Source organism: Kitasatospora sp. NPDC017646 (assembly GCF_044329365.1).
Lineage (GTDB): Bacteria > Actinomycetota > Actinomycetes > Streptomycetales > Streptomycetaceae > Kitasatospora.
The window spans coordinates 1-57,671 of sequence record NZ_JBIRJC010000031.1; the positions used below are offsets into that span (position 1 = coordinate 1).

The following is a 57,671-nucleotide window of genomic DNA, read 5'->3' on the forward strand; positions in this document are numbered from 1 at the left end:
AGCTGCCGAAGACCCGCTCCGGCAAGATCATGCGCCGCCTGCTGCGCGACATCGCCGAGGGCCGCGAGGTCGGTGACACCACCACCCTCGCCGACTCCTCCGTGATGAACCTCATCCAGCTGTCGAACACCGGCAGCCGGGACTGACCGACCCCCGAACCGCGTCGGCCTCCTTCCACCCGAGGAAGGAGGCCGGCGCGTTCTCCTGTCCGGAGCGGCTCAGACAGGATGTCGACTTGCGGGGCGGCGGAGTCTTTCGCCGCCGTATCAGCAGTTATCCATGCTCCTACGGCAATCCACCCCATGAGGGCGGGTTGGAAGACGTCGACGGTCCCCCGCCGCACGATGCGGTGGGGGACCGTCGAGGGTTGCGGCCCGGCCGACTCAGGGGCCGGCCCAGGGGCTGCTGCCGACGCGCAGTTCCCAGGGCGTCGCGGTGGTGGCGGAGCTGCGTTCGCGCTGCCAGTACCAGAGTTCGGACTCGTCGGCGCCGCCGATCACGGCGACCCGACGCAGGTCGAGTGCGTCCTGACCCTGCCGGCCGTCCGTGCCGGACCTGCTCAGGACATCGCGCAGCGCATCGGGGCCGGCGTGCAGCACGCTCACCCCACGGTCGTGGACGGTCTCCCACAGCCGCCCGGTCCGCGCCCACCAGTCGCCGTCCTCGCACAGCACCTGGGCGGCACCGACCGCCAACGGCCCGGACACCGCCGTCGGGTGGCGCACCAGCCATCCGAGGCTGGCGGCGCACCAGTACACGTCGGTGCTGTGCAGGCCGAGCCGGAGGCCGGCGGTCAGTTCACCGCCGGTTGGTCCGGTCAGGTCGGTGCCGATCGCCGCCCCCGCCAGTGCCCGGTGCCACCAGCGGTGATGGTCCGCCCGCCGCTGTGTCGGTCGGCCGCCGTACTGCACCACCAGGATCGGCGGAGCCGTCGGTGTGGCCGCTCCTGCCCGGTCGAAGGCCTGGTCGACGGTCGCCAGCCAGTCCTGCGGTGCGCCCTGGTGGCAGCCGCCGTCAGCTGTCACCACCAGGCGGACGTGTCGGCGGCGGCGCCGTGCGAGTTCGTCGCCCGGGTGCGGGTGCGGGTGCGGGTGCGGGTGCGGGCGCGGCGTCGGCCATGTGTCGAGGGTCGTGGGAACGGCGCCGATCCGGGTGCACGCCAGCAGGGCAACCGCCGCCTCCGGGATCACCGGCAGGTGCAAAGCGACCTGGTCGCCCGCCTGCACACCGAGCCTGCGCATCACCGCGGCGGCCCGGTCCACCTGCTCGGCCAGCTGATGGCGGGTGACGGTCCGTGCGGCGCCCGCGCTGTCGACGGCGTAGAGCGCCACCTGGTCGTCCGGGACGGTGGGCGTCGGGCATGTGGCAAGTGTGGTCCGTAGCACGGCGTCTCCGCTCGGTCGGGTTCGGAACCGGTCGGGCCGGTCAGTCATCGGTGTGACCGCTCAGCCCCTGGGCGCCCCACCAGGCGGCGCGCGACGAGCAGTCGCCGACCACCAGGGGCACATCGGAGCCGTTGTCGAGCAGACAGCCGCCGCCGTCCTGGGTCCTGATCCGCAGACAACCGTCCGTGGTGGAGTCGGTCGCGGCGGACCCCGGAAACGGCCGGCGGTCGGTGAGCTGCCAGCGCTGCGCGGAGACGTCGACGGTGCCCGCCGTGACGTCGTCGCCCGCGGTGACGTCAGCCCTCAGGTACACAGCGCCGGCCCGGTCCGCGGTGATCAGCTGCGGCACGGGCGCGCCGCTGGAGAGCAGGGCCTGCAGCGCCAGGCCGCCGTCGGGCTCGGCCCAGACGAGCCACTCCTCGCTGTTGGCGCCGGTGGCGGCCGTCGCACCGACCCGGGTGCCGTCCGGCACGTCGGAGAGCGGGGCGTTCAGAGCGGCGATGCGCCGCCCCGAGGCGCAGGAGGACAGCGTCCCCAGCCCCGAGTACGAGGCGGTGCGCGGCCCGGTCGTGCCGAACACCGGTGGATCGCTCGGCGCGTCGGCCGGGTCGCCGAGGCTGCCCGGAGGCACGCGGCCGTCGGCCGGCTTCGAGGCGCCGGGCGGGGAACTCGGCACCCGGGCGGCGGTGAGGGTGCTCGACGGGTCCGGGACCGCCGAAATCCCGTGGTCGACGGTGCACCCGGTGACCAGCAAGGCGCCCGGTAGCAGGCTGAGAACGGCTGCGATGCCCGCTGCGCGCGGCAGCGGGCGGTGGGTGGCGGTCACCGCGGACCGGCCTGAGCGCCCAACGCGGCCGTGAAGGCGTCGAATCCGTGCCGCCACTGGTGCCGGACGCTCATCCGGGTCGGCTTGCCACGGCCCGGCTCCAGGAACCAGAAGACGCTCATCCGCGTGTCATGCTTCACCCTGACCAACCGCTGCGCCGCCTCCTTCCGGGGCATCGCGTAGACCTGCCGTCCGGGATCGCCGAACACCGGGGTCAACTCGTGAACGCGCAGCACGTGTTCGGTCAGGGTCATCTCATACTCGTCGACGGTGCCGAAGACGTCGATGACCAGCCGGCTGAGCCAGGGGTTCCAGCCCGGCGCCACCCGTAGGGTGGCGAGCGTGCGGCCGCCCGGATCGCCGGGTTCCGTCACCCGATCGGTCTGGTTCGTGCGCGGCACCATCTGTCGTAGCTCCTTGCCGTGCCGCCCCCGGTGGGGCGGCTGTGTCTTCGGCCCGGGCAGTGGCCGCCCGGCGGGACCGCAGGTATCGGTCCCGGCCCTTCGTCACCGTAGGCGGCGGCGGTGGCCTCGGGGATGCCGGTCGGAACCGAAGGATTTGCCGGGTTGACGGTGTTTCGGCCCGTCGTTCGGCCGGTGCCGTTCGGTGGAGCGGGCACGGGCACGGGTACGCCCCGGGATGCGGGCCCGCGCGCAGGCGCGGTGGAACCGCCTCACCAGCGGCTCGCCGGCAGCACGCCAGGCGACACCTCGGGCCGCCCGCTCCTCCATGGCCTGCCCGAGGTGGCGTCGCTGGTCGTCCGGCTGCCCGTGGGCGGCTCACGGGGAAACTTAGCGGACGGTTACACGCGGTCGGCAGGATCGGGTCCGGCCGGATCGGGTGGTCGCTGACCAGCCCGGGTACCCGGCTCGCCAGCCGGCCCCGGTTCGGGCCGGATCACCGACCAGCACCCTTGAGCACCGATGTCTGATCTCTCTGCCCTGAAGTCCACTCCGCGCACGCGCCGAGCCGGCGGCCCCGGTTCCGTCCACCGCCGCCGGTCCGACGACCCCATGCTGATCGGACGGGATCGCGAACTCGACGCGCTGGCCGAGCTGTTGCGGCAGGACGCTGCGCAGGGGGCCTTCGTCCTGATCCAAGGCGAGTTCCGCACCGGCAAGACCGCGCTCCTCCGGGAAGTGCTCGGGTGGGCCCGGCAGAACGGGGACACCGTCGTGTCCGCCTGGGCGGACCCGTCGGAGACCGGCGCGGAGTTCGGCGTCGTGTGCCAGCTCTTCCAGCCGTTGGTCCTCGGTGCCACGGACGGAGCCGAATCCCTGCTGGCCGGGCCCGCGGCGCGAGCCACGGAGGTGTTGTGCTCCGACCCGTCCGTGTCCGCGTCGCTGTCCGAGTCCGCCGAGGGCCCCACCACCGCGACGCTGACCGGGCTGTACTGGCTGGCAGCCCAACTCGCCGCCCGCAGGCGCCTCGTCATCGGCATCGACGACCTGCAGTGGGCCGACCGGGCCTCTCTGCTCTGGCTCCGGTGCCTCCTGCGCCGGGCCGGAGACCTGCCGGTGACCGTCGTCGCCACCGTCGGTCCCGCACAGGCCCCGGCTGACCGGGACGTCCTGGGTCAGCTGGCGCCGCTGTTCCGGCACCGGATCGCCCTGACCGCCCTCGACGGCGCGGCCGTCACCGCAGTCACCGAGGAGGTCCTCGGCGTGCCCGGGGACGTGCACTTCCGCGACGCCGTCCACACCGCGACAGGCGGCAACCCGTTCCTCCTGCACGCTCTCCTTCGTACGATCAAGGCGTCCGGGAACGGGCCCGACACCGAGGCCGCCGCGCAGATCACCCGGTTCGTGCCGGCCGACGTGGGTCGGGCCCTCCACCTGCACGTCCAGGCCGCCGGTCCGCACGCGCAGTCCGTGGCCCAGGCGGTCGCCGTCCTCGGCGGCACACCGGCCCTCGACCTGGTCGCCGGCGCGACCGGCCTGCCGGAGCCGGCCGTCCAGGACGCGGTGCACGCGCTGGAGCGAGCCGGGCTGATGCGCCGGACCGGGCACACTGCGGCCTTCGTCTGTCCGGTGATCAGGGTCGCGCTCGCCAACGACGTCCTGCCCAGCGTGCGGCAGGAGGTGCACGTCCGTGCGGCAGAGCTGATGCTCGGCCACGGCATGCCCGCGGAACAGGTGGCGGTGCACGCCCTCCATGCGCCGCTGGGCCTCGTGTGGGTGCCCGACGTGCTGCGCCGGGCCGCCGCAGAGACGGTGCGCAAGGGCGCCACCGACCGCGCGGTCGTGCTGCTGCGCCGCGCGCTACGCGAACCGCTCGCGGACGATGTCCGCGCCACCCTGCTGATCGGACTGGGCGAGGCCGGCCTCGCCACCAGCGTGGCGGAGGCTGCCCGCGACCTGCGGCGGGGACTCGACCTGTCCCGCGAGCCGGGGGAGCGGGCCTGCGCGGCGCGCCGCCTGGCCGGTGCGCTGTTCGCCCTCGACCGCTACCCGGAGGGGCTGGACGTGCTCGAGCGCACCGCCGACTCCCTGCGCGAGAGCGACGCCGCCCTCGCGCTGCGCTTGGAGATCGACCTGGTCTACGCCGGTCTGCACGACGCGGCGTCGGCACCCGGCGTGTTGCCCCGCCTGATGGACCTGCGGATCTCCGACGCCGTCGGCACCCCGGCCGAACGCCCGCTGGCGGCCCTGCTCGCCCTGCGCGCGATCGTGCTCGGCGAGTCGCCGGCCGCGGCCGTGGCCCTCGCGCGGCAGGCCCTCACCCACGGGATGAATCCGGCGGACGACGAGTCCTTCGTCTACTCGGGCACCGTGCTCTTCCTCGGTACCGCAGGCGAGACCGACCAGGCACTCGGCTACGCTGACGCGGCGGTCGAAGAGGCCCGAACCCGTGGCTCCGCCTTCACTCTTGCGCACAGCCGGATCATCCGAGCCCACGTGTACGGCCAGCTCGGCCGGGTGCTGGACTGCCAGGCGGACGCGGAGGCCGCCCTGGTGAAGCTCGGGGAGATCGGTGTAGACCCGCACCACAGCCACAGCGTCCTGGCAACGGCCGCGCTGACGGACGCGCTCGTCAAGCAGGGTCGACTCGACGAGGCGCAGTCGCTCCTGGAACGCGTCGCCCTGACCGCCGACCTGGACGGACACTGGGTCAACGACTACGTCCATCTGGTCCGCGGTCAGCTGCGGGCGGCACAGGGACGGCTGGCGGAGGCACTCACGGACTTCCAGGAGTGTGGCCGGCGCACCGAGGCCCGTGGCATGCGCTGCCCGTGGATCTACCCCTGGCGCTCCGAGGCCGCCCTCGCCCGGGCGGCGCTCGGCGAGCACGGGGAGGCCCGGGTGCTGGCGGCGGAGGAGCTGGCGCTCGCCCGGCGCTGGGGCGTCCCCGAGGCCGTCGGCGCGGCCCTGCGCGCGCTGGCCCTCGCCACCGGCGGCTCGCAGGGGCTCGACCTGCTGCGCGAGGCCGCCCGGACGCTGGCGGGCACGCCCGCCCGGTTCCGGCACGCGCAGGCCCTGGGCGACCTGGGCGCCCAGCTGCGCCGGGCCGGCCGGACGGCGGAGGCCCGCGAGTGCCTGAAGGAGGCGGTCACCGCGGCCCACCCGCACGGCGCCGCACTGGTGGCCGATCGCGCCCTGGATGAACTCCGGGCCGCCGGAGACCGCCCCCGTACGCGCACGTTCCAGGGGGTGGGCGCCCTCACTCCTACCGAGCACCGGGTGGCGGGCCTGGCCGCGAAGGGGATGACTAACCGGGAGATCGCCCAGCACCTGTTCGTCGGCCTGCGCACCGTCGAGGTGCACCTGACGAACGCCTACGGCAAGCTCGGCATCGACGGGCGCCGGGGCCTGGCCGAGGCGCTGTCGGCAACCGGGATTCAGTCCCCGTTCAGTGCGGCGCGGCTGCGGGCGAGGGTGCCGAGAGCGACGGGCTCCGCGCCCGGGTCGTGAAGCCGCCGGCTCGCGGCCACGGCCTGCTCGGCCCAGTGCACGGCCTCGGCCGGGCGGCCGCTGTCGAGATGGCACTCGGCGATGTGGATCAGGGCCCCGGGCTCGAACGCGGGCAAGCCCTGGGCTCGGGCCAGCGTCAGCACCTGCTCGTGCAGGGGGAGCGCGCGCTCGGGGTCGCCCATGCCGCGTGCCGTTCGGCCGACCGAGTGCAGCGCGTAGAGCTCGCCGAGCGGATCCCCGAGGGCTCGGAACAGCGTCAGGCTCTGCTCGGCGGCGCGTCCCGCGGCCTCGGTTTCGCCGCAGACGAGGTGCCAGATGACGCTGGTGGCCAGGGCGTTGGCCTTGGTCCACGCGCTGCCGCAGTCGTCCGCGAGGCGGATCGTCTCGTCGTGGAGGGCGAGTGCCTCCCGGGGGCGCTGCTGCCGGTTGGCGATCATGGCGCGGACGTTGGTGATCTCGGCCAGCACCGGAAGGTCCCGGCAGACGCCGGCCTGTTCGGCAGCCCGGCCGGAGACGGTCTCGGCCTCGTCCAACTCCGCCAGTTGCAAGAGGCCGCCGCCGAGCATGTAGCCGGCCCGGCCCTCGGCGCGCGTGTCCCCGTGAGCGGCGGCCAGTTGCACGGTGCGGCGGCAGACGCCGATGAGTTCGCGCCACAGGAAGCCGCTCTCCAGGTAGGGGTCGAGCGCGAGCAGCAGGTCGGCGACCATGACATGTGCGCCGGTGAGGTCGAGTGCCTGTCCGGCCAGGGCCAGCAGGTTGCCGCCCTCGTCGTCCAGCCAGTGGCGGCCGTCGGCTCGGTCGGCCACCGGCAGCCCGGGCACCGTCACTCGGGTGAGGACGTCCGGCACGGCGTGGCCCGGCCGTACCGCGCGGTACGCGTTGGCCGCCGTCGCCACGGCCTGGTCGACCATCCTGAGGACGAGCGCGGCCCGCTCCTCCTCCGGGTCGAGCTGCTCGGCCCGGCCCTGGGCGAACAGCCGCAGCAGATCGTGGTACCGGTACCGGTCGGGGGCCGGGGATTCCAGGAGACCGGCGTGGACCAGGGCGTCCAGGACGTCGAGGGCTGGCTGTTCCGCCAGTTCCAGGGCCGCGGCGGCGGCCGGCAGCGACAGGTCGGCCGTCTGCGGGACGGCGAGCAGCCGGAAGGCGCGCGCGGCGAGCGGAGGCAGTTGGTCATAGCTGAGCTGGAAGCACGCCTCGACGGCCAGATCGTGCAGGCTCAGCTCCGCCAGCCGCTGCCGCCGGTCGGCCAGGCGGTCGCGGACCGCGGCGAGCGACCAGTCCTGGCGGGCGGCGCTACGGGCGGCGATGATCCGGATGGCCAGCGGGAGGTGGCAGCAGGCGTCAAGCAGCTCGCGGGCGGCGTCGGGTTCGGCGTGGACCCGTCGCGGCCCGGCGATCCGGGCGAACAGTTCGAGCGCCTCGTCCGGTTCCAGGACGTCCAGGTCCACGTGCCGGGTGGGAGCCAGACCGAGCAGGCTGGTCCGGCTGGTGACCAGGACGGCACCGCGCTCGGACCCCGGCAGCAGCGGGCGCAGCTGGGCGAGGTCGCGGGCGTCGTCCAGCACGACCAGGACCCGGCGTTCGGCGAGCAGTGACCGGTACATCGCCGAACGCTCGTCGATCTGCTCGGGGATGGCGCTCTCGGCCACGCCCAGCGAGCGCAGGAAGTGGACCAGCACCGCGCCCGGCTCCATCGGATCGGGGCGGCCACCGCGCAGGTTGACGTACAGCTGCCCGTCGGTGAAACGGCTGCGCGCCCGCTGGGCGACATGGACGGCCAGCGCCGTCTTGCCGACGCCTCCCATGCCGGCCACCGCGATGACCGTGGGGGCGACCGCCGACGGCTCCTCCACCAGCAGCACCAGGGATTCGACCAGCTCCCGGCGCCCCGTGAACTCCGAGGCATCGGCGGGCAGTTGCGCCGGGCGCGGACGGCTCGGCCGCTCCTGGCCGGCGCCGGGTGCGGTCGGTGCGGACAGGGCGGGGTCGCGTCGCAGGATGCGCTGGTGCAGGTCGCGCAGCGGAAGGGTCGGCTCGACCCCCAGCTCGGCGTCCAGAGTCCGGCAGGTGTCGGCAAACGCCGCCAGGGCCTCGGACCGTCGACCGCTGCGGTACAGCGCGGTCATCAGAAGGGCCGCGAGCCCTTCGTGTAGTGGGAACTCGCGTACCAGTGAGGAGAGTTCCTCCATCACCTCGACGTGCCGCCCCAGCGCCAGGTCGACGTCGAGCCGCTCGTGCACGACGGCGAACCGGCGCTGGGCGAGCCGCTCGCGCTGCCGCTCGGCGTGGGCACCGGGAACGCCCTCCAACGGCACACCCGTCTGAAGTTCCAGCGCCCGCCGCAGTCTCTCGGCCGCTTCCGCGAGGTCTCCCTCGGCCCGCAGCCGGGCCGCCTCCTGTGTCAGGTTCTGGAAGACGGCGAGATCCGTCGCGTCGGGGGGCAGCCGGAGGGCGTACCCGCCGCCGGCCGAGACCAGCACCCGCGGCGCGGCACGGTCCCGCTCCAACACCGCGCGCAAGTTCGAGATGTGGTTGCGGATCGCGGCGACGGCCTGGTTCGGTGGCGCGTCGCCCCACAGTCCGTCGACCAGTTCCTCCGTGGTGACCGCACATCCAACGGCCGCCGCGAGAATGGCCAGCACCGCGCGCCGCTGGGCAGGGCCGAGCGCGAGTTCCTCGCCGTCCCGCCACGCCCGCACGGGGCCCAGCAGCGCTATTCGTACGTCCGTCACTGTCTTCCGTTCATCCTTCCGGGTCGTCGCCCCGGACGGGCCTGCCGCGGCGGGACGGCCCAACCTAGCCGCTGGCGGGTCCCGACTCCGAACAGTGCACCCGTCCGGCATGGGACAATCCATCCGAAGCCGCCCGCACGGGGCACGCCCGGACCGAGGAGGAGGGGCGGGCGCGGACGGCCGCGGTGACGCACCACGACGGCGTGGCGCTGATCCCCGTAACCGGCACCGGACGGGGCCGGCAGGAGGCGGTGCCGGTCGGAGGGCGGGGCGTGGAAGGGCTGCGGATCTCGCTGCTCGGTCCGGTGCGGATCCGGTGCGGTGATCAGGAAGTCGCCGCCGGATCCCCGCAGCGACAGGCCGTACTGGCGGTCCTGGCCCTGCGGGCGCGGCAGGTCGTCACGGGCGATGAACTGGCCCGGCTGGTCTGGGGGGAGAGCGCGCCGCCCTCCGTCGGCGCGGTGGTGCGCAACCACATCTCACGCCTGCGGGCCGCGATCGGAGGCGACGGGGTCCTGGTGTCCCGGGCCGGCGGCTACGCCCTGGAGCTCGCGGACCTGGATCTGGACGCCGCGGAGTTCGACCTGCTGGCGGACGCGGCGGCTCGTCACCGGGGCCGCGGGGAGGCGGCCGCCGCCGTCGGGCGGTACCGCGAGGCGCTGGCGCTGTGGACGGGCACCGCCCTTTCCGGCGTTCCGGGCCCGAACGCGGAGCGGCAACGCGAGCGTCTCACCGGGCGACGTCTGACCGTTCTCGAAAGCTGCCTGGAACTCGAACTCGGCCTGGGCGGGCACGCGCGGGTGGTGGAGGAGCTGACCGCGCTGTGCGCCGAGTACCCGTTGCGCGAGAGCCTGCGGGGGCTGCTGATGACCGCCCTGTACCGCACCGGCCGGCAGGCGGAGGCGCTTGAGGCCTTCGCCGACGCCCGCCGTGTCCTGGCCGACGAGCTGGGTGTCCAGCCAGGCCCCGATCTGCGGCGGTTGCAGCGGCGCATCCTGTGCGCCGATCCCGAACTCGCCCCGCTTTCCACTGCCGCCGGGCCGCCCGCCACCGGGACCGCGCACGAGCCGTTGCCGAGGGCCGGGGCGATGGCGGTGCCGGCCCAACTTCCCGCTGGGGCTGGGGACTTCACCGGTCGCGGCGCCGAGGTCGAGCTGATCGTGAACGGTCTCACCGGCGACATCCCGTCAGGCGCGGCGGTGGTGGCGGTCTCGGGCCTCGTGGGTGTCGGCAAGACCACCCTGGCCGTGCGGGCCGCCCGGACCGTTCGCGCCGCCTTCGCCGACGGCCAGCTCTACGCGGATCTACACGGCACGCGGAGCGAGGCGGGTGAGCCCGCCGACGTGCTGGCAGGCTTCCTGCGCGCGCTCGGCGTGCCCGCGCAGGCGATCCCGGAGCAGTCGGTGGAACGTGCGGAGCTCTACCGCGCCGTCCTCGCCGGGCGGCGCATCCTGGTCGTGCTCGACGGCGCCCGGGACGAGGAGCAGGTGCGCCCCCTCCTGCCGGGTGGCTCCTCCTGCGCCGTACTCGTCACCAGCCGCGCCCGCCTGACCGGGCTCGGCCCGTCGCTCGCGGTTCACCTCGGCCGCTTGGCCCCGCAGGAGGCGGTGGAGTTCCTGTCCGCCGTCGCGGGCCGCTCCCGGATCGCCGCCGAGCCGGCCGCAGCCGACGACATCGCGGCGGCGTGCGGTTGTCTCCCGCTCGCGCTGCGCATCGCGGCCACCAGGATCGTGGCCCGGCCCGCTTGGAGCATCGCCGCCTTCGCCGCCCGGCTGCGGGACGAGAACCGCCGGCTGAGCGAGTTGCGCGTCGGCGATCTCGCCGTCGAGACGGAGCTCCGTCTCGCCTGTCAGCAGTTGCCGGCCGAGCTCGCCGACGCCTTCCTGCGGCTCGCCGTCCTGCCCGACTGCTCGATCCCGGCGGCGGCCGCCGTGCTCGGCCTGGCGGAGGACTCCGTCGGCGAAATCCTGGAAGGGCTCGTTGACGCGGGGATGCTCGACCCCCCGGTCCATGGCCGCTACCGCTTCCATGACGTGGTACGGCTGTTCGCCCGAGCCGGGGCGTAGGGCGCTCCCGACGAGTACCTGCGACCGCCGGCTCCGCGCACCCTCAGGGGGTGGTTGCCGACAAGGCCACTCGGGGCGTGTGAAGAGGCGGGTCTTCGAGATGAGGGCTCAGCTGGCCCGGCTAGCACCGTCCTCACCGGCAGCGCGGACAAGCAGTCCCGGACTGCTGAGTGTCGGGCGCGGGGAGCCCGGAAGCCGCGTCAGCCTTTGGCGACCGGGTTCGATCACCGGAGGCTGACGCGGCGAGCAGCCGAGAACACTCGGGCCGTGCGGGCCGGTTCGGCCGCTCAGGCCTTCCTGGCCGCCCTCCGCCGGGCGGCCAGCACGATCCCGCCGCCGGCCGCGAGGGCCACGCCGCCGCCGATCGCCAGCGGCAGCACCGGGCCGGAACCGGTGTGTGCCAGGCTGTCGCCCGTGCTCGACGGCGCCGACGGGCCGGCCGAGGCGGATGGCGCGGCCGGCGCGGCGGAGGAGCGGGACGACGACGGACCCGGCGACGCACTCGCACTCGTGCTCGGCTTGCCGGTGCCCGGAACGCCCGGGGTACCGGACGGGCCGGTCGTGGCGGACGGCGTCACCGGGGCGGTGGGCGAGCCGCTCGGCGTCACCGGCGGGACGGTCGGCGTACCGGTCGGGGTCGGCACCGTGGTGCCGGGCAGGCAGCCGGTGAACGGGTAGTGGTGGGTCTCCGCGCTGCCCTTGCCGGTCAGCGAGGCGGCGATCACCGAGCCGTTGACCGGACCGCCGCTGCCGAGGTCGAAGGCGGCGTTGGGCGCGAGCACCGTCCCGGCCCAGGCGGCCGCGCTGTTCTTGACCACCTTGGTCGCGCTGGGGAAGTTCCAGAGCAGCTTGGCCCGGATCGCGCCGCCCGCCGCGCTCCGCAGCTTGTCGTCCAGCACGAAGGCCGACTTCTCCTCGTCCCACAGGTGGAAGTCGGTGGTTCCGGCCGCGGCCATGTCGTACGCGCCGCCGGTCACGTTGACGACGGTCACCGCGCCGGCCGGCACCTTGAGGTAGATCTCCTTGGCACCTTGGAGCGTGGCCGCGTCGACGGTGAAGCTGTTGTACTTGGCGTCGCCGCTGGTGAAGGCCAGCTTGGGACCGTCCGCCTGGACGGTGGCGCCCGCGGTCTGCGGCACGGCGGCAAGTTCGGCGGCGGCGGAGCGCAGCTTCGCGAACTCGGCCTCGAAGTCGATCGGCGAGGCGCCCTGGGAGACGGCGCCGGCGTGGGCCTGGACGACCGCGCCGTCGGCCTTGGAGCCGTAGATGCCGTTGCCCTTCATCACCTGGGTGTTGTTGCCGGTGATCTTCCCGGCGACGACCAGCGCGTTCTTGCCGGGCAGGGCGTCGACCTCGGCGGCGGTGAGCTCCTGGCCGACCGAGAAGCCGCCGGTGAAGTTCGCGTTGCCGCCGAGGGCGACGGCACCCTCTGCGTCGGGGGTGTGGGTGTCGTCGCCCTCGATGAACTCGCCGTAGAGGTTCGCGACCCCGAGGCTGCGGCACTCCTGATCGGCACCGACGGCACCGACGGCCTGGGCGGCCGGGGCGATCAGCCCGGCGAGTGCGAGCGAGCCACCGACCGCGAGCGCGGCGGCGGAAGTGAATATGCGCATGTGCAGGATCTCCGCTTACGTGCGGGTGAGGAGTGGGAGCGGCCCGGAAAAAGTATGGACCAATCTGCACTCTTTCGGCCGGGCGGGTGAACAGTCAAGGCCACACTCGAGGGTGCGGCGAATAATAACCGTTCCTTAGTCCTTCCTTAATCCCGTTCGTTTCCTCCGAACACGGCACCCCGGCGAGAAGGTCAAGCCCGAGCCGGACACCAACGGTCCGGACGCCGGGGCGGACATGAAAATCCGCAGATCCGGGAAGCCGGCCGGCCGCCACTGAGATTGCGGCTCGCAGCCTTGATGCCCGGTGTGGGCAGCCGGGGCGTTACCGCCGGTCTGATCCTGTGCAGCGCGTCCCAGGGCCTCCGCCGCCCGCGCCGCGCGCAGCCCGGAAACCAGGGCCGGGGCTACTCCGCCCTCGCCCCATAAAACACCTTGAAGTCATGTTTAAGAATGTCGCAAGAAGCCGAAATCCTCGCCTGTTCGGCGGTTTCGGCCCCGCAGTCCCGGATAGCATGAGCCGGCGGCGAGCGGGCGCGACCTGCTCCTGCGGCAGAAACGTCGCACCGAATTCCTCTCCCGGATATCCGTTTCGCGGTCCGGAACGGGTTCGGATCCGTATGTGCGACGCGCCGGGTCCGGCGGTTTCGAACTCCACTCCAGAAGGAGAACTGTCATCAATTCACGACGCAACAAGGTCCTGGCGGTCGCCTGCGGCACCCTGCCGCTGCTGCTTCTCGGCATGGCCGGCAAGGCCCAAGCCCACGGTTCCATGCAGAACCCGATCAGCCGGGTCTACGGCTGCAACCTGGAAGGTCCGGAGCATCCCAAGTCGGCCGCCTGCCAGGCCGCCGTGGCGGCCAGCGGGACCCAGGCGTTCTACGACTGGATGGGGGTGAGGATCGGCGACGCGGCGGGCCGCCATCGCGAGCTCATCCCGGACGGCAAGCTGTGCAGCGCGGGCAACGACGAGTACAAGGGCCTCGACCTGCCTCGCGCGGACTGGCCCGCGACGTCCCTGCCGGCCAGCGGCAGTTTCACCTTCAGGTACCGCGGGACCGCCCCGCACCGGGGAAGCTTCGAGCTCTACGTCACCAAGGACGGCTACGACCCGACGAAGCCGCTGAAGTGGTCCGACCTGGAACCGACTCCGTTCTACAAGGCCACGGACCCGTCCCTGGTGGACGGTTCGTACCAGATGACCGCGCAGCTGCCGAAGAAGCAGGGCCGGCACCTGATCTACGCGATCTGGCAGCGGTCCGACAGTCCGGAGGCGTTCTACTCCTGTTCCGACGTCGTCTTCGGCGGGGCCGGTTCGAGCACCGCCCCGGGTACGGCGTCGAACCCGGGTACCGCGCCGGGCGCCGGCACGGCGCCGGGCAAGGGGTCGGGCCAGGGGGCCGGTTCCACCGCCGGTGCCGCCTCCGGCTCGGGCGGCACCTCGGGTACGGGGGCGGGGGCCGGTGCGGCGAAGCCGTCGGCCGCCGGCTCGAACAGCGACATGGACATGAGCATGGATCACGGGTCGACCTCCTCGCCCGCCGGCGGCTCCGCCCAGTCGGGGGACACCTCACAGGCCGACAGCCAGACCGGAGTTGCCGCCGGGTCCACCCCGACCGACTCCAGCACCCAGCTGGCGCACACCGGTGGCTCGAACATCGTGCCGCTGACCGTCGGCGCGACCGCGGTGCTCGGCGCGGGTGGTGCGACGTTGTTCCTGGCCCGGCGCCGCCGGAGCCACCGCCGGGGATGAGCCGTACCGCGCGGACACCGCGGTGAGGCATCGGAAGCCCGTCCGTTGCGGGGTCGAGCGGCGCCCGCCCCCGCTACGAACGCAGTCGGCGCCCGACCCCGCAATGCACGCAGTGCTGGAACAGCGCCGTCGCGCCGGGCGCGACGGTCGGGCGCTCGGTCCGTCGTCGCGACCGCCTCATCGTCCCCGTGCCGCGCGGCGGCCGCCGCGCCGCCGCGCGGCCGGTGCCGCGTCGCTGCTCGTCCCGGTCGTCCGCGCGGCTCCCGCTCCACTGGGAAGCCAGATGTGAACCTGCGCCCCGCCGAGCGCGGAGCGCTCGATCCGCATTCCGCCGCCGGCCCCCTCGGCCATCCGGCGCACGATGTCCAGGCCCAGTCCGGTGGAGCCCTCCCGCCTGGTGCCCTGGCCGCGCCGCAGGGCGACCTCCGGCGCCGAGATCCCGGGGCCGGCATCGGCCACCAGAATGACCGCGGTGCCGTTACCCGCGTGCAGTGTCACCGAGAACTCCGTCCCCTCCCCGGTGTGACGGAAGACGTTCCCGAGCGCGGCGTCCACCGCAGCGGCGAACTCGGACTGTGCCACGGGGACCGGCACGGGCTCGCCCGGCCCGGAGAAGTGCCAGCGCCGCTCCTGGTCCTCGGCGAGCGCGGACCAGAAGGCCATGCGCTCGGCGAGCACGTCGGCGGCGTCGCACTCCGCCGCCTCCCGGCCCGCGCCTCCCGCCCGGGCCGTGTTGATGACCAGATCCACCTCCCGCTCCAGCCAGGCCACCACCTGTCGGGTCTGGTCCGCGACCGGTCCGCCGTCCAGCGCCGCGGCGTTGAGCCGCAACGCGGTGACCGGGGTGCGCAGCCGGTGTGACAGGTCCGCCGCGAACTCCCGTTCGGCGGTGATCATCTGCACCATTCGCCCGGCCATGGCGTTGAAGGCCAGGCCCACCTCGCGCAACTCGTAGGGGCCTTGGGCGTCGACCCGCACGTCGAGGTTCCCGGCGCCGAGCGTGCGTGCCGCCCCCGCCAGGTGACGGGTCGCGCCGACCAGCCGCGCCGCCAGCCGGTCGGCCACCAGGGAGGAGAGCGTGATCAGGACCACGGCCACTCCGCCCAGTACCGACCAGACGGTACCCAGCCCCCGGCGCAGGTCGCCGTCCAGCAGATAGACCTCGACCACCGCGACGCTCCCCGGGTCGAGCACCACGGGCTGGAGTACCGCATAGCCGCCCGCCACCCGAGCGGTGAAGGCGCGGCCCTGCCGGACGGCGGTGTCGAACTGTTCGCCGCCGGCGTGAGCGGTTCCGATCACCGCTCCGGACGGCAGGTGCACCGCGATCCGGCCGGCGGCGCCGACCGGGGTGCTGGCCAGGGCTCGGGTCAGTGCCACCTGGTCGGTGGTCACCACGAGGACCGGCTCGATCGCGGCTGCCTGGCGCTCGGCCTCGGCGAACGCCCGGTCCCTGGCGAACTCCCGAACCGTCAGGGCCAGCGGGATCAGGAACGCGAGCGCGACCATCGTGGCGACGGCGAACGCGAACCGCGCCAACGCCCCTCTCACGACCGGGAGACGGGGGAGTGGTCCGGCGGTGCCTCCAGCATGACCCCGACGCCGCGCACCGTGTGGAGGTAGCGCGGCGAGGCGGCACGTTCACCGAACTTGCGCCGCAGCCACGACAGGTGCACGTCGATGGTCTGGTCCTCGCCGTAGGGCTGCTGCCACACCTGCGCCAGCAGCTCGCGACGCGTCACGACCTCTCCCGGCCGAGCCGCAAGGCAGGCGAGCATGTCGAACTCCCTGCGGGCAAGCTCCAGTTGCCTGCCGTCCAGGCTCGCCTCCCGGCGTCGGACGTCGACCCTGAGACCACCCACCACCAGCGTCTCGGAGCGCTTGCCGCCACTCGTGCGGCGCAGCAGCGCGGCAAGCCGGGCGTTGAGGTACTCGCCGGAGAACGGCTTGGTCACGTAGTCGTCGGCGCCCTCGTGCAGCAGCTGGATGATTTCCGCCTCCTGGTCGCGGGCGGTGGCGATGAGGACCGGTACGTCGGACACGCTCCGCATCATCTTGAGCGCCTCGGCGCCGTCCAGATCGGGCAGGCCCAGGTCGAGGACGACGATGTCCGGGGGGTTCCGGGAGACCTCGCGCAGGGCCTCCAGCGCCGTGCCGACACTGCGGACCGTGTGGGAGGAGTTGGTGAGATCGCGGATGACGGCCCATTTGACGAACGGATCGTCCTCGACCAGGAGCACGCTTGCCATAATGCCCGTCACCGTACGCCACCCGTGGGCCAAGCCGCCACTGTTGGGACAATGCGCGAAGCCGGGCAATTATGGAGCCGTGCGCAACTGGACCTTGGCAATAGCGTGGCTCGTCGCCACCGTGGCCGCCGCCGCCGTGGGCTGGCTCGGCGTCAGCACGGTGATGCGCGAGGCGATCTTCGGCCCGCCGCAGGCGATGGCGATGCCCGACCGCGGCGGGGCTCACCCTGCGCCCTCGCCGCCTGCCGACCCGCCGACGGCGACTCGGCCCCCGAGCCCCCCGGCCAATCCGAGGACCGCCGCCGCGCCCGCGGCATCGGCGTCGACGCCCGCGCCCACGACGTCGGCTCCGACATCCGCACCTTCTCCACCTGCGGCTTCTCCGGCCGCGGCCGCGTCGGACGTCCGCGGTTACACGGTTCACGGCGGACAGGTCGCACTGGCACTCGGCGCGGACTCGGCCTCGCTCGTGTCGGCCACGCCCGCGTCCGGCTACGCGGTGAAGGTCTGGCGGGCCCAGGGGTGGCTGCGGGTGGACTTCACCAAGGACGGGAGCACCTCGTCGGTCTTCGCGACCTGGAACGGGCACCCGCCCATGGTGCAGACCTACGAGTCCTGACCGCGGGCCCCCGCTCCGCGGGACGGCCGACAGGTTCCTTCGTCGAACGCGGATGCCGCGGAGCGTGCCGGCCGGTGGCCCGGAAAGAATAACCGTTCCTTAGTTCTTCCTTAATCTCCGTGGTTTCCCTCGGAAAAGCCGCCTGATTAGAGTCGTGTCGGCCGGTGCGGCCGGCTCCGACTTCCCGGAGTCGAACTCCGATGCCACGAGCGGGAACGGCAGCCGGCCTGCCGCAGGGCTTCGCGGCGAGACCCCGCGTCCGCCGGGCCGATACGGCCACCGGCGTTGCCCGGAACGCGCCGTACGAACTCAGGACAGGAGCAGCGTTGTACGTCGAACACGGCACCGAGGCCTCCACACCGCCGGCGCACCTGCTTGAGCGGGTGGCTGTGAACACGGTCACGATCACCGCGCGGGAGGCCCGACTGCGCCTGCGCGCGGCCCAGACGGATCGACAGGCGCCGGCCCCGCACGCCGCCCCGACAGGGGCAGATCTGACGGAACGTCATCTCGGCCACGCGCGCCCCCAGCCGGAACGCGCCGTACCCGCCGTGCCCGCCGTCCCGGCGGGTCACCCCACCCGGCCGCATCGCCTCGAGCAGGAGCCGGTGGGCCACCGGGCCGCCCCGGAGCACCCCGGCTCGGGCCCGGGCGAGATCGGCGAACTCCGGCGCGCTCTCGGCACGGCACGGTCGGAAGCATTCCGGCTGCGCGACTGCCTCGCCGGGGTACAGGCGGATCTGGACGCGTCGCGACAGGAGACGGCCCGTGCCGTACAGCGGAACGACGAGCTCGGCCGGGACCTGCGGTCGAGCGAAGCCGAACGGCAACGGGCACTGGACCTGGCCGAGCGGGCGGACGCCCTGCGGGCTGCGGCAGAACGCGCCCGGGACGACGCGGAGCTTCGCGCGGCGCGGCTGTTCGCACACCGAGAGCAAGCGGAACAGGCCGCCCAGGCGGCTCTCGCGTGGGCCCACCAGACCCATATCGCCCGGGACGCCGCATGCGCCGACGCCGCCAGGTGCCAGCAGGAGGCTGCCGCGTTGGAGGTCATGGTCGCGGAACTGCGCGGCGTCGTGACCCTGCTGTCCGCTGAACGCGACGCGGCGCGCACCGAGGCGCAACGGGCGCTCGGACAGGTCGACCGCTGGACCTCGCACGCCCTGGAGATCCTCGCGGTTGCGCGCCCGCACGACTCCCGGCTGCCCGCCGTCCCGGATCACCTCCGGTAGCGCACCGCCGCGCACCGCACCCGTCCGGCCGCCGTCGCGTGGACCCCGGTGGCGTCCGGGGGTCAGCATCCTCGAACGGCCCGAAGGCCGACTTCGCTGCGGTCGCCGACACGGGCGCGACCCGACGCCTGGAAGGACCGCGCGCCGCAGCGCGGCGAGAACACACCCCCGTCACCGCGGTCCGGCGACCGTCCACCCCTCCCATCGCACCAAAGGCGCCCCACCGATGAGCACTTCCGGTCCCGTCACGTCACTCGCGCCTGCCCGGCCGCCCGCGACGGGCGCAGCCCATCACGCGGCCCATCACGCGGCCCATCACGCGGCCCGGCACGCGGCCCGGCACCGCGCTCGGGCCCTGAGCGCGACCGCTCCACCACGTCTCAGTCCACGGGCACTGGGCCGCGGCATCCTGACCGGTGCCTGCGTCGTGACCGGTGCGTGGGCCGTCCAGGCGATGCCGTCCACCCGGCTCGACGCCCTGCTGGCCACCGGCGCCCACCTGAGCGGGCTGCTCGCCGGATACGGCATGGTGGTGATGTTGCTGCTGATGGCGCGGGTGCCCGCCATCGAGCACGGCGTCGGCGCGGACGTGCTGGCCCGTTGGCACGCCCTCGGCGGCCGTTACGTCCTCACACTCGTCGGGGCGCACGTCCTGCTCGCCCTGCTGGGATTCACGGTCTACACCGGCACCGACGTGGTGTCCGCCGGCAGAGCCGTCCTCGGCTACCCCGCACTGGCCGCGGCCACCGCGGGCACCCTTCTGCTCCTCCTGGTCGGCGTGGTCTCCGCCAGGATCGTCCGCCACCGGGTCCGCCACGAGACCTGGCGGACCGTCCACCTGCTGACCTACCTGGCGGCCAGCCTCGCCTTCGCTCACGAGGTGGTCGGTCCGGACGTCTCGGGTTTGCCGATCCTCGCCTGGCTCTGGTCGTCGATCCACGCCCAGGTCGTGGTACTGCTGCTGTGGTACCGCTGCGTGGTGCCGATCCGCCAGACGCTGCGGCACCGCCTGCGAGTGGTGGACGTCCGCACCGAGGGGCCCGGGGTCGTCTCGGTGGTGATCGCCGGTGACCGCGTGAACGAACTCCACGCGCAGGCAGGACAGTTCTTCCGATGGCGCTTCCTCACCCGCCGACTGTGGGCCACGGCACTCCCGTTCTCACTGTCCGCCTCCCCACAGGCCGACACACTGCGCATCACGGTCAAGGCGTTGGGGGACCACACCCGCCGCGTGCGGCGGCTGCGCCCCGGGGTACGTGTCGTCGCCACCGGGCCGTTCGGGGCGATGACCGCTCACCGGCGCACCCGTCGCAAGGTGCTGCTCCTGGCGGGAGGGGTCGGAATCACCCCGATGCGAGCGCTCTTCGAGACGCTGCCCGGCGGGCCGGGTGACATCGTTCTCCTCTACCGCGCCAACAGCCCGGACGAACTGGTGCTACGTCACGAACTCGAAGCGATCGCCGTCGGGCGGCAGGCCGGCCTGCACTACCTGCTGGGCTCCTCGCTCGGGGAACACAACCCGCTCGCGCCCGCCCTGCTGAGCAGGCTCGTGCCCGATCTGGCCGAACGTGACGTCTTCCTCTGCGGACCACCGGGCATGACCACGGCCGCAGTCACGGCTCTGCAGAAGGCCGGGGTGCCGAAGAGCCGGATCCACTCCGAGACGTTCGCCTTCTGATCCGGCGCCGGTTCGCTGAGGGGTGCGGCAGCCCGTACGCGCTTCCTGACGTCCATCCCCGTCGAATTCCATCGCCCGAGCCGGTCCGATGCCGGAACGCCCGGGCCCGAAAGGTAACCCACGCACATGACGGCCACCGCACTCCATGCGCCGCCTCGCCCGCTCCGGATCCGCCGGCACAGGTTGAACACCGCCTGTGGCCTGGCCTGCGCGGGCCTGCTGACCGGGTCACTCCTGTTCACGGTGAGGCCGGCGGCGCCGCCCCCACCGGACCGAACCGCCCCGACGGTGCACCAGTCCGGTTACTCCGGCTCCGTCCATGAGCGCTGAGCCCGGGGTGGCGGAGGGGCCGGGCGGCAGCCCTGACGCGGAAACCGCCGACCGGCCCGGCGTCGTGAGGCGGCTCAGGACGCGAGAACGGGCTTCAGGAAGGGGCTCGGCTCGCCGTGCCAGAAGATGTCGACGCTGTCCCTGGCACGGGTCACCGCGACGAAGAGCAGCGAGCGGGCACGTTGCATCTCCCGACGGTACCGGGCGAGGTCCGTCCCCTTGAGGCGGTTCACGTTGTCACGCGGCACCAACCCGTCACGGACACCGGCGATGATCATCCGCTGGTACTCCAGGCCCTTGAACCTGAACATCGTGCCGATGTGGACACCGCTGCCGTTCCTGGGGCCGTCGGGGCCGATCTCCACGGCGGGGATTCCGTGCTGCGCCAGGGTGTAGGCGACCTCTCCCGCCATCTGATTGGTGGGGACACAGACGGCGATCTGTTCCAGGGGGATCCGTTCGTCCGGGCGGTCGCCCCAGGCCGCGACGTGTTCGGCGATGCCCGCCCGCTCCGCGTTCCAGTCGGGGTAGGGGTGCATCCGTGGAGCGGCGCCGTTGAGGACGGACCGGAAACCGGCCAAGGTCTCCTCACCGCCGTTGAGATCGTCGAAGGACTCCCCGGTGAGGACGTCCAGTGCCGAGCGCAGGATCTGGCGGGTTGTGCGGTAGCTGAGAGTGAGCTTCGACGAGCGGCCCCGGATGTGGATGCCCAGACTTCCGAGGGTCACCTGGTTCCGGTAGATGCGCTGGTGGGTGTCACCGACCAGGAAGATGTCGTCCTGGCCGCTCGGGACCATCGCCCGCAGCATCTTCCAGTGGGCCGGTCGCAGGTCCTGCGCCTCGTCGACCACGATGTGCCGGTACCGGTACCGCAACCAGCCGGCGGAGCCGTCCTGGAGGTGGATGTTGTCCAGACCGCCGGCCTCGTCGCGATGAGCCTCGATCGCGGCGATCCGCTGTTCGCGCTCCACCTCCAGTCGGGCCGCCCGCTCGGTCACCTGGTCCCACGTCTGCCGTCGGGAGCGGTCCAGGCGCTGGGTGAACCGCTCGGCGAGCTGCCAGATTTCGGCGCGCTCGGCACGACCGATGGTGCCGCGGCCGGCCCGGCGGGCCCTGAAGTAGTCCGCGCGCGATCCGATCACCTGCCCGAGGATCACCTGCGTCCACTCGTCGTGGAGGAACTCGGCGTCCCACGCGGTCTCTCCGAGTTCGTCCAGCAGCGCCTGCCACTCCCGCACGGCCTGGTTGTCGTCGATCGTCTGCTTGGAGTTGCCGGGCTCCGCCTCCCGGACGATCCGGAGGGCGAGCTGGTCGACGTGGCTGATGTCCACCCTGGCCAGCAGCTCCTCTCCGCCGAGTTCGAGCAGCCGCGAACGCAGGTCCGCAGCGAGGTTCTTGTTGTAGGTGGTGAGGAGGACGGGCTTGGTGTGTCCCGGAGGAAGCCGGTCGACCAGGTGCTTGACGCGGTGGAGGGCGACGATCGTCTTTCCCGTTCCCGGGCCGCCGCTCACCCGGGCGGGCCCGGAGTAGGTGCGTTCCACCAGCTTGGACTGGGTGGGGTGGAGGAAGACCTTCCACCGCCCGAAGTCGCCGCCCTTGAGGACCTCCTCCAGAGCCGCGTCGGAGGTGGTGACCATGGTGGCCGGCCGTTCGGCGGCGGCCTGGAAGTCCTCCGGGTCGACCGGTTCGGGGGCCGCGACCGGCGTCGTGACCTGGTCGAGGATGCTGTCGAAGTCCTTGCCGTCGACGATGGCCAGGAGCACTTCACCGGTGAGCTGCGGGGCGTACTCGACGAGACCGAGGAGCTGGTCCTCGGTGGTGAGCGTCCGGATGACGGGCAGGAGTGGTGCGGCGACCCCGAGGTCGCTCAGCTGGTCGTCGGACCACTCCGCGAAGAGCGCCCGGGGCGTGGTCGGTTCGACCGGCTGCGGAGCCGCCGCGGGCCGGGCCGGGGCGAGGCCGCGAAGGATGCTCTCCTCCACCACCTGGAGGTCGACGTACTCGATACCACCGGTGACGTGGTTGATCCCGTAGGCGAGCCGGTCGAGGTTCTCGTAGACGTCCTTGCGGTGCTTGACCGCGACGATCAGCCAGTCGTCGTCGGCCAGGCGCAGCAGCAGCGCACGATGGTCGTCGTTGACCCGGGCGGACCAGAGCCTGCTGTCGCCCTTGAGCTGCTGGAGCTTGAGGCCGGTCGCGTGGGGGTTCGCCTTGAACTTGTGCTGGAAGTCGTACAGGGCGCCCTTGACCGAGCGGGGGAGTTTGAGGATCTCCTTGTCCGCCTTGTCCAGCAGGCGAAGGGTGATTCCCGGGGTCTTCATCGCTCTGACTCTCCGTCGTTGGTCGTTCCGTCTCGTCGGTGTTGTGGTGCGGTGAGGGCGCCGCTCCGCGGGCCGAGCCGCTCGGCGAGTTCCCGGGCGTTCCAGCTCACGGCGGGGCGGACGTCCCATCCGGCGGCACGGAAGGCCTTGTCGCGGTCCTGGGCTTCGTAGTCCGGCTCTCCGTCGGACGCGCGCGGAGCGAGAACGACGCCGATCCGCTGTTCGGGCCAGGCGAGTTCGGCCTGCCAGCCGTTGCTGTCGAGCTCGTAGCCGTCCTTCGGGGTGGGGGCGCCGGCCTCGGCGAGGAGGTGTGCGAGTTCGGCGATTCCGGCTTCGTCCGGGTCGAGGAGCGCGATCACCCGGGTCCATGCGGCGTCGGGCCCGGGGGCCGGGACGGGGGCCGCGGGCGCAGGAACCGGAACCGGACCCTCAGCGGCGGCCTTCGGAGCCGGCGGTTGCTTCGCAGCGGTCTGTCGGGTCGTCGCCAGCCATCCCTGGCCGCCGCTCGGTGCAAGGACTTCGACGGAGAGGCCGCCGAGGAGGCCCGTCGTGATCTGGACGCAGTCACCGCCGCCGGGCTCCAGGAACTGGAGCAGGTTGGTCCAGAAAAGCCAGGAGCGCCAGCGCTGCTTGTGCGACACCTCGTCATCGTGGACGCGCTCACCGTCGTCGAGGACGGCGAGGGCGCTCCAGACCGGTGGTTTGCGGCGCCCGTCGGCCGTCAGGACCAGTCGCAGGCCCGAGCCGTCCGGAACGGTGACGACCTGCACCGGTCCTCGGGGACCGGCAGGTGCTCCGCCGTCGAGGGCCGCGCGGATCTGCGGTCCGACCGCTTCGACCGCCAGAGCTGCGGCGCGGGCCCCCGTGACTCCGGTCAGCCCTGCTGCGGCGGCCTCCGCGCGCCACTGCCACCGGGTGGCATCCGGCGATCGCAGGTAGGCGAGCAGCAGGTTCGCCGGGTTGATCCACACGGTCTCGGAGAGTTCACCGGGGAGGCCGCCGCGAACGTTGGCGTAGTACTTCCGTGCCCTCTCCTCCCCGTCACCGCCCGACCCGTAGAGCCGCCGGACCGGAGCGGTCGGGCCGCCGCCGGCGTGGCCGTGGTCGGTGACGCGGCGACGCCAGTCCTTGACGTCGAAGTAGGTGAGCTGGAACACGCGCAGGCCGTCCGCCCGGAGCCGGGCGCGCTTCACGGCGTCGTCCGCCAGTCGGTTGTGCCGCGGGCCGGCGTGGTACTCGTAGCCGTCGAGGTAGACCGCGAGGCGTGGACCCGGGGCGTCGAGCCGTTCGAAGAGGACGTCCGGGCGGGTGCCGTCCAGAGCCCTTTGCTGGGAGACCCGCCAGCTCACGGTGGAGCCGTCGTCGCCGGTCAGGCGGAGTTCGAGGGAGTACGTCCCGGCAGAGGTCGTGTAGGCGTCCGCGCTCGCTCGTGACTCGGGCAACCGCGCCCAGTCCCTGAGGGTGTCGACGAACATGATTTCGAGATCGCTCTCGGCCTGCTGCTCCAGTGAGATGTGGCGCGTGGTCGCGACCGGCGACGTCCGCCAGCGTTCCCCGTCCGCACCGAGCAGGTCGTCGAGCATCTGACGGACCTCGCTCCGGCTGACCTTGTCGTAGTCCGTCGCCGGTACGCGGCGCAGCAGGCAGCGGTGACAGCCGTCCTGACCCTTCTCCCGGCAGGGACAGCTCTCGATGACGTCGCGAGCCCTGAGCAGGACGTCCTTGAACCCTTCCGCCGAGGCCAGCCGGTGCAGGTAGCCGGTGCCGCCCGGGAGGCGGTCGTAGACGACCAGGAAGCGCTGGGGCCAGTCGGAGACACTGCCGTCGGGCATGGAGGCGGGCGCGATGTCGATGTGGTCCGGATCGCCGCCGTAGCGTGCGGCTATGCCGACGAACAGCGCCGCGGCGAAGGACGCCAAGCGCTCCTTCGCACGCGCCACGGACGCGGGCAGCAGGATCCGCACGGCCTCGGTGGTCAACTCGTGGGCGAGCAGCAGGGGTACGTCCTGCGGCTCGGCCCGGCCGGATCCGGCGGGCTGCTGCGCCCTGCGGCGGGGGCACCAGAGCAGGTGATGGGCGCCGGCCCTGGAGGGAGCGCTCAGGGACTGGGTGAGGGCGTCGGCCGGGGCGTCGACGACGGGACGGCCGTCGGCCGTCGCACCTCCGCAACTCGTGCAGACGAAGAACGGGTTGAGACGGACGTCCTCACCGGCGACGGGTACGGTGCTGCTGCCGTCCTGGCGGTCGACGCCCAGGTTGAGCGTCCGCACGACGGCACGGCGGGCGAAGTCCACCCCGAAGGTCGCCTTGTCGTGGCGCCATGAGCCGGGGGCGAGCTGGTCCGGGTCGATGTCGACGGCGGTGAGGACCGAGTAGCGTCGACGCTCCCGCTCGTCCCTGTCGTCGCGGACCCGGGCGTCGTCCCGCTTGTCGCGGGCCACCACCTGCCGCGGCTGCAGCACGTACTGCACGCACCCGGCGTCCGCGATCGCACGGCTGCCGCAGCGCGGGCACGGGTCGGTGTCGGTGAGCGCGTTCTCGGTGCGGACGAATCCGCAGGACGGGCAGAGCCGCCAGACGGACCAGGCCCGTCGATCGGGGCTGCCGATGTCCAGGGCGCGCACCACGTGCCGGTAGCCGTTGACGTAGAAGCTGCTGCCGGGCGCGAGTTCGGTGAGGGCGAGCCGACGGGAGCGGTCGTAGCTGCGGACCTCGCTGCGGTAGACCCGGGGAGTCCCGTTCGCCGAGTCCCCCGGGGTCGCGGTGGACCCGTCCGGCTCGGACGGGTCCTCCCGCCAGTAGAGGGTGGCTTCGAGCTTGGTGGTCGTGTCGGCGAGGCTGTAGTTCGGCAGGAGTCCGAGCTCGACCAGCGTGCCGTGGGCGCTCGCCCGGTTCAGCGTGCCCAGGAGATCGGCGGTGCTGCGCAGTTCGGCGCGCAGTTCCCGCCGTTCGCGGTCCTGTTCCGGGTCGGTCGGTACCAGGGCGTCGACGGCCGTGTTGATGGCCGCGAGGCGTCGCTTCAGCTCCTCGCGGCGGAGGACCCAGGCTTCCTCGGCCTCCTGTAGGCAGCGGGCGATGCCACCGGTGGCGTAGGACCGCAACTCGTCGGCAGCATGGTCGGATACGCCGGCGTCGTCGTCCCGGCCGGTGCCGCGCGGGAAGAGTGCCAGGAACTCCTCCACCAGGGCCTTTCCGTGGGTGAGCGCCGCGTCGGCCAGATCCTGGCACCAGCCGGTGGTGCCGAACAGTGCCGACACCAGCCTGGGCACAGGCGGCAGTTGCTCACCGTCGGCCGTGGTCAGCTTCCCTGCGGCGGCCAGGTCGAGCAGCCGTGCCGTGTACTGGCGGCGGAGGATTTCGACGGCCGACAGGTAGCAGCCCGGCGGCACGATGTCGCCGGCGATCATCTCGCGCGGATCGTCGAGGTAGTACAGGTCGCGGGCCCTGCGGCCGCCGAACGCGACGACGAGCGCGTTGCCGGTCTTCCTGCCCGCGCGGCCCGCCCGCTGGACGTAGTTCGCCGGCCCGGCGGGCAGGGAGCCGAGCAGGACGGCGGACAGGTCACCGATGTCGATGCCGAGTTCGAGTGTCGGCGTGCAGGACAGCACGTTGGGGTCGGTGTAGTGCGTGCCGGAGCGGAACGCCCGCTCGACCCGCTCCCGCTCGGGGCGGGTGAGCATGCCGGTGTGTTCGGCGGTGACCACGCGGAAGGTGCCGCCGGTCAGGTACAGACGCCGGTAGTAGTCGTCGGTGTAGTCGCGTTCCTGGACGCCGCCGAAGCCGGACGTGGTGCCACCGGTGCGGGAGGCGCCGTACCGGGGCGGGGTCAGGAATCCCTTGCAGCGGTAGCGCGGGCACGGGTGCCCGTACCAGCGGGTGCGCCGCTCGGGCGGCACGACCTGCTGCCAGCCGCAGTCATCGCAGCTGACGAAGGCCTTGTTGACGATCGAGTCGCTGAGCAGCCGGACTTCGATGTGTCCCGGCTGCAGTCCGTAGACACGCGTGCTGCGGTCCTGTGCCGTGCGGACGGCCAGGACCTGTTCGGCGGCGAGCACGGGAAGCAGGCGGTGCAGGTACTCGGTGGCACCGGCGGAGTCCAGCCCGAGGCACCGCCTGGTCCAGTCCTGGTACCAGCCTCCGCGGCCCGACACCGTGTCGAAGTGGGACTTGTCCTTCTGCCCGTCGAGCAGGAACCGGGGCGGTGCCATCCCGTCGGGGAAGGCCGGCATGCCGTCGGGACGGCCGCCCCAGATCTTGAACCGGGTGACGCCCGCGTCCTTCATCCACGGCTCCAGCCAGCGGTGCCGCACCCCGCCGCGCTGTCGCAGGCGTTCCAGCAGGCCGCGCACGTAGGCGACGTAGCGCTCCGAGGTCGGCATCGAGTCGGCGGTGATCAGCTGTCCGGGCAGGGCGAGGTACAGGTCACGGGCGAGAGCGGCGACGCGTTCGGGGTCCTCAAGAACGACCTCGGCGGCGGCCGTGCGGGTGAGCTCCAGGGTGCGCCCTAGCCTGGAGCGGAGGCCGAACTCCATGACGGTGGCGAACGCCAGCCGCTCGCCGATCAGCTTCCAGGTGCGGGCGTCACCGGTGCCGCGTCCGGACAGCAGCCGGTCCACGCCGGCCTCGTCGTGCAGGTCGGGCGGGACGACGGCGACGAGCGTGCCGGGGTCGTCCACCGAGTCCAGGACGTTCCCGATCAGGTCGTTCAGCGGAAGCGGTGCACCGGAGTCCTCCAGGTTGTGCGCCAGCAGCGACCGGAGGGAGAACCTGTAGGAGGCGTTGGCGATGTACCCGGCCCGGTGGGCCGCGTCCTGGGTCGAGTCGTTGAAGACCAGGGTCTTGCGCTCTTCGGGGACGAGGGCGATGTCGCCACCGGTGAACAGCTGGGTGACGGTCGCCGAGGCGAGCGCCGCCAGAGCCGTGCCGAGGAAGCGGATGCCGTTGTCGGTGTTGCACGCCGGGCAGCGGTCGTCCACGGCCGCCTTGTCGGCGGTCTTCTTGTCCAGGACGGCCAGGGCGAACCAGGCGTCGAGCAGGTCGCCGTCGTCGGCGGCGACCGGCATGCGGTAGGTGCCCTGCGCCCCGTCGAGCACGACGACGGAGAGCGGGTCGACCCCGCCGCTCGCCGGCCGGGAGCCGGTGAGGGCGGCGAGCGCCTCATGCTTCTCCGCCCGGGTGGCGGAGATGAAGTAGCGGATGCGCCGCTTGTCCCGCCCGAGGCCCGCCCGCCAGATCTTGTCGTGGGCCATCACCAACCGCTGTGGATCGGCTTCCGGGGAGAGCGCGGCCCACCCGGAACGCCCGCAGTTGCGGCAGTAGACGGCCGGAAGGTGCACCTGGGCCGGGCGGACGGCGGTGTCCGAGCCGGGCAGCGCCGCGGGCCGCTGCGATCCGCTCGACGGCCGGCCGCCGGACGAGGATTCGCCGTCCTCGCCGTCCACCGGCAGGGCCGCGGCCGCACTCCGGCGGGTGGCCGTCCGGTCGTCCTCGTACCAGCGGAACTCCGGTGCGCCGCCGAGGCCGCGCAGCACCCTGGTCACCGGCCGGACCCACAGGTGGGCCTCCACTTGCAACAGCGGGCGCGGCCGTCGCTCGTCGGAATCCGGGTCCCGCGCGGCGGACAGCAGCGCGACGAAGCGCGAGAGCGCCTGGAGGACGAGCCGGGGGTTCTCCCGCGCGGTACGGCCCCAGGCGTAGCCGAAGCGGGCCAAGCGGTCGCGCAGACCCCACTCGTCGAGCGGCTCGCCGTTGAGCAGGGTCAGGACCCCGTGGGTGAAGTCGTGGCGCCGGAGCAGCCGGCCGACCTGGAAGGCGTCGAGCCCCTCCCGCCCCAGCATGCGGACCACGAGGCCGTTCAGGTCCAGCAGTTTGGGATTCGACTCCACACCCGGGCCACCCGAAGCGGTGATGACCTCCTGCGGGGTCGGAGGCTCGGGCAGCTCGTAGTCCACCGCACCGGTGAACTCCTCGGCCGTCATCCGCTCCTCGCCGATCAGCGTGTCCGGCGTGAACGGCATCCCGAACACCTGGGATGCCACATCGAGGATGCCGCCGGCCTGCGCGCCGGGGCGGCCTTCACCGAGGGTCGCCGAGGTGGCCACCGGGCAGATCGACCCGAGCGGGCTGCCCGGACGGGTGGCCCCGACGACGGCGGCCAGCCGCCGCAGCAGCATGGCGACGTCGGTGCCCTGCGCCCCGTCGTAGGTGTGGAACTCGTCCAGGACCACGTGGGTGATCTCGGCTCCCTCCCACAGGGGGCGGTCCTCGCCGCGCTGGAGGAGCAGGTCGAGCATCTTGTAGTTGGTGATCAGCACGTCCGGCGGTGAGACCCGCATCTCCTCACGACGCGTCATCACCCGCCGGAAGTCGGTGTCCGGGCGGTCGCCGATGTAGAGCCCGGCCGTGACCTCCGCCAGTTCAGGCTGCGCCAGGTAGTCCCCGATACGGCCTGCCTGGTCGGTCGCCAGGGCGTTCATCGGGTACAGCAGGACGGCCTTGACCCCTCGTCGGCCGCGCGCCTTCTCCCGGCGGCAGTGGTCGAGCACGGGGACGAGGAATGACTCGGTCTTGCCCGAGCCGGTTCCCGTCGTCACCAGCGTCGGCCGGGCCGGGCCGCGCAGGGTGCTCAGCCGCTCCCACGCCTTGGCCTGGTGCCGGTACGGCGGGAATCCGGGCTGCCACTCCAGGTGCCGCTGCCAGCCCTCGTCCGCGAGGTGGAACGGCGTCCTGATCCGCAGGTAGGGCCCGCGGAAGATCCCGGTCTCCGGGTGACCGAGGAAGCGTTCCAGTGCGCCGCGGGTGTCCTCGTCGGCGAGGGCGTACGTCGTTGTGAGGTACTGCGTCAGACTGCCGCGCAGCTGCGCGGCGGCCAGGGTGGGCCTCACGGCGGACTCCTTCGACGTGCGCTTTCACGGCGTGTGGATCACTGGAGCACACCGTATAGTGCGGCACCGACCTGTCGGGGCCGGTTCCCGGCAGTCGGTTGCCCAAAGGTGACCATGGGCCGGACAGTTGCCCGCGCGCGTGAAGGCTCAGCGCAGGCACTCCGCCCAGACGGTCTTGCCCGGGGCCGCCGGACGCGGGGAGGTGCCCCAGCGATCGGCGAGGGCGGCGACGAGGAGCAGGCCGCGACCGGACTCGGCGTCGTCCGCCGGCGTGGGGAGGATGGCCGGGGGCGTCCGCTCGGCGCGGGTGTCGGACACCTTGACGCGCAGCGTGTCGGGGTGCTCGGCGAGCCGGACGGCGAAGTCCCGTCCGGGGACGCGGCCGTGGCGGACGGCATTGGCGGCGAGTTCGGCGGTGATCAGGCTCAGGGTGTCGTTGAGCGGGGAGTCGTAGCCGTACCCCCAGTCGTCGAGCCGGTGGGAGACGAGCCGGCGGGCGAGCCGGGCGCCGCGCGGCGTGGAGCTGAACCGCATGGCGAACTCCCGGAGCGGAGCGGCCGCTGCGGTGGAACTCGGGCTTTGCAGGGAGGTCATGGCCAGGAGCGTGCCGGGCGTGGAGGGCCGGTGACCAGCGGCGACGTGCGTACGGCCGTGCCCTGTACGGCGGTCGGGCGGCGGTGTACGCGCGAGAGACAGCTGTTGTCCGCACGGCGGGGAAGCGGTGCGGAGTTCTCGCCCAACCGTTGGGGAGCCTCGTCCTTCCTGCCCTCGTCCCGCTGCTCGGCCGTCACCCGATCGACATCGGACCAAAACGATCAATGATCCGTTAAAGTCCGTAATCAAATGATCTAGGAGCCGGGCAGTAGCCGGGCGCGAACCAACCGCCGGGGGGCGAACGTGACAGATCCTGATGTGGCCTTGGAGTTCGGGGTCCACCCGGTCGAAGTGGACGGCTGCGGACAGAGCGCGTCGGCCGAGCTCGGCGCGGGCTCAGTGAGGTCCTCCAGCGCGAAGGCGGCCGAGTAAGCGGTGGACATCAAGACGCTCTACGACGCCGACATCAACGACATCACCATCGCCAAGAACGCCTTCGACAAGCTCTACTCGGCCTTCGGCCAGCACATCGAGTCCTGGCAGCACGAGGTCGTGGACCGGTTGGCCAACTCGCAGTGGACCGGCACCGCCTCCGACCACGCCCAAGCACGGATCCGTTTTCTCGGCACCGAACTCCAGTCCGCGCACAGTGAACTCGACTTCGTCGGCAAGGCGCTCGCCAAGGCCGCCGAACAGTTCGCCCTGGCGCAGTCCCACTTGGTGTACGCCCTCGACGATGCCAAGGACGCGAAGCTCACTGTGGCCCCGGACGGCGGTATCACGTGGGACAAGGATCCGGCATCCCCGACCTACGCGGGTGCCGGTGCCGAGACGACGGCGATCGCCATCAGCAACCGCATCACCGCGGCGCTCAACGAAGCGGCCCAGGCGGACCAGGAGATCAGCGCACGCCTGAACCACTTCGCGACCAACGCGAGCAACGGCACCGGCCTGGACGCCGCCACGGTGGCGAAGGACCAGGCCGCCGAGACAGGGCGCGAGCAGGTACCCGCCCCCGGCACTGACCCGAACAGCGTCAAGCAGTGGTGGAACGGCCTCACCGACTCCGAGCGGCAGAAGTTCATCAACGACCACCCCGACCAGGTCGGCAACCTCGACGGCGTCCCCGCCACCGCCCGCGACCAGGCCAACCGCATCAACATGAAGCGTGCCAAGCAGGACCTCCAGAGCCAACTCGACGGCCTCGGCCCCGAGCCGAAGAAGTACCTGAGCGTCGCCGAGACCAACGGCGGGCCCGTGGAGAACCCCGACTACGACGAATGGCAACGCAAGCACCAGGACCTGAAGGAGAAGCTCGCCTCGATCGCCGACATCGAAAGCCGGCTGAGCGGTGACAAGCTGAGGACACGCGGCGAACCGGCCTTCCTCATGGGCTTCGACACCAAGGGCAAGGGCCGGGCGATCATCTCCGTCAACAACCCCGACACGGCCGACAACGTCGTGACCTTCGTGCCCGGCACCCACGCCAGGTTCGCCACGGCCATCGGCGACGTGGACAAGGCGGACGAGATGGTGAGGGCCGCGAAGGAATCGGACCCCGGCAGCCCCAAGACAACGGCCGCCATCGCCTGGGTCGGCTACGACGCCCCCCAGAGCCTCTACCCCGAAGCGTCGTCGGACTCGTACGCCGAGAACGCGGAGAAGGACCTGGCCCGCTTCCAGACCGCCCTGCGCACGACCCACGAGGGCAACCCCTCGCACAACACCCTCATGGGTCACAGCTACGGAACCGTCGCCGTCGGCTTCACCATGCGCGACCACAAACTCCCGGTGGACGACGTGATCCTGGTAGGCAGCCCCGGCGTCGGCGTCGACCACGCCAAGGACCTGAACATCGACCCGTCCCACGTCTACGTAGCCAGGGGCAGCGAGGACACGATGATCAAACACGTGGCGAGCACCGGCCTGGCCTTCGGGCTGGACCCCGTGGACAACGACTTCGGAGCCCGACACCTCCCGGCCGGCAGTACCGACCACTCGCACTACTGGCTGCCGGGCAGCGTATCCGTCAAGGCGTTCGGCGCCGTGATCGCAGGCAATGGGGTCGGCCAGTGAGACGGCACCGGACGATCGCGCTAACGGTGGCCGCCGGCCTGCTGTTGACGGTCGCAGCATGCAGCAAGGACTCCGACGGTGCCCCGACCATGACGCAGGCGCAGGCGAAGCAGCAGACCGCGGACTACGTGGGGCAGGCCCTCGCCGCCCTGCCCCAACCGGTCACCACGGCCAGCGAGCGGGAGAACGGCACCAACTGCTTCAAGAACGACGCCCCTTCGGAGTACGACGGGCGGGTCGTCGCAGTCACCGAGAAGCGGCTCTCCGGCATTCCGACGGACCGCCAGGCCGAGTACGTCGACCACCTCCGGACCCGGATCGAAGCCATGGGCTTCAAACGGGACGACTCCGGAGCCCTCCGGACATCCGTCCACTTCACGAACCCGACCAACGAGTTCACCGGGTCCATCGACGGCATCGGCAGCTCGTACGGGACACTCGTGATCGGCTTCTCCTCCCCCTGCGTGTGGCCCAACGGCACCAGACCCCCGCAGTGAGCGACGTTCGCCCGGCCCTTCGCGCCACCCCGCGCGAAGGGCCGTCCACAGCAGGCTGAGGGCTGGACAGGAACTCGCGGGTCAGGGCTCGACCAACCGTCGTGGATGCTCATCGCTCGTCGGGGCGGCGAATCACGGATTCGGGGAGCGGGAGTTCGTCACCGCGTGCTACCGTCCGGCTACAGATCAATAGGTGACCCCGGCGGTGCTACGAACACCCCGGGGTCGGGCACAGGGAGTTGGACCTCCTCATGCACGTGCACTTTATCGCGCCCGAACGCTACGTGCGGGCGTCACACGAGATCGTCCGCCACCCGCGCCTGCGGGCCACGGCGAAGACCCTGCTGCTCTGGGCGCTGTCGCTGCCGCCCGGCAGTCGGGACACCATCCTCACCATCGGCAAGCGGATGCCCGAGGGGCGTACGGCCGTTGCCGGTGCGCGGGCCCAGCTGATCGAGGAGGGCTTCCTCCATGTCCGGCGCTCCCAGCACCCGACGAAGGGGACGTGGACGACCCGCGTCCTCGTCAGCAGCGTGCCGCTGACGGAGGCGGACGAGATCGAGGCGGCGTGGCGCGGTTCGGTCCGAAACCCGGCACTCGGTGAGGGGGAGGGCCGGGAGCTCGGCACTTCCCCCAAGGGGGAGAAGAACGAGGGGAACACCTCCTCCCGCGACGCGGCGACGGGGGCGGTGGAGGGGGACGACGGCGGCGGGGAGGCCACGGCAGCTGCGGCCGGGCTTCTCGGGCGTCTGACGGCCAGGGACCGGCGGCTGCGGTTGGGGATGGTCGAAGTGCTCGACCTCGCACCGCTGGTGGCGGACTGGCTCGCCCGCGACCCGGACGTGGGGCGGCTGCGGGATGCGCTGTTGGGCGGCCTCCCCTCGCATGTGCTCGCACCGGCGGGCTTCGTGCGAGCGCGCCTGGAGCGGGGGATGCCGGTGGCGGCGGTCGCGGACGGCGTGCTTGCCGGTGGAGTGGGGGAATGCGCTCGCTGCGCCGACCCGGTGGCGGGCGGGGGCACCATCTGCCGTCGGTGCGCGGGAGTCGCACCTCCGGAGCTCCGGCCGGATGCGGCCGCTGTTGCACGCAACCGGCGAGGCGCGGAACGTGCGCGCAGCCTGCTGCGGGGCGTGGTGGGGGCAGCTGCGGCGTAGCAGGGGTGAATTCGCTGGATTCCGGACCCGTCGGCCGGTTGCGTTCCGTATCGTCTTGGTAGCCGATCGTATGCGAATGCCTGGTGGTGTCCGTGGGATCGGCGATGCCGTTGAGGGTGGTGGGTCGGAGGTGGCCGACGTGGCGGAACAGGACGACGGGGCGGGCTTCCTGCGCTCTTTCGGGCGGCAGCTGAAGCTCCTGCGGGAGCGCGAGGGGCTGAGCCGGGCCCAGTTGGGTGCACGGCTGGGGTACGGCGAGGACCAGATCGCCTCGGTGGAGCTCGGCCGGCGGATCCCCCGGCTGGAGCTGATCGAGAAGGCGGACCAGGAGCTGAACGCGGGCGGCGTCCTGATCGCGATGAAGGACGAGGTCGCCCGGGCCCGGTACCCCGCGTTCTTCCGGGACGCCGCCAAGTTGGAGGCCGAGGCGGTGGAGTTGCAGTCATACGACATCCATGTGGTGAACGGCCTGCTTCAGACGGAGGAGTACATGCGGGCGCTGCTCGCGATGCGCAGGCCCCTGTTGGAAGAGAGCGTCATTGAGCAGCGAGTGGCTGCTCGCCTGGCTCGGCAGGAACTGTTCGCATGTCGGATCTCTCCTCTGATGAGCTTTGTCATGGAGGAGTCCGTGCTGCTTCGGCGACTTGGTGGAACGGCCGTCATGCGTGGCCAGTTGGAGCAGATCCTGCTGGCGGGACAGAGACGCAACGTCGAGGCGCAGGTCATGCCCCTCGATCGTGAGGACAACGCGGGCATCGACGGCGGCTTCACCCTCTTCACCCGCAAGGGCGGCGAACAGATCGGTTACATGGAGACGCAGGGACATAGCACACTGGTCACTGATCGCGAGGAGGTCCGTGCTCTCGGGTCGCGCCATGGGATCATCCGAGCACAGGCGCTGACTCCTCGTGAGTCACTGGCTTACATCGAAAAGTTGCTGGGAGAGCTATGAACGCCGACGAGCGCACCACGACATCGCAGGCTTTGGCCTGGTTCAAGAGCAGTCACAGTGGCGCGGAAGGCGGTCAGTGTGTGGAGGTGGCCGTGACGGATGCGGCCGTCCACGTGCGCGACTCGAAGGACCCGGCCGGGCCGGTCCTCCGTATCGAACCGGCCGGTTGGGCGGCGTTCATCCGGTTCGCTGCCGCGAGTCAGGTCTGACCACGAGCAGACGGCGCGCCGTCCCGGGCTCCCACCCGGGACGGCCCCTCTCAGCTACGCGTCGCTAGGGCGGCATTGGACGAGTCGGCGACCTCAGACCCTCCTGATGGCTGCTGTCAGGTCTTCTGTGAACGCCTGCCAGGACGGGAGCTGGGACACGGGACCGTGAGGATCAAGCCGTTCCAGGAGCTTGTGACGATGCTGGGGAAAGCGCTTCTGGAAGGTCTCCAGACGGCGGCCGGAGTATCCGCTCGCGGTGGCGAGCGTGTCCTTGAGCAGCTTCTTCGGGTCGGCGACCTTTTCGACCGAGTGCGCCTTCGGGAGTGCCAGCTTCGTCTTTCCGTTCGGGTTTTCGGCGACCTGGCGAATTCCGGCCTCATCGAGGAGTAACCAGGCCTCCAGCATCCGGACGGGTACAACCGCGATGTGGGGATGTCCGGGCCACTCGCGTGCGACCGCATCCGCGATCTCGTTCCTGCGCTTCTGCGGGTGGTCCCGGTCGGCGTCCCGATGGACGACGAGTAGGTCGTAGTCATCACCGAACTTGCGGACGGTCCGCAGCTTCTCGATCACCGAGTGGGCTCCTGTGAAGCCCAGCCGGCCGAAGTCGGGTGAAGTGACCGAGACCTGCGTTCCTGACATGGAGGCGATCGATTCGACGTGGGGGACGAGGCCGTTATCGCTGGTTCCCTCGCCGGTAAACAGCATGCGGATGGTCACGCCACCGCCCCGCCGAGAGTCGTCTGCGCGCCTGGAGGGGTCGTGAGGTAAGGGAGGATGTCCGCCTTGGTCACGTAGTCGCGGCGCCCCTCCATGGTGCGCCAGGTGCTGTTCAGCGGCCTCAGTCTGAGGGCACGGGCGGTTGTGCCGTCCTCCAGGCGGTGGACCGCGGTTTCCGCGAAGAGCAGATCCTCGGGGCGCACGAGCTGGACGACGCCGGGAGAGTGAGTGTTGATGAGCACCTGCCGGAACGGATTGTCGGGACCTGGCGCGATGGTCGGATCGACGGCGAGATCCTGGACCAGATCGACCATGGGAACGAGATTGGCGGGATGGATGCCGTTCTCAGGCTCTTCCATGCACACCATGCCTCGCACACTCGGATCCTCCAGGAGCACGCACAGGGCGAGGAAGCGCAGTGTGCCCTCGGAGAGGCTGCGCGCCGGCAGTGCCACCCCGTCGGATTCCCGTACATTCACGGTCAGCAGCTGGCGTACCTCATCCTGGTACACCGCCAGCTCACGGATCTGGACGCCCGTCAGGTCGGACAGGCGGCCGGCGACGCGGGCGTAAACCCGTTCGGGATCCTCACTGGCGACCGTATGCGCGACCCGGAACAGGGCAGCGGGCAGGTGGGAGCCGTCCACACCCATGACCTGAGGGTCGATGAAACGGTCCGCGCTCCGTAGAGCCGATGGTTCCAAGGCCAGGCGTCGCCAGGACTGCATCTCGCGGCGGGCAGCCAGGATCGTCGGGTCATCGCTGGACGTGATGGTGGACACCACGGTCGCGGGGGCTCGTGAGGCGGCTGCCGGCTTGGGCTGGCCCCGGCTTCCGCCATCCTGGTGGATCTTGACGATGGGATCGCCTGACACGACGTCCAGGTCGGTCGAGATGAAGGGCGCCCCACTGCGGTGCCCGGTGATGACTGCGTTGCGGAACAGACCGGCGCTGTGCGGAAAGCGCAGGTGCTGCTTGGCTGCGCCCTTGGTGATGTGGCGAAGGTCCTCGCGGAGAAGAGTCAGCCGGCCGAAGCGGTCCAGGCCGGACGGCTCCTGGTACCCGATCTCCAACTCGTACCGGAGGAAGGATGTCGTGGGTTTGGTCGCCCGCCCGAAGTCGTCCTCGAACTCAAGGGGCACGATCATTTCGGCGGCGAACCGCATCCGCAGGTTCGGTGCGGAAAAGCCCTTCCAGAAGAGGTCCCGGGGATCCCCGTGGCGCTCGCCGTGAACACCGCGAACGTCCTGAGCAGCCTCCATCATCGACTTGTCCGCCAGCAGGGAGAGGAACTGGATCGCATCGAAGACGTTCGACTTGCCGGTGCCGTTCTCACCCGCGATGCAGGTGAACGGCCCGAAATCGATTGCCAAATCCAGCAGGTTCTTGAACCCGTGGACTTCGAGTCGGGTGAGCATCAGACGTCCGCCTCCAGTGAGCTGGTTGCATCGTCGATCAGCGTAGGCGCTGCTGCGGGCGACGGCGGGGACCATCGGCCAGCAGCGATCTCTGCTTCCAGGCGCGCCTGGAAGTGCGCGTGGGCGGCGCGCATCTCGGTCTCGCGGTCGGCCTTGTAGAAGGGCGCGGTGTAGCCCTCGGGCGGCGGGACGGTCGCCGGACTGGCCAGGTGATCAAGGAGAGCCGGGTAGGTCTCCTTGGTTTGGCCGTGCCCGTATGCGTTGAAGCTGCGGGCGAGCTTGCGTCCGTTCGCGTCGAAGTACATCTCCGCCTCGTAATCGGCCATGATCGGGTAGCGAGTCCTGTAGATCGCGACCAGCTGATCTGCGGTGATGCCGAGCCAGACAGAGACGAGTGCATCCAGCTCGACGAGGGCAGCGCGGCGCTCGTATTCGGTTCGGAGTGGGGTGTCGTACTGCCACTTGGAGGTGAGTTGCTCGGCGAGGGGCTTGAGGTTCTGCCATGCCTCGTACGCCCAATTTTCCGATGCCGACCAGGAAGGACTGAACAACTCTTCCCAGAGGGGTGAGTAAGCGTCCGTCAGAGCGTTAAGTCGAAGAGATCGGACTAGGAGTGAGCTAGCCAACGGGTGGTCGGGTACAGGGGTTGGCATTTGAAGAGCTTCAGCTACTTGGAGGTGTGAACGTCCGGTGATCCGAAGGAGATAGTCCAAGGGGAGTGCAGCCCAGAAACCCGCGCTCAGGCTGGTCAGAAGATTGTCGCCCAGAGCGAGGGAATGTACGGTGTGTACATGTGCGGGGCCCGGCGGGATAAGTGCAGCAAATAGGCTTCGCTCAGTGTCAAATGGGACCATCGCGCGCCACGCCAAGCGGAAGTATTCCGTGTAGGGGCGGCCCGCCCAACGGTCTTGCGCTGCTTCATATGTCCCTGTGTCGCACGCGCGAACATAGTTTGTGCGGGGAATCCCACTGCCGGAGATCGCCGTAAGGTCGAACGGGGACCAGTCCCGATTGCTCCTGCAGGGGTTGTCGGGTTGCTTGTTGAACGGCGTCGATCCTGTGAAGTGAGGCCCTTGGAGAATTAGTTCCTGAAGCTCGGATGGCTGGCTGGTGGACCAGCGAATGTAGCCGTCTCGTTTGGCGCTGGCCTCGTGGTACCCGCTGGAAATTTTGGGGCTGAGCATGCCGAGTCGGTCGACAAAGGCAGCCAATGCATCGATGGCTCCTTGTTCGGTTTTCAGTACGGGGTAGAGGAGGGGTGTTCTGTCGATGGGCCCCACGTCGCCGGACAGCCGCCGCCAGCTGGTGAGTCGGTCCTCGTTGACGGGAATAACACGGTCACGGTGAGGGCGAGTATCCCAGTGCCCCCGATGTTTCACTCCGGGAGCGGGCCCGCGCCCATCGTGAGTAAGAGACCCTGTAAGGGTGTCAGCGCTGTAGAGCTGGCTGAGGTGAACAAAACTGATTGGGCCCGGAGGGCCGTAGATGTGAAGTCCGAAATCCTGAGACCGGTTCAAGTCCTCAAATGCCCAGTTCGAGGCGTTGACGAAGCTGGCATGTGCTCTCAGGTGGCGATATGCGGCGGACCGCAGAAACGCCTCCCTGGTGCCCCCGAGATGCGAGTCCGGGTGGATGAGTCCTGTTGCGGAGCGGTTCGACTGATTCTTCCAGACCTGGATCATGAAGGCTCGATAGAGATCCGGCTGGGTCCCCACAAGCGCGGGATAGGTTGACGTCCCTCCGAGCGTCGAAACGGTGCCGACATTTGATGAGAGCTCGCTCAGGAAATACTCGCAGTTCGCTGACCGGTTCTCGGTCAGCGCGCCTTCTTTCCGTAGGCGCCACTCCGCCGTGCTCGGCTTGTCGGCAAGCATGAACCACGGCTCAAGCTCCGCCAGAACCACATCCTCCTGCCACCTTGGTCGTACCCACGGCGGATTACCTACCTGGATGTCGTAGCCGCCCCGGGCAAAGACCTGGGCGAACTCCAGTTCCCAGTGGAAGAAGCCCTGTGCTTTCGCCACGTCGCGGGCGACTGACATCCAGGGGAAGCGCGGCAACAGGTCCTGGAAACGCGTCATGCCCATGTACTCGGGGAGGCCGTCCTCATACTTGGACAGGTCCTTCAGACCCTCGAAGTGGCTCACCAGAGTGTTGGTGTCGACATCCTTGACGCCGACCATGGCCTCAGCGAATGCCAGCCAGTCATTGAGGGAGGCCAGCGCGACGGTCGAGTGCCGGTCACTGTGGATGGCCTCCTTTCGGCGGCCCAGACGGAGCCGATCGACAGCCTGGCGAGTCAACTCACCTGACTCCCCGAGGCCGCCGAAGAGGTCCTCAGCCTGCCAGGTCATCAGAACATCCGAGGGCGACTGTTCCGCCGGTGCAGAGGCAGCCTCAAGCTCCGAGGCGGATGAGTCAAAGTCGTCCCTGGAACTCAGCACCGCCGCCTCTTGTACGGGCCAGAACCACAGCGCGCACCAGGTGTCCATCAGCGTCTTGAGACGCCAGTAGGGCGTGTCGACCGCATGCAGGTCGGCCAGTACGTCCTCCCGCTTGACGGCCTCCTTCGGCCGCCGAAGCCACCCGTCCTCCGCGCCCCACACGTCGATGCTGCGCGAGATGTCTCGCTCGGAGATTTCCAGGCGCCGCGCCACCAGCCCCCACAGGTATTCGACCCGGCGGGCCAACGCCTGCAAGCGCTCGGACTGCTTGGCGGTCGGTCTCCGCGTGATCGCCTTCCGCCACGCGCCCAGCGCCTTCGCATCCTCGGGCGCCAGCGCCTTGGCCTCCTTCTCGGCCGCGACCGCGCCCCACTCCTTCGCCGGCAACAGGAAGTGGTGGACCGAACCCTCCGGCAGCGGAACCCCGTTCACCGCGTCCGCCAGCGGGAAGCGCTCGGGCGTCGTCCCGAGCCACGCGCCCTTCTTGAGCTTCGCCGCCGGGTACACCTCCCGTCGGCCGCCGATGAGCGAGTTCCCCCGCCGCAGGTGCAGGCCGAACCAGGGCGCCTCCATGCCCGGGTGCATGGTGTTCAGCCACAGGGACACCTCGGCCAGCTCGACCGCCGTCTCGTTGAGGTCGACACCGTACGAGTTGTGCAGGGCGATGTACGCCTTCACCTTCTGCAGTTCGACCGGGTACTTCTCCGTGTCGATGGCGACGCCCAGCTCGTCCTGCCGCCGCCGCAGGTACTCGGCCGCCACCTGGTTGATCGCCTCGTTGAGGAACGCGCCCGACCCCAGGGCCGGCTCGCAGATCTTCCAGTCCAGCAGCTCACGGGCTTCCGTGGTCGTCCCGTCCTGGTCCAGGCGGTGCTGGAGGGTGAGTTGCACGGTGACCTTGGTCAGCGACTCGGGCGTGTAGTACGACGCCGAGGTCTGCCGGTCGCGGCCCGACAGCCGGTAGACGAACTCGCCCGGGGCGTACTTGGCCGGTACCTCCTCGCCGGTGTTCTCGTCGCGCGTCCGGACGAAGACGTTGTCCGGGTACTCGTCGACCTTCGACCTCGGGATCAGCCACGACCCGTCCTTCGGGTCGCCGCCCTTCGCGACCTCGTACAGCTCCTTGTCCGACACGAAGCCGCTGTACGACATCAGCCCCTCGTACACCGCGCCGAGCTGGTTGATGCCCAGCTGCGCATACGAGATGAAGCCGCCGCGCTCGCCCTTCCGGCCCTTGGTGAGCATCAGCAGGCGCAGCACCTTGTACAGGGTCGCGTTGCGCAGACGCGTGTCGAGGTAGCGCTCCTCGCCCGTCTCGTCGGCGTCGAAGCGCGGGTCGGGCACCGAAGACGCGCCGATCAGCTTGATGGACTCGGGCTCGAACAGCTTGGAGTGCAGCGGCTCGAACCGCAGCCCCACGTCCTCCGAGGCCTTCTCCTCCACGACCCCGTGCGTCCGACGCGGCCGGTAGCCGCCCTGGACCTTCTTGAACAGCAGGTCCAGCGACTCGTACAGGTAGAACCCGCGCCGCGACTTCTCGTCCACCAGGTCCCGCTCGGCGACGAGTTCGCCCAGCCGCCCCAGCCCGTACCCCTGCTGGTACTCGGGATAGTCGGCCGGCAGGATGCCCAGCTCCGGCCGGGCCTCCGCGTACAGAAGGAACAGGATCCGGTACAGATACCGCAACGACTCCCGCGTCAGCTGCTTCCCCAGCTCCGGGAGTTCCATGACGTCCTCGGGCCGCACGCCCTCGTTCTCGCGGATGCGGTCCAGCACCTCGTTGGCGATCAGCTCGACGCTCAGCCGCAGCCCGTCGCGCAGGTCGCTGGAGACGCCCACCGCGTGCTTGGTGGACTTGCCGACGAGTTCCGCGAGCGGGTTCTCGCCGCCCGTCTCCGGCGTGCGCAGCGAGTCCGCGCCGAACAGCGCGGCCACCGTGTCGAGTTCGCCGCCGGTCTTGGTGTCGTTGCGCTCCAGCGCGCCGTCCAGGGACACCGCGAGGTAGCGGCCCTCGCCCCAGGTCATCCGGTCGGCGAGGACGACCACGCCGCCCACCAGCAGCAGCACGTACCGGGGCGCGTCGTCGCACGCGAACAGGAACGAGGCGAGCTTCGACCCGGTGGCGACGGTGTGCTGCCCGTCGAGCACCAGCGGTTGGAGCAGGCGCCCCGGGCCGTCCGGGTCCAGGGCCGCGTCCGGCTCGGCGGCCCAACCGCAGTCGAGTGCGATGAGGCCCTTCTCGCTGTGCGCGACCTGCACCTCGTACGCCTGGTCGGCCCGCTCCACGGTGATGGTGCCGGGCTTGGCGTCGTAGCCGAGGGCCAGCAGCACCTGCGCGTTGAGCGCGCGCACCCGCTCGCGCCAGGCCGGCGAGCCGTAGGTGGCGGTGTCGTCGTCCGCCACGGTCCGATCGTCATCCGCCGCCTCCGGCAGGGCGAAGCCGGCCCGCGAGCGGAAGTAGGGGCGGCGCAGCGCGCGCAGGCCGGCTCGCGGGGTGACCGGCATGGCGTCCGGGTCCTGCTCCGCGTCATCGGAGGCGGCTGCGGCCTTCGCCGCCTCCTCGCGTTCCTTCCACGCGGCCAGCAGGCCGGACTTGAGGTCCTTGGGCAGCACCTCGGCCAGGTAGTGGGCGGAGAAGTAGTCGCCGCGGTTCACCAGGGAGTCGTACGTCATAACTGCTTCTCTCAGGGGTCAGACGGCCTGGGGCGGCGTGGGGGCGAGCACGGCGAGGACGCGGAGCAGCGGGCGGCCGGTGGTGAGCAGCGAGTCGGCGATGCCGGCGAGCCGCTGCTTGGTGCGTTCGCCCGCGAGGGTCGGCTGCTCCCAGGCGCCGAGGCGGAGCCGGTAGTTCTCGATCGGTTCGCGCAGCGGCTCGTCCCAGGCCTCCCGGCGGTGTTCCAGGAACGCCTCCGCCCGTTCCAGTGCGGCGGGGATACCGTCCTGCAGCCGGTCGACGGGCCAGTGCTTCAGCGGGTTGGCCATGGTGGGGCCGACGCCGGAGCGGCGCAGTATCGAGACCATGTCGTCGTCGACGGTGCCGTCCCGCGTGACCGCCATCCACTTGACCACCGTCGGCCGGCCGAGGGCATTGGAGTAGACGCCCTGGATCAGGTACGTGGGCTCGGCGACGTCCGCCGTGAGGACCAGGGCCTCCTGCCGGCCGAGGCGCACGAGCACCTTGTCGGTGAGCCACTCCACCACCGGGTGGAGGTCGGTGAGCAGCGAGATCTCCGGCCAACTGGAGGCGGAGGACTCGCGGGCCCGCTGGAGCGAGTGCTCGGCGAGGCGCCGGTTGAGGGTGACCAACAGCCTTTCCCGCAGCCGCTGCTCGCGGACGTAGTCGAGGGGCAGCGCCTTCAGCCGGTGGACGAGGTCGGCCGGCGGGCGGAAGGAGATCAGGCCGGACGTCTCGTCGCGGTCCATCTCCAGCGTGCTCTGGGCGTCCGGATAGACCTCGCGCAGGGCCTCGTCCAGGAACTCCCGGGTGGAGGCGAACAGGCGGGGTACGTCGGCGCGCGGCACGGAGGTGTCCTCGCTGGTGGGTTCCTCGCCGACGGTGCCGAAGAAGTCGGCGAGGAAGTCGTCCATGCCGTCGGCCCCGTGGGCATCGTCGGCCTGTGAGCGGTGCGCCTCCAGGGACTCCTCCACCGTGCGGCCGCGCAGCAGGTCCTGGATGAGCGACTTCTCCTCGGCCTCCGCGCGGTAGAGACCGGTGACCGCCTCCGCCGTGCCGAGCTTCTGGTGGGCCTCGCGCTCGCGGTCGAGCAGGCGCTCGGCGACGAGCGTGTCGTCCTTGGCGCCCTCGACCTCGCTGGTGAGGATCAGCGCCCGGAACTCGGGGGAGCGGGCCTGGCCGTAGCGGTCGATGCGGCCGTTGCGCTGCTCGATGCGGATCAGCGACCAGGGCACGTCGTAGTGCACCAGCTGGCTGCACTGGCGGTGGAGGTTGACGCCTTCGGAGGCGACGTCGCCGGTGAGCAGGACGCGCACGGGGGTGTCGGCGAGGCCGAAGTCCTCGACGCACTGCATCTGCTGTTCGTCGCTGAGGCCGCCGTGCATGAGGCGGACGGCACCGTTCGCCGCCCGGCCCTTGAAGCCGAGCGCGGCGGGCAGGACGGAGTGCAGCCATTCCAGGGTCTGCACGCGCTCGGAGAAGACGACGACGCGGGTGTCGGAGCCCGGCCCCACGCCGATCGCCCGCAGCTCGGCGACGAGCGCGTTGAACTTCGCCGAGTCCGTGTCGGACATCGCGCCCGCGAGGTCGCGCAGCCGGAGCAGGGCCTCCCGCTCCGCCGCCACCGCGGACTGGATCTCCTTCTTCTCAAGGGTCTTGATCCGCGTCTCGACCGTCGCTCTGAGAGCTGCGGGCGAGGACAGGAAGGACTTGAGCAGGGTGTAGGGGAAGAGCGGTACGTCGCTGACCGACTTCCGGCCGTCGGAGGGCAGCCAGACCTCGGCCAGCTCCTCGAAGATCTTCTCCTCGGCCGGCGTGGCCGCGCAGCGGACCGATCGGGAGGGGCCGCGGTCCGCCCACTGCCCCTTCATCTGCTCGCGCACCTCCTGGCTGATCTTGGTGCGGCGGATGAAGAGATGCGCGATGTCCTCGGCCCGGTAGTTCTCCGGGTCGCGGATGGCCGCCGGGTCGAGCAGGCCGATGAGTTCGGCGAAGGACTTCGCGTCGCCGTTGTGCGGGGTGGCGGAGGCGAGGATCAGGGCGTCCGTGCGCGGAGCCAGGATCTGGGCGAGCTGGTTGCGCAGCGAGCCGCGGTTGATCAGGTTGTGCGACTCGTCGATGACGACCGCGTCCCAGCTGATCCGTTCCAGGTGGTGCTTGTACTGGTCGGTGTTCTTCAGGGTGTCGATCGAGACGATCACGCGCTTGAAGTAGGTGAAGGGGTTGCGGCCCGCCGGGATCTCGCGCTGGATGCGTTCGATGCCCACCGAGTCCAGCCGGATCAGCGGGATCGCGAAGCGGGTCCACAGCTCGTGCTGGAACTGCTCCAGCACGTGCTGCGGGGTGACGACCAGGATGCGGTCCCCCCGGCCACGCCGGATCAGCTCGGCGAGGGTGAGCCCGATCTCCAGGGTCTTGCCGAGGCCCACCACGTCGGCGATCAGCATGCGGGGCCGCAGGTTGCGCCCGGACAGCGCGAGTTGGGCCGGGCGCTGCTGGTAGGGGAGGGGGTCCAGCAGGAAGGAGTCGGCGAGCGCGAGACCGCGCTCGGACTGCGGCAGGGCGGTCCGTCGCAGCACGGCCTCCAGGAAGAGGCGGGAGCGGCGGAAGTTGGGCGAGTCGTCGGCGATGAGCCTCGTCTGCCGGGGGTCGACCAGCTCGATCTCGTCAAGGGCGGTGAAGAAGACCGCCTCCTGGTCGCGGACGAAGTCGGAGACACCGACCACCTCCACCCGGGCACCGTCGTGCTCGGTGAGCGAGCTGTTCCGTACGAGCCACACCTCGTCCCGAACGAAGACCTGCGCGCCCGCCGGGTACGGGTCCTCCGCGGTCCCGGTCGGTTCGGCGCTGCTCAGCTCGGGGGTCACCCGCTGCCTCCTGTGTACATCGTGTTGAGCGGTGGTCGCGGCCGTCCTCCCGGGACAGCGCACCAGGTGAAGAGCTTACGGCGAGCGCGGGGAGAGGACGGGGCCGAGCTCAGAACGGGGCCCCGGCCGCGTAGACCTCGCGCAGCTGTTGGGCCGTGCGACGGGCCTGCACGGACCGCCGGGGCGCGCGAGCCGCCGATGCCGATGCCGGGGCGGGCGTCGGTGCCTTCGCCAGGGGCGGCCCGCCCAGGAAGATCGTGCCCTGGCGCGCGTCGGCGGGCGCGGCTGCCAGTGCGGGGGCGTCCTTGAGCGTCGGCGTGTAGCCGGGGCTGTCCTCCGGTGCGGGTGCCGGCGGCGGGACGGCGGACGGTGTGGGGGCTGGAACCGTGGTCGCCTCGGCGAGGGCGGCGGACGGGGACGGCACGGCCGGGGACGTCGCCCGGGGTCCGGGAGCCGGCTGTGCGGTGGTCAGCGTCGTCAGGCGTCGGCGGGCCTGGGCCACCGTGATCCCCTGGGCCTCGATGACGGCGCGGAACGACTTGACCACGGACGGCAGGGACGGCCGGTCCTTGGCCTCGTGGGCCAGCATCGAGGCCAGGACCGGTGACAGCTCGGTCGGGACCCCGGTCAGGTCGGGGGCGGTGTCCGGGTCGGTGACCATGTGGAACAGGGCATGGACGTTGGCCGCCCGGTACGGGTACCGGCCGGTCACCGAGAAGAGGAGGACGGCGCCCAGTGCGTACGTGTCGACTGCCTCGGTGAGCGGCTTGATGCCGTTGGCCTGCTCCGGTGCCATGCACATGGGTGTGCCGACGACCGTGTTCGGCGCGGTGAGTGAGGATCCGGACTCGGCGAACACCGCGAGCCCGAAGTCGATGATCTTGGGGCCGTTGGGCCCCAGAAGGACGTTCGCCGGCTTGAGGTCCCGGTGCAGGAGTCCCTGCTTGTGCACCAGGGCGAGGGCCTCGGCAAGAGTGGCACCCAGCGACGCCACCAGGACGGCGGGGAGCGGGCCGTACGCGTCCACGTGTTTGCGGAGGTCGGCACCTTCCACGTACTCCGTGGCCAGCCACGGCGGTTCTGCTTCGGGGTCCGCGTCGAGGAAGGCCGCGACCCGGTTTCCCCAGACGGTCTTGAGGACCTCGATCTCCTGGGCGAAACGCAGCCTGGTCTCCGAGTCGACCAGGGACGGCTTGATCACCTTGACCGCGGCCTGTTCTCCGCCCGGGGATTCGCCGAGGTACACCTGGCCCATGCCTCCCTGGCCGATCCGGGCGAGGAGTTCGAAACCACCGATCTCGGGCGGGTCCTCGGGGCTCAGGGGACTAGTCGCGTGCACGCCCATCCTCGTCATGGTGCTGGTCGGAGACATACTGTGGCCACCGTAGTGGACCTCGTCCGGTCAAGCGGGTGGATCGGGAGACGTGGTCCCGTCGTCGGCGGGTGGGCTCCGCGCCGAGCTGCCGGGAGCCGGACCGGCCTTGAGACCGTCGAGCCGGTGGTGGGGTTGCAACCGGCAGTGGCCGTCGCCGTCACGCGGCCACTCCTCCCGCCGGACGGGCCGCGGGCGGTCGCCGGAGGTCGCTTGACGGAATCCGCCCCCGGTGTCGGTCGCACTCCGTACAGTGGTCGGAACACTGTGCACGCACAACGGGGGAACGCACACTCATGACGCAGGTCGAGCAGCCCCACCCGGTTCCCGAGCTCCTCGCCGCCGTGCGGGCGGAGATCCGGGCCGAACGGCGCGACGAGGCCAAGGAAGCGGAGAAGGCGTCGCTGTCCGGCGGGCAGCAGGTCTCCGCGGCGGAGGGGCGGTACGAGTACCTCTTCGGCTGTCGCCGGTGGCCGGCGTCCTTCGACGGCAGTCCCGTCCTGGTGCGCCCCTCCCAGGCGCGCGGCGCCTGGATTCCCGGCGAGGCGTCCCCGATGCCGGACGGGAAGGTCAGGCTCGTGCTGACCGAGGGCTTGCCCGCGGGGGCGCGCAACGTGCAGGTGCGGAAGGACGATTCGGCGGGCTTGCTGGTACTCGCCGAACGCCTGGAAGCCGCAGGTTCGGACGACGCTGGCATCCGGGTCGAGAGCGCCGGGTGGATGGTCGGACAGGGGGCACCGGCGGTGGGCCGGGTGGCGGACCCCGAGCGGTGGGTGGCCGACTGGCACGGGCTGAAGCTCAACCCGCGCCAACGGACCGCCGTCGCCCAGGCGTTGGCGAGCGAGGCGCTGTTCCTCTGGGGGCCGCCCGGGACGGGAAAGACCGACGTCGTCGGCCACATCGTGGAGGGCAACGTCCGTCAGGGGCACAACGTCCTGTTCCTGGCCCCGACCAAGGTCGCCGTCGACCAGGCGCTGGAGCGGATCTGTGACCTCCTGAAGGCCGAGACGGGCTTCGCCGAGGGCCTCGTCCAGCGAGCCGGGGAGCTCGAACTGCCGTCGTTGCGCGAGCGGTACGGAGACTTCGTCGACCCCGCCCGGATCGCGGGCCGGGTCTCGGCGCAGCTGGAGGAGGCGGTACGGGAGGCGCGGGAGGCCCTGCAACGGGCTCGGGCCGGCGTCGCCGTGTATGACGAAGCCCGGGAGCTGGAGCAGCGCCTCGCCGAGGACCGGAAGGCCCACCGGAGCGCAGTCGACTCGGCCGGAACGGTGGAACGGGACGCTCTGCGGGCGGAGGCGGAGGTGGCCCGGCTGCGGCTGGCCATCAGCGAGGTGGGCGAACCGAAGGGCTTCCTCGCCGGGCGGCGGGAGAAGCAACTCGCGGCACTGCGGGAGGACCTCACCCGGGCCACCGAGGCCGCCTTCACCGCTCAGTACGTCGGAGCGGCCGCCCGGAAGCAGGCGGAGGAACTGGCTGCCCGGATCAGTGCGACGAGTGGAAGCCTCGCGGGCCTCCGCTCCCGGTTCGTCGGCCTTCCCGCGTACGCGACGCTCGTTCACGAGGCCGGCACCTTGCAGGAGCGCATCCAGGAGCTCGACCGGCAGCTCTCCCGCATCAAGCAGACCGTGCGGTCCCGGTGCCGGGTCATGGGGGCCACGGTGGCCAAGGCGGTCCAGGCGCGCAAGCTGCTCGACCGGGTGGACGTCGTGGTGGTCGACGAGGCGGGCATGGTGGATCTGCCCTCGGCCTGGCTGGCAGCCGGCCTTGCGGGCAAGCGGATCGTCGTGGCGGGCGACTTCCGGCAGTTGCCCGCGGTCACCAAGGGAGACGGCGACCGGAAGGCCACGGAGGACGAGCGCGCACATGCGCGGCACTGGGCCGCCCGTGACGCCTTCCATGCGGCCGGTCTGGTGAACGAGCACGGTTCCGTGCGGCCGGACCCGCGCCTGGTGGCGCTGGACACCCAGTACCGCATGCGCGAGCCGATCTGCCGACTCGTCAACGCCGTCGCATACCCCGACGCGCCGCTCGCCACCGGCCGCGGCGATGGCAGTCGGGTCCCGGCCAATCCGCTGATCGATGCCCCCGTGATCCTCGTCGACACCTCCAAGCAGCGCATCCCCGGCCCTGACTACCGGGCCAACACCGTGAACGAGGCCGTCGTCCACGAGCTGATCCGCGGCCTCCAGTACGAGGGGGTGCTCCCCGGCCGCAAGTGGGGGAGCGCCGAGATCGGGCCGGGGTCGCGGGCAACCGACCGGCTTGCGGTCATCGCGCCCTATCGCGCGCAGGTCAAGGCGCTGAAGGGAAGCCTGAAGTACCGGTTCGGGGAGGACTACGAGGGGCTGGTCGACACCATTCACCGGTTCCAGGGCAGCCAGCGCCCGATCGTCGTCTTCGACACCGCCGTGGGTGCCGGAAAGGATCCGGGTATCTTCTACGCCGGAACCGGTCTCTCCTCCCAGACCTGCCGTCTGCTGAACGTCGCGCTCAGCAGGGCCCAGGACCACCTCGTCGTCGTCGCCGACGTCGAGCACCTGCGCAAGCACCTCGGCCCGCACAGCGAGGCGCGGGCCATGCTCGATCACCTGGAGTGCCATGCCCAGGTGATCTCGGCCGACCAGCTGATCCCGACGCGGGACGCGGCTCAGCTCTCGGTCCTGTCCGAGGAGGAACTGGCGCGGCCGGCCTTCTTCCCCGCCGACGAGGTGCAGAAGGCGGTGGAGTGGGACATCGCGCGGGCCCGGACCAGCATCGAGGTCTACTGCGCTTTCCTCGATCCGACGCCGGTGCGCCGCTGGTCGGCGCTGCTGGGCGCCCGCGTGGCCGACGGGGTGCGGGTCGTCGTCCACACGCGATCACCCGAGGAACAGCGGGAGGCGACCGGAGCGGCCCGCCACCAGAAGCAGATCGACGTCCTCAGGGCAGTCGGCTGCCAGGTGGACTTCCGTGAGCGGATGCACGAGAAGGTCCTCATCCTCGACCGCGCCGTGCTCTGGCACGGCTCCCTCAACCTGCTCGCGGGCAGCGGACCGACCGATCTGATGATGCGCTTCACAGACCCCGCGTCCTGCGAACGCGTCAGCCGGGTCATGGACCGGGCCCGCAAGGAGCGGGCCGCGTGGAACCCGCGGGCGGCCGGGGATGCTGCCGGCAGCGCGAGGCCTGCTGCGTCGCTGCCCGCTGCGACCGGCACGACCGGGGCGGCGAGCATCCGCCCCGGGGACATCATCGACGGGCGGCTCTACCTCAACGTCCCGTACGGCGAGAAGGACGAGGCCAAGGCACTCCTCAAGGCCCGCTGGGACAAGCCGAACGGGCTGTGGTACGTCGATGCCGCGAGGGTGACCCGGGAGCAGGCCGTTCGCTGGCTGTCCTGAGGGCGGGGAGCCTGCCTCTGACCGTGCTCCTGTCGGCCGGGGAGGCTTCTTGTCCTGCGGCAAAGAAAACTGACAGTATCTCAGCTCGGATGCTCCTCGCGCGATGCGAACCGGATGCCACAAGGAGGAGGCAGGATGGCACGGGTGAACCTGCGGGCTGCTTTCATGAGCGGACTGTCGTCCACCGTCACGGCGCAGCAGGTCTTCACCAACCGGGTCGACGAGGTGGCGGCCTTCAAGCGGTCGGTGGAGTGCCTGCGCCGGACGCTGGAAGAGGCCGAGGTCTCGCCGGTGTTGGACCGGGCACAGGGGCGCCGCAACGTCCTGACGCTCTACGGGGTCGGCGGCATAGGCAAGACGACGCTCTCCCACGAGCTGGAGCGCCGGCTGCTCTCCGACGCGGCGGCCGAGGGCCGCGACGACGTCGTGGCCCTACGCGTCGACCTCTCCGAGGAGGGCGCATGCGACATCGAGGGCCTGCTGTTGCGCCTGCGGGCAGGATTGGGGCAGTTGGGCAGCCGCTGGCAGGCGTTCGACCTGGCGCTCGCCTCGTACTGGGCCCGCGCGCACCCCGGGGAAGCCCTGCAGGACTTCCTCGACTCCTCACCGGCCCTGCGCCGGGCCTCCCGGAGCATCGGGCTCGGCGACCAGATCGCGGAGACGGTGCGGGACGTCGACCCCGCCGGGCTCGGCGGGCTGACCGGGCTCGCTCACCGCGCCGCCCTGGCCACCTACCGCGCCGTCCGCGACCGGGTGCGCGAGGGGCGGCTGCTGGCCGACTGCGAGCTGTTCGCCGAACTGGTCGAGGCCGACGCGGACTACGAGACGCTCTCCTACTTCCCGTACCTGCTCGCCTGGGACCTCGACCGCCTGTCGCACCGGGGCCGGCCGGCCCGTAGGCCCACGGTGTGCGTGTTCCTGGACACCTTCGAGGTGGTCAACGGGCGCGCCGACCGGACGGTGGAGCGCCTGGTCCAGCGCTGCGCCTACCTGATGCCCAACGTACTGTTCGTGATCACGGGACGGAACCGGGTCGACTGGGCCGACGCGAGTACGGGCGGCGAACTGGACTTCACCGGCCCGCAGTGCTGGCCCAACCTGCACTTCAGCAACGACACCGTGGAACCCCGCCAGCACCTCGTCGGCTACCTCTCGGACTCCGACGCCGACAGCTACCTCCGCGAAGCGCTGGTGAGGGACGGCCGGCCTGCCATGCCCGCCGAGGTCCGTCGGCGCATCATCTCCGGAGGCCAGGGGCTTCCCCTGTACCTGGACCTGTCGGTGTCGCATTTCGTCGCACTCCTCGCCCGTGGCGGGCAGCCTTCGCCGGCCGACTTCGGCGGCTCGTTCACGGCGGTGGCCACCCGGTCGATCCGTGACCTGCCCCGGGAGGAACGCGACCTCGTTCGGACCGCGGCGCTCACCGACCGGGTCGGGGCCGAACTGTTGCGGGCCGGACAGCCCGGCATCTCCGACGGCAGCGTCGCCCGGTTCCTGCGGCGGCCGTTCCTGACCCACGACGACGCCTACGTGCTGCCGTATGCCCTGCACGCGGCGCTCCGTCACGCGATCGGGGAGGCGGACCGGACGCTCCCGGACGGCTGGTCCGACCGCGACCGCGGTGAAGTCGCGGCCCGACTGCTCTCCTGGCTGGGACAGCGCCTCGGGCCGGGCGCCGGGCGGGTCGCCGTCGCCCAGGCCCTGGAATCCGCGCTCAAGCTCTCGGCGGCGCACGGGGTCTTCGAGGATTGGATGGCCCGTGCCACGCAGCGCCTGGTCGAGGCGGGGCAGTGGTCGGAGCTGGGTGCCGGACTCACTGTCGAACGGACCGGGCCACCGGAATACCAGGCCGTACTCGCCGCCATACGGGGCGTGCAGCTACGCCGGACGGGCCACGCAGCGCAGGCGGTCGAGGTGCTGGGCGCCGCGGCGAAGGGCCTACCGTCGGGCAGTCCGACGGCGCAGCTGGTACGGATCCACCTCGCCCATGCGCTGCGCAACCACGGCGACTACACCGCGGCGGCCGAGATCTACCGCGCCCTGCTGGGCGGCGAGTTCGAGGCGGCGGCCCGGTACTGGCTCTGCGACTTCGACTATCTCAACGGGCGGTTCGAAACCGCTCTGGCTGCGCTGCGGGAGCAGCGCAGCCGAGGGCCGGAGGACGAGGGCGAGCGACTCCGGCTGATCGGGCACATCTGGCGGGTCAACGCCCGCTTCGGCGAAGCGAATGCCGCGTACGACGAGGCGATCGCCCTGGCCCGGCGCGAGGGTCTGGCGGCCGCGGAGGCGAAGGCGCTGGCCAATCTGGCGCAGACCGTGTGCTGGGCCGGTGATACGGCAGCGGTGTCGGATGCGGCAGCCCGTGCGCGGGACCTGCTCGACCTGGTGCCCAACCCGGTCGAACTGGTCAAGGTCCGCTCCGCCGAGGCGGTCGCCTACGTGGTGGCCGGTGACGACGAGGCCGCTGTGCAGGCGATAGAGGGCACCCGGCGGCTGGCGGACGAGATCGGCTACCGAGGCGGTCACAACCTGGCCGACGTGGCCCAGGTCCTGTTCGGAGTCCTCGGCGGCGACCACGACGGCGCCCGCCGCACCCGGGTCGAGCTCGATGCGCGCACCCGTCGGTCGGGCGGCAACACCTACTGGGTCCCGATCGTGACCAGTTGGATCGAGGGAGTCCCGACGGCGATGGAGCACGAGCCGCGGGTCGAGTGGGTCGACGGCCCGGCCGTGTCGTTGGGCCGTTGGGCGGAGGTGGCCGCGCGACGATGAGGCCCCGGAACCCTGAGGTGTAGGGCCGGATCGGACGAGGGGAAGAGTGCTCATGACCAACCCGGTACGCATCGAGCCGGTACGCGTCGGCTTGGTCGGGGTCGGCATCATCGCCGGGACCCACCTCGCCGTCCTCGCCGAACGGCCGGACGTGCAGCTGGAATTCACAGTCGATCCCCGACCCGTGGCGCCCGTGGAGTTCCGGGGCCGGAGGCCGCCCCACTACGGCGACCTCCCCCGCGCGCTCGACGAGCACCGGCCGGACCTGGTGGTACTCGCCACCCCGTCGCAGACGCACGCCGAACTGACGGAGCTGACCCTGCTCCGTTCCACGGCCCGTGTGCTGGTGGAGAAGCCGCTCGTGCATGACCGAGCCGCCCTCGCCGCGTTGCGCGACCTGGACGGCAAGGTCGACGTGTGCGGCCGCGTGTTCACCGCCCACCACTTCGCGTTCTCCCCCGAGGTCGACTGGGCGGCGGAGCTGCTCGCCGCGCACCCCGACTGGGGGCCGGTCACGACCATCACCTCCGCCTTCTACGACCCCTACGTCCTGAGAGGAGCTGACGCCTTCGCCTCGTACGTCTCCAGCTGGACGGACTCAGGGGTGAACCAGCTCAGCATGCTCACCCGCTTCGTGGAACTCACCGGACTCACCTCCGCCCGGCAAACGGACGGAGGTGCGAGTGCGTGGTGCACGGTGGGATTCCGATCCCGGGGCGAGATCGGCTCGGCCCGTTTGCGCAGCAGCTGGCTGACCGGCTCCAGCAGCAAGGAGAGCAGCCTGGTGCTCGGCCGGTCCGGTGTCGAGGTCTGGATCGACCACACCGCCATGACTGGATTCGCGGCCCGTAAAGGCGAGTTGCTGGCTTCCTTCGGCAACGACGGCCGGACCGAACGGAAGGTCGCCCACTACCGTCCGCTCTACGCCAACCTGCTTTCCGACCGGCCCGATCCGGTACTCGGCTTCGACACCGCAGCGACGATCACCGAGATCCATCACACGGTGCTGCCAGAGCAGTAGCCGCCGATCGCGGTCGTGCACCTCGCGAGGAGGCTGCGGTCCGACCAGCCGAGCAGTACCGCTGCGCCGCCTGGACGCATCGAACGGCTTCCAGGCCGCCTTCGCGGCCCGTGACCGGCGGTGGCTCTGACGCGGGGACCGCCGTGGCGGCCGCGCCGACCACCTGACCACGGATGCCCGCCGCGCCTGCCGACCGCCGCGCCTGCCGCCCGCCGGAGTGCCGCCGCCTGCCCGCCCCGGAACTCGGCACCGCCCCCAGAAGGCCCGCTTGCGCGAGCGCTGGTGGCCGATTCGGGGTCGACCGGGGAGGTTGCCCTCGGATATAGTAAATGCGCATAGTAAATCGGAGGAGGGGGCACCCCGTGGGGGATCCGGTGGTGGAGGCGGAGTTCGAGCGGCCCGGGAGGCCGACGGAGAGTCCGGGGTTCCTGCTGTGGCGCGTCACGTTGGCGTGGCAGCGGGCGCTTGCGGCCGCGCTCAGGCCGTACGACCTGACGCACGTGCAGTTCGTGCTGCTGACCGGGGCGTGGTGGCTCGGGGTGGACGAGGGGGTGCCCACGCAGCGGCGGTTGGCGGAGCACTCCGGTACGGACCCGATGATGACCAGTCAGGTGCTGCGGACGCTGGAGGGCAAGGGGCTGGTGGAGCGGCTCCCGGATCCGGTGGACAGCCGGGCCAAGCGGGTGCGGGTGACGGAGGCCGGGCAGGCGCTGCGGGAGCGGGCGATGTACGCGGTGGAGAAGGCCGATGCCGAGTTCTTCGCGCCCGTGCCGCGCGGCGACGCGCTCGCCGTCCTGAACGCGCTCTCCGGCTCGCTCGCACCCGGAGCCGCAGGCCGCGACCGCGAGGAGGGCTGAGTCATGACCACGGACACGCCGCGCCTGTACCTGTCGGACATCCGGTTGCCCGCCCGGGAGCCGTTCGACTTCCGGGCCTCGCTCGGGTTCATCGGTTCCTTCCCGGCGATGGCCGGGCAGCAGGGCACCGGGCAGGCAGCGCTCACCCTGGCCGTCCGGGAGGCCGGGGCGACGGTGGGCGTGCGGCTCACCGCCGCGCCCGGAGTGCCCGGGCTGGTCGGTCGGCTGGCCGCGGAGCGGCCGGTCACCGAGGAGGTGGTGCGGGCCGTCACCGAGCGGCTCGACTGCTACCTGGGCCTGTCCGACGACCTGACCGAGTTCTACCGGCTGGCCCGGCAGGACGAGCCCTTCGCCCGGGTGGTGGAGCGGCTGCACGGCTACCACCAGGTCAAGTTCCCCTCGCCGTTCGAGCTGCTCTGCTGGGCGATCCTGTGCCAGCGCACGCCGATGCCGGTGGCCCGGGAGATGAAGCGGGCGCTGGTCGAGGCGGTCGGCAACCGGATCGACGTGGGCGCCGAGCGGCTGTGGGCGTTCCCGGACGTCGAGCAGCTGGCCCGCTTCGACGAGGGCGAGCTGCTCGCCCTGATCGGCAACCCGCGCAAGGCGGGCTACCTCCACCGCTCGGTGCGGCTGTGGGCCGGGCTGGACGAGCACTTCCTGCGCACCGGCCCGTACCAGGAGGTCCGCGAACAGTTGCTGGCGCTGCCCGGGATCGGTGACTGGTCGGCCTCCTTCCTGCTGATCCGCGGGCTCGGGCGGACGGAGCGGATCGAGCTGGACAAGGAGATGGGCCGGGCCCTCCAGCGGGTCTACCGGCGGCCGGTCGACGAGGCGGAGTTCCGCCGGCTGGCCGAGCACTACGGGCCCTGGCAGGGCTACTGGGGGCACTATCTGCGGGTCGGCGGCTGACCGGGGACACGACGGGGCGCAAGCGGGTGGCGTTGCGGCGTACGGGCGGACCTGCCCGGGTCGGCCCGCGATGGCGGGGCGGGCGGCACGGCCCGCGGTTAGCCTGGCCCGCATGTACAACGACGGTCTGGTGACGTGCACCGCGCGCGAACTCGTGATTCGCCGGTACTACTTCCCGCTGGCCTCCGCCAAGCGGATCCCGTACGCGCGGATCCGCGGGTTGCAGCAGGTGCCGCTGAGCCGCCTCGGCGGGCGGTGGCGGATCTGGGGCTCCGGGGACTTCGTGCACTACTTCAACCTCGACCCGGGGCGGGTGGACAAGAGCGTCGCCTTCGTCCTCGACCTCGGGGGACGGGTCAAGCCGGTCATCACCCCGGACGATCCGGAGCGGCTGGTCGCGGTGCTGGCGCAGCACAGCGTCCAGGTGACCCGGGGTTAGGCCTTCCGGGGCCGGGGCCGGGGCCGGAGGCCGCTCCCGGGGCCGGCGGCCGGCTGCTAGCGGCGACCGGGGCGGCGGGCCAGCTTCGACTCGGCCTTCAGCAGCAGGGGCAGCAGCGCGTAGACGACGACCGGGACGACGAGGCCGGTCATCACCAGGGTCCGCACCGGCAGCGGCAGCTGTCCCAGGTGGGGGCCGAGCAGGATGAAGGCCGCGGTGATGGTCGGGTAGACGGCGAGCCAGGTGAGCAGGGCCCGGCGGTGCACGGACGGGCCGGCGGGTGCCGGTGCGGTGACGCTGTCGGTGGTCATGACGTTTTCCTCCCCTGGGCGGGCAGCTGGAGCTCGAATCTCCAACCCTTCGGTTGGAGATCCTGGCAGACGTGCACCCGGATGTCCAACTGTTTGGTTGGAAACTCGCGCTATGGTTGGGCCATGGCCTGGGACACCGCACGCACGCAGCAGCTCCTCCTCGACGCCGCGGTCGAGGAGTTCGCCGAGTTCGGCCCGGACGGTGCCCGGATCGCCCGGGTGGCCACCCGGGCGGGCATCAACAAGGAGCGGATCTACCAGTACTTCGGCAACAAGGAGCAGCTCTTCTCCGCCGTGCTGACGTCCGAACTGGGCAAACTGGCGGAAGCGGTTCCTCTCGTCCTGGCACCGGGGAGGGATCTCGGCGACTACGCCCGACACGTCTTCGACTACCACTCGGCCAACCCGCACTTCTCCCGCCTGTTGGCCTGGGAAGGCCTGCAACGAGGCGCGGCGTCCGATGAGTTGGCGGCCGGGCCCGAACGCACCGAGCACTACGGCGAGAAGGTCGCCGCCCTCTCGGCCGCGCAGCGGGCCGGCGTGCTGGCCGACGAGGTGGATCCGGCCCGGCTGATGTTCGCGGTGATCGGCCTGGTGAACGCCTGGTTCACGCTGCCGCAGATGGTCCGGCTGCTCCTCTCCGGTGCGACGGACCCGGCGACGGACCGGGAGGCCCTCGTCACCCTGGTCCGCCGCCTGACGAAGCCCGCCGCCTGACGAAGCCCACTGCCTGACGTATCCCGCCGCCTGAGCGGGTCGTCGTCCACCGGACGCACGGACCGCACCGGCGTGGACGGTGCTCCGGGCCCCGGGTGCGGGAAGTCCTCGCCGTGGTCGGGATCGGTTGCGGACGAGGGGCGAGCGTCCCGGGCCGCTGCGGAACCGAGGACGGGCGTCGGCGGGGCGATCACCCCGCCACCGTCGATCGGCGTGCCCGGGCCTCAGTTGACGGCGTGGCGGTGCGGCCGGGGCCAGGTGGGGTGGTGCTGGTCGATGACGTAGTGGTGGCCGTGCTGCCAGGCGCCGCCGCCGGTGGGGCGGGCACCGGCGAGGTGGGGGTGGCCGACGGGCAGGTCGGTGTGCAGGTGGCTGAGGGCGTCCGGATCCCCTGTGGGCCACAGGGTGGTGGCGGTCACGGCGGCGGCGAGTGCGACCGCGCCCAGCACGGCGGCGGTGGCCGGGAGGCCGGCGCCCGCGGCGAGCCAGCCGGCCAGCGGGTAGGTGAGCAGCCAGCAGCCGTGCGAGAGGGAGAACTGGGCGGCGAAGGCGGCGGGGAGGTCGGGGTCGGCGGCGGAGCGGCGGATGACCCGGCCACCGGGGGTGAGGACGGCGGAGCCGGCGGCGCCGACCAGGGCCCAGGTGGCGAGCAGGGCGAGCCAGCTGCCGGTGCCGGCCGGGGCGGCGGT

General features: G+C 71.5%; 35 protein-coding genes (1 of these 35 running past the window's edge). 18 read left to right on the top strand and 17 right to left on the bottom strand.

Annotation, left to right across the window (positions count from 1 at the left end; translation table 11 throughout):
* Positions 1 to 383: 383 nt before the first annotated feature.
* The 3 genes from ACH4J0_RS32360 to ACH4J0_RS32370 are packed head-to-tail and all read right to left on the bottom strand — an operon-like array spanning position 384 to position 2,615.
* Positions 384 to 1,385, bottom strand: a complete 1,002-nt coding sequence (locus ACH4J0_RS32360; protein ID WP_396244465.1) for an AMP-binding protein — start codon at positions 1,383 to 1,385, stop codon at positions 384 to 386.
* A 40-nt stretch (positions 1,386 to 1,425) separates the two neighbouring features.
* Positions 1,426 to 2,211, bottom strand: a complete 786-nt coding sequence (locus ACH4J0_RS32365; protein WP_043389394.1) for a hypothetical protein — start codon at positions 2,209 to 2,211, stop codon at positions 1,426 to 1,428.
* Positions 2,208 to 2,615, bottom strand: coding sequence for a hypothetical protein (locus ACH4J0_RS32370; RefSeq protein WP_396244467.1), 408 nt, complete (start codon positions 2,613 to 2,615; stop codon positions 2,208 to 2,210). The genes ACH4J0_RS32365 and ACH4J0_RS32370 overlap by 4 nt, the downstream gene beginning before the upstream one ends.
* Positions 2,616 to 3,224: 609 nt before the next feature.
* Between ACH4J0_RS32370 and ACH4J0_RS32375 the strand changes: the two genes are divergently transcribed.
* Positions 3,225 to 6,122, top strand: coding sequence for an AAA family ATPase (locus ACH4J0_RS32375; RefSeq protein WP_396244469.1), 2,898 nt, complete (start codon positions 3,225 to 3,227; stop codon positions 6,120 to 6,122).
* Here ACH4J0_RS32375 and ACH4J0_RS32380 read toward each other — a convergent pair.
* Positions 6,050 to 8,857 carry a BTAD domain-containing putative transcriptional regulator gene (locus ACH4J0_RS32380; RefSeq protein ID WP_396244470.1) on the bottom strand — a complete coding sequence of 936 codons (2,808 nt, stop codon included), beginning with the start codon at positions 8,855 to 8,857 and terminating at the stop codon, positions 6,050 to 6,052. The genes ACH4J0_RS32375 and ACH4J0_RS32380 overlap by 73 nt on opposite strands.
* 185 nt (positions 8,858 to 9,042) lie before the next feature.
* Here ACH4J0_RS32380 and ACH4J0_RS32385 point away from each other — a divergent pair, with 185 nt between their 5' ends.
* Positions 9,043 to 10,923 carry a BTAD domain-containing putative transcriptional regulator gene (locus ACH4J0_RS32385; RefSeq protein WP_396244473.1) on the top strand — a complete coding sequence of 627 codons (1,881 nt, stop codon included), beginning with the start codon at positions 9,043 to 9,045 and terminating at the stop codon, positions 10,921 to 10,923.
* 287 nt (positions 10,924 to 11,210) lie between these two features.
* Here the strand turns inward: ACH4J0_RS32385 and ACH4J0_RS32390 are convergent, their stop codons facing one another.
* Positions 11,211 to 12,536, bottom strand: a complete 1,326-nt coding sequence (locus ACH4J0_RS32390; protein ID WP_396244476.1) for a choice-of-anchor A family protein — start codon at positions 12,534 to 12,536, stop codon at positions 11,211 to 11,213.
* Positions 12,537 to 13,155: 619 nt separating this feature from the next.
* Between ACH4J0_RS32390 and ACH4J0_RS32395 the strand changes: the two genes are divergently transcribed.
* Entirely contained in the window at positions 13,156 to 14,286 is a 1,131-nt protein-coding gene (locus tag ACH4J0_RS32395; RefSeq protein ID WP_396244477.1) for a lytic polysaccharide monooxygenase, read from the top strand.
* Positions 14,287 to 14,463: 177 nt separating this feature from the next.
* On the opposite strand, the gene ACH4J0_RS32400 is transcribed toward ACH4J0_RS32395, so the two are convergent.
* Both ACH4J0_RS32400 and ACH4J0_RS32405 read right to left on the bottom strand, forming a co-directional pair.
* The gene (locus tag ACH4J0_RS32400; protein ID WP_240520904.1) at positions 14,464 to 15,825 is read right to left on the bottom strand and encodes a HAMP domain-containing sensor histidine kinase; all 1,362 of its coding nucleotides are present in this window, start codon (positions 15,823 to 15,825) and stop codon (positions 14,464 to 14,466) included.
* A gap of 8 nt (positions 15,826 to 15,833) precedes the next feature.
* A complete protein-coding gene (locus ACH4J0_RS32405) occupies positions 15,834 to 16,535 on the bottom strand; it encodes a response regulator transcription factor (protein ID WP_396244478.1) in 702 nt (233 codons plus the stop codon).
* 79 nt (positions 16,536 to 16,614) lie between these two features.
* On the opposite strand from ACH4J0_RS32405, the gene ACH4J0_RS32410 reads away from it, so the two are divergent.
* The 3 genes from ACH4J0_RS32410 to ACH4J0_RS32420 all read left to right on the top strand — a co-directional run bounded on the left by ACH4J0_RS32410 (position 16,615) and on the right by ACH4J0_RS32420 (position 20,064).
* Entirely contained in the window at positions 16,615 to 17,154 is a 540-nt protein-coding gene (locus ACH4J0_RS32410) for a hypothetical protein (protein ID WP_396244481.1), read from the top strand.
* 326 nt (positions 17,155 to 17,480) lie between these two features.
* Complete coding sequence (locus ACH4J0_RS32415) at positions 17,481 to 18,386, top strand: hypothetical protein (protein ID WP_396244482.1); 906 nt, start codon at positions 17,481 to 17,483, stop codon at positions 18,384 to 18,386.
* Positions 18,387 to 18,813: 427 nt separating this feature from the next.
* The gene (locus ACH4J0_RS32420; protein ID WP_396244483.1) at positions 18,814 to 20,064 is read left to right on the top strand and encodes a ferric reductase-like transmembrane domain-containing protein; all 1,251 of its coding nucleotides are present in this window, start codon (positions 18,814 to 18,816) and stop codon (positions 20,062 to 20,064) included.
* Positions 20,065 to 20,468: 404 nt separating this feature from the next.
* Here ACH4J0_RS32420 and ACH4J0_RS32425 read toward each other — a convergent pair whose 3' ends face one another.
* The 3 genes from ACH4J0_RS32425 to ACH4J0_RS32435 form a co-directional block, all read right to left on the bottom strand.
* Entirely contained in the window at positions 20,469 to 22,715 is a 2,247-nt protein-coding gene (locus ACH4J0_RS32425; protein ID WP_396244484.1) for a UvrD-helicase domain-containing protein, read from the bottom strand.
* Positions 22,712 to 29,599, bottom strand: a complete 6,888-nt coding sequence (locus ACH4J0_RS32430; RefSeq protein ID WP_396244485.1) for a DEAD/DEAH box helicase — start codon at positions 29,597 to 29,599, stop codon at positions 22,712 to 22,714. The genes ACH4J0_RS32425 and ACH4J0_RS32430 overlap by 4 nt, the downstream gene beginning before the upstream one ends.
* Positions 29,600 to 29,746: 147 nt before the next feature.
* A complete protein-coding gene (locus ACH4J0_RS32435; RefSeq protein WP_396244486.1) occupies positions 29,747 to 30,193 on the bottom strand; it encodes an ATP-binding protein in 447 nt (148 codons plus the stop codon).
* Between the two features lie 435 nt (positions 30,194 to 30,628).
* On the opposite strand from ACH4J0_RS32435, the gene ACH4J0_RS32440 reads away from it, so the two are divergent.
* From ACH4J0_RS32440 to ACH4J0_RS32460, 5 genes are all read left to right on the top strand, one after another.
* Positions 30,629 to 32,269: an alpha/beta hydrolase gene (locus ACH4J0_RS32440; RefSeq protein ID WP_396244487.1), complete on the top strand. Its 1,641-nt coding sequence runs from the start codon at positions 30,629 to 30,631 to the stop codon at positions 32,267 to 32,269.
* A gap of 89 nt (positions 32,270 to 32,358) precedes the next feature.
* Positions 32,359 to 32,766, top strand: coding sequence for a hypothetical protein (locus tag ACH4J0_RS32445; RefSeq protein WP_396244489.1), 408 nt, complete (start codon positions 32,359 to 32,361; stop codon positions 32,764 to 32,766).
* A 251-nt stretch (positions 32,767 to 33,017) separates the two neighbouring features.
* Entirely contained in the window at positions 33,018 to 33,920 is a 903-nt protein-coding gene (locus tag ACH4J0_RS32450; protein ID WP_396244491.1) for a hypothetical protein, read from the top strand.
* 76 nt (positions 33,921 to 33,996) lie between these two features.
* Positions 33,997 to 34,872 (top strand): Scr1 family TA system antitoxin-like transcriptional regulator, encoded by an 876-nt coding sequence (locus ACH4J0_RS32455; protein WP_396244493.1) that lies wholly within the window; start codon positions 33,997 to 33,999, stop codon positions 34,870 to 34,872.
* Positions 34,869 to 35,081 (top strand): DUF397 domain-containing protein, encoded by a 213-nt coding sequence (locus tag ACH4J0_RS32460; protein WP_396244495.1) that lies wholly within the window; start codon positions 34,869 to 34,871, stop codon positions 35,079 to 35,081. Before ACH4J0_RS32455 ends, ACH4J0_RS32460 begins: the two co-directional genes overlap by 4 nt.
* 93 nt (positions 35,082 to 35,174) lie before the next feature.
* Here the strand turns inward: ACH4J0_RS32460 and ACH4J0_RS32465 are convergent, their stop codons facing one another.
* The 5 genes from ACH4J0_RS32465 to ACH4J0_RS32485 form a co-directional block, all read right to left on the bottom strand.
* A complete protein-coding gene (locus tag ACH4J0_RS32465) occupies positions 35,175 to 35,801 on the bottom strand; it encodes a DUF4276 family protein (RefSeq protein ID WP_396244497.1) in 627 nt (208 codons plus the stop codon).
* Positions 35,798 to 37,219 (bottom strand): AAA family ATPase, encoded by a 1,422-nt coding sequence (locus ACH4J0_RS32470; protein WP_396244498.1) that lies wholly within the window; start codon positions 37,217 to 37,219, stop codon positions 35,798 to 35,800. The genes ACH4J0_RS32465 and ACH4J0_RS32470 overlap by 4 nt, the downstream gene beginning before the upstream one ends.
* Positions 37,219 to 42,336, bottom strand: a complete 5,118-nt coding sequence (locus ACH4J0_RS32475; RefSeq protein ID WP_396244500.1) for a class I SAM-dependent DNA methyltransferase — start codon at positions 42,334 to 42,336, stop codon at positions 37,219 to 37,221. Before ACH4J0_RS32475 ends, ACH4J0_RS32470 begins: the two co-directional genes overlap by 1 nt.
* An 18-nt stretch (positions 42,337 to 42,354) precedes the next feature.
* Positions 42,355 to 45,204, bottom strand: a complete 2,850-nt coding sequence (locus tag ACH4J0_RS32480) for a DEAD/DEAH box helicase (RefSeq protein ID WP_396244502.1) — start codon at positions 45,202 to 45,204, stop codon at positions 42,355 to 42,357.
* A gap of 109 nt (positions 45,205 to 45,313) precedes the next feature.
* Positions 45,314 to 46,549 (bottom strand): serine/threonine-protein kinase, encoded by a 1,236-nt coding sequence (locus tag ACH4J0_RS32485; RefSeq protein ID WP_396244503.1) that lies wholly within the window; start codon positions 46,547 to 46,549, stop codon positions 45,314 to 45,316.
* A gap of 323 nt (positions 46,550 to 46,872) precedes the next feature.
* Between ACH4J0_RS32485 and ACH4J0_RS32490 the strand changes: the two genes are divergently transcribed.
* The 6 genes from ACH4J0_RS32490 to ACH4J0_RS32515 all read left to right on the top strand — a co-directional run bounded on the left by ACH4J0_RS32490 (position 46,873) and on the right by ACH4J0_RS32515 (position 55,954).
* Positions 46,873 to 49,956, top strand: a complete 3,084-nt coding sequence (locus ACH4J0_RS32490) for an AAA domain-containing protein (RefSeq protein WP_396244505.1) — start codon at positions 46,873 to 46,875, stop codon at positions 49,954 to 49,956.
* 135 nt (positions 49,957 to 50,091) lie between these two features.
* Entirely contained in the window at positions 50,092 to 52,728 is a 2,637-nt protein-coding gene (locus tag ACH4J0_RS32495; protein ID WP_396244506.1) for a tetratricopeptide repeat protein, read from the top strand.
* 52 nt (positions 52,729 to 52,780) lie between these two features.
* Positions 52,781 to 53,749, top strand: a complete 969-nt coding sequence (locus ACH4J0_RS32500) for a Gfo/Idh/MocA family protein (protein ID WP_396244507.1) — start codon at positions 52,781 to 52,783, stop codon at positions 53,747 to 53,749.
* 362 nt (positions 53,750 to 54,111) lie between these two features.
* Positions 54,112 to 54,606, top strand: a complete 495-nt coding sequence (locus ACH4J0_RS32505; protein ID WP_396244509.1) for a MarR family winged helix-turn-helix transcriptional regulator — start codon at positions 54,112 to 54,114, stop codon at positions 54,604 to 54,606.
* Between the two features lie 3 nt (positions 54,607 to 54,609).
* Positions 54,610 to 55,515, top strand: a complete 906-nt coding sequence (locus ACH4J0_RS32510) for a DNA-3-methyladenine glycosylase family protein (protein ID WP_396244511.1) — start codon at positions 54,610 to 54,612, stop codon at positions 55,513 to 55,515.
* A 112-nt stretch (positions 55,516 to 55,627) separates the two neighbouring features.
* Positions 55,628 to 55,954 (top strand): hypothetical protein, encoded by a 327-nt coding sequence (locus ACH4J0_RS32515; RefSeq protein ID WP_396244512.1) that lies wholly within the window; start codon positions 55,628 to 55,630, stop codon positions 55,952 to 55,954.
* 56 nt (positions 55,955 to 56,010) lie between these two features.
* Here the strand turns inward: ACH4J0_RS32515 and ACH4J0_RS32520 are convergent, their stop codons facing one another.
* On the bottom strand, positions 56,011 to 56,265 hold the full coding sequence (locus ACH4J0_RS32520) for a hypothetical protein (RefSeq protein WP_396244513.1): 255 nt from the start codon (positions 56,263 to 56,265) through the stop codon (positions 56,011 to 56,013).
* Between the two features lie 123 nt (positions 56,266 to 56,388).
* Here ACH4J0_RS32520 and ACH4J0_RS32525 point away from each other — a divergent pair, with 123 nt between their 5' ends.
* Entirely contained in the window at positions 56,389 to 56,982 is a 594-nt protein-coding gene (locus ACH4J0_RS32525) for a TetR family transcriptional regulator (protein WP_396244514.1), read from the top strand.
* Positions 56,983 to 57,206: 224 nt separating this feature from the next.
* On the opposite strand, the gene ACH4J0_RS32530 is transcribed toward ACH4J0_RS32525, so the two are convergent.
* Positions 57,207 to 57,671, bottom strand: partial view of an MFS transporter gene (locus ACH4J0_RS32530; protein WP_396244516.1) — the 3' end only. 900 nt of this gene lie beyond the right edge of the window; only the last 465 of its 1,365 coding nucleotides appear in the window; its start codon lies off the right edge, out of view; the stop codon is at positions 57,207 to 57,209.

Bases quoted from the DNA above. Each gene is read 5' to 3' on its own strand.
- ACH4J0_RS32525 (WP_396244514.1), top strand. From the start codon at position 56,389: ATGGCCTGGGACACCGCACGCACGCAGCAGCTCCTCCTCGACGCCGCG.
- ACH4J0_RS32375 (WP_396244469.1), top strand. From the start codon at position 3,225: ATGCTGATCGGACGGGATCGCGAACTCGACGCGCTGGCCGAGCTGTTG.
- ACH4J0_RS32405 (WP_396244478.1), bottom strand. From the start codon at position 16,535: ATGGCAAGCGTGCTCCTGGTCGAGGACGATCCGTTCGTCAAATGGGCC.
- ACH4J0_RS32390 (WP_396244476.1), bottom strand. From the start codon at position 12,536: ATGCGCATATTCACTTCCGCCGCCGCGCTCGCGGTCGGTGGCTCGCTC.
- ACH4J0_RS32500 (WP_396244507.1), top strand. From the start codon at position 52,781: ATGACCAACCCGGTACGCATCGAGCCGGTACGCGTCGGCTTGGTCGGG.
- ACH4J0_RS32435 (WP_396244486.1), bottom strand. From the start codon at position 30,193: ATGACCTCCCTGCAAAGCCCGAGTTCCACCGCAGCGGCCGCTCCGCTC.
- ACH4J0_RS32485 (WP_396244503.1), bottom strand. From the start codon at position 46,549: ATGGGCGTGCACGCGACTAGTCCCCTGAGCCCCGAGGACCCGCCCGAG.
- ACH4J0_RS32425 (WP_396244484.1), bottom strand. From the start codon at position 22,715: ATGAAGACCCCGGGAATCACCCTTCGCCTGCTGGACAAGGCGGACAAG.
- ACH4J0_RS32520 (WP_396244513.1), bottom strand. From the start codon at position 56,265: ATGACCACCGACAGCGTCACCGCACCGGCACCCGCCGGCCCGTCCGTG.
- ACH4J0_RS32495 (WP_396244506.1), top strand. From the start codon at position 50,092: ATGGCACGGGTGAACCTGCGGGCTGCTTTCATGAGCGGACTGTCGTCC.
- ACH4J0_RS32470 (WP_396244498.1), bottom strand. From the start codon at position 37,219: ATGCTCACCCGACTCGAAGTCCACGGGTTCAAGAACCTGCTGGATTTG.
- ACH4J0_RS32510 (WP_396244511.1), top strand. From the start codon at position 54,610: ATGACCACGGACACGCCGCGCCTGTACCTGTCGGACATCCGGTTGCCC.
- ACH4J0_RS32490 (WP_396244505.1), top strand. From the start codon at position 46,873: ATGACGCAGGTCGAGCAGCCCCACCCGGTTCCCGAGCTCCTCGCCGCC.
- ACH4J0_RS32450 (WP_396244491.1), top strand. From the start codon at position 33,018: ATGCACGTGCACTTTATCGCGCCCGAACGCTACGTGCGGGCGTCACAC.
- ACH4J0_RS32455 (WP_396244493.1), top strand. From the start codon at position 33,997: ATGCCTGGTGGTGTCCGTGGGATCGGCGATGCCGTTGAGGGTGGTGGG.
- ACH4J0_RS32515 (WP_396244512.1), top strand. From the start codon at position 55,628: ATGTACAACGACGGTCTGGTGACGTGCACCGCGCGCGAACTCGTGATT.
- ACH4J0_RS32475 (WP_396244500.1), bottom strand. From the start codon at position 42,336: ATGACGTACGACTCCCTGGTGAACCGCGGCGACTACTTCTCCGCCCAC.
- ACH4J0_RS32370 (WP_396244467.1), bottom strand. From the start codon at position 2,615: ATGGTGCCGCGCACGAACCAGACCGATCGGGTGACGGAACCCGGCGAT.
- ACH4J0_RS32460 (WP_396244495.1), top strand. From the start codon at position 34,869: ATGAACGCCGACGAGCGCACCACGACATCGCAGGCTTTGGCCTGGTTC.
- ACH4J0_RS32445 (WP_396244489.1), top strand. From the start codon at position 32,359: ATGACGCAGGCGCAGGCGAAGCAGCAGACCGCGGACTACGTGGGGCAG.